47 protein-coding genes (2 of these 47 cut by a window edge) are annotated in these 57,139 nt (G+C 66.1%); 16 read left to right on the forward strand and 31 right to left on the reverse strand.

The window, feature by feature from the left end; all coding sequences use genetic code 11:
* The 3 genes from fliD to P7F68_RS04505 form a co-directional block, all read right to left on the reverse strand.
* Positions 1–7, reverse strand: the 5' end (the start) of a protein-coding gene (gene fliD, locus P7F68_RS04495; protein WP_277831020.1) for a flagellar filament capping protein FliD. Its footprint begins 1,418 nt before the window's first position; 7 of the gene's 1,425 nt are visible here — the first part of the coding sequence; its start codon is at positions 5–7; the stop codon falls past the left edge of the window.
* A gap of 27 nt (positions 8–34) precedes the next feature.
* Positions 35–463 (reverse strand): flagellar protein FlaG, encoded by a 429-nt coding sequence (locus P7F68_RS04500; protein WP_270069684.1) that lies wholly within the window; start codon positions 461–463, stop codon positions 35–37.
* 77 nt (positions 464–540) lie between these two features.
* The gene (locus P7F68_RS04505; protein WP_277831023.1) at positions 541–2,022 is read right to left on the reverse strand and encodes a flagellin; all 1,482 of its coding nucleotides are present in this window, start codon (positions 2,020–2,022) and stop codon (positions 541–543) included.
* Between the two features lie 219 nt (positions 2,023–2,241).
* Here P7F68_RS04505 and P7F68_RS04510 point away from each other — a divergent pair, with 219 nt between their 5' ends.
* The gene (locus P7F68_RS04510; protein WP_277831024.1) at positions 2,242–4,548 is read left to right on the forward strand and encodes a tetratricopeptide repeat protein; all 2,307 of its coding nucleotides are present in this window, start codon (positions 2,242–2,244) and stop codon (positions 4,546–4,548) included.
* Here the strand turns inward: P7F68_RS04510 and P7F68_RS04515 are convergent, their stop codons facing one another.
* From P7F68_RS04515 to P7F68_RS04615, 21 genes are all read right to left on the reverse strand, one after another.
* A complete protein-coding gene (locus tag P7F68_RS04515) occupies positions 4,549–8,289 on the reverse strand; it encodes a glycoside hydrolase family 99-like domain-containing protein (RefSeq protein ID WP_277831026.1) in 3,741 nt (1,246 codons plus the stop codon).
* A gap of 33 nt (positions 8,290–8,322) precedes the next feature.
* Positions 8,323–12,402 carry a glycosyltransferase gene (locus tag P7F68_RS04520; protein WP_277831028.1) on the reverse strand — a complete coding sequence of 1,360 codons (4,080 nt, stop codon included), beginning with the start codon at positions 12,400–12,402 and terminating at the stop codon, positions 8,323–8,325.
* The gene (locus tag P7F68_RS04525; protein WP_002924151.1) at positions 12,386–13,120 is read right to left on the reverse strand and encodes a WbqC family protein; all 735 of its coding nucleotides are present in this window, start codon (positions 13,118–13,120) and stop codon (positions 12,386–12,388) included. Before P7F68_RS04525 ends, P7F68_RS04520 begins: the two co-directional genes overlap by 17 nt.
* Entirely contained in the window at positions 13,120–14,331 is a 1,212-nt protein-coding gene (locus P7F68_RS04530) for a DegT/DnrJ/EryC1/StrS family aminotransferase (protein WP_277831031.1), read from the reverse strand. Before P7F68_RS04530 ends, P7F68_RS04525 begins: the two co-directional genes overlap by 1 nt.
* Positions 14,328–15,530 (reverse strand): DegT/DnrJ/EryC1/StrS family aminotransferase, encoded by a 1,203-nt coding sequence (locus tag P7F68_RS04535; RefSeq protein WP_277831033.1) that lies wholly within the window; start codon positions 15,528–15,530, stop codon positions 14,328–14,330. The genes P7F68_RS04530 and P7F68_RS04535 overlap by 4 nt, the downstream gene beginning before the upstream one ends.
* Positions 15,531–15,539: 9 nt before the next feature.
* Positions 15,540–16,346, reverse strand: coding sequence for a sulfotransferase (locus P7F68_RS04540; RefSeq protein ID WP_277831035.1), 807 nt, complete (start codon positions 16,344–16,346; stop codon positions 15,540–15,542).
* Complete coding sequence (locus tag P7F68_RS04545; RefSeq protein ID WP_277831037.1) at positions 16,343–17,059, reverse strand: class I SAM-dependent methyltransferase; 717 nt, start codon at positions 17,057–17,059, stop codon at positions 16,343–16,345. The genes P7F68_RS04540 and P7F68_RS04545 overlap by 4 nt, the downstream gene beginning before the upstream one ends.
* Positions 17,031–18,080, reverse strand: coding sequence for a hypothetical protein (locus P7F68_RS04550; protein ID WP_277831039.1), 1,050 nt, complete (start codon positions 18,078–18,080; stop codon positions 17,031–17,033). The genes P7F68_RS04545 and P7F68_RS04550 overlap by 29 nt, the downstream gene beginning before the upstream one ends.
* A gap of 337 nt (positions 18,081–18,417) precedes the next feature.
* A complete protein-coding gene (locus tag P7F68_RS04555; RefSeq protein WP_277831041.1) occupies positions 18,418–19,899 on the reverse strand; it encodes a flagellin in 1,482 nt (493 codons plus the stop codon).
* A 292-nt stretch (positions 19,900–20,191) separates the two neighbouring features.
* Complete coding sequence (locus tag P7F68_RS04560) at positions 20,192–21,163, reverse strand: WD40 repeat domain-containing protein (protein WP_002939411.1); 972 nt, start codon at positions 21,161–21,163, stop codon at positions 20,192–20,194.
* 318 nt (positions 21,164–21,481) lie between these two features.
* Complete coding sequence (locus P7F68_RS04565; RefSeq protein WP_277831044.1) at positions 21,482–23,275, reverse strand: complex I subunit 5 family protein; 1,794 nt, start codon at positions 23,273–23,275, stop codon at positions 21,482–21,484.
* Between the two features lie 67 nt (positions 23,276–23,342).
* Positions 23,343–24,854 carry a proton-conducting transporter transmembrane domain-containing protein gene (locus tag P7F68_RS04570; protein WP_277831046.1) on the reverse strand — a complete coding sequence of 504 codons (1,512 nt, stop codon included), beginning with the start codon at positions 24,852–24,854 and terminating at the stop codon, positions 23,343–23,345.
* Positions 24,851–26,326 carry a complex I subunit 5 family protein gene (locus tag P7F68_RS04575; protein ID WP_277831048.1) on the reverse strand — a complete coding sequence of 492 codons (1,476 nt, stop codon included), beginning with the start codon at positions 26,324–26,326 and terminating at the stop codon, positions 24,851–24,853. Before P7F68_RS04575 ends, P7F68_RS04570 begins: the two co-directional genes overlap by 4 nt.
* Entirely contained in the window at positions 26,323–26,634 is a 312-nt protein-coding gene (locus P7F68_RS04580; RefSeq protein ID WP_277831050.1) for an NADH-quinone oxidoreductase subunit K, read from the reverse strand. The genes P7F68_RS04575 and P7F68_RS04580 overlap by 4 nt, the downstream gene beginning before the upstream one ends.
* Positions 26,631–27,347, reverse strand: coding sequence for an MnhB domain-containing protein (locus tag P7F68_RS04585; protein ID WP_277831052.1), 717 nt, complete (start codon positions 27,345–27,347; stop codon positions 26,631–26,633). Before P7F68_RS04585 ends, P7F68_RS04580 begins: the two co-directional genes overlap by 4 nt.
* Positions 27,344–27,664, reverse strand: a complete 321-nt coding sequence (locus P7F68_RS04590) for a Na(+)/H(+) antiporter subunit B (protein ID WP_277831054.1) — start codon at positions 27,662–27,664, stop codon at positions 27,344–27,346. Before P7F68_RS04590 ends, P7F68_RS04585 begins: the two co-directional genes overlap by 4 nt.
* Positions 27,661–28,002 carry a monovalent cation/H(+) antiporter subunit G gene (gene mnhG, locus P7F68_RS04595; RefSeq protein WP_002933590.1) on the reverse strand — a complete coding sequence of 114 codons (342 nt, stop codon included), beginning with the start codon at positions 28,000–28,002 and terminating at the stop codon, positions 27,661–27,663. The genes P7F68_RS04590 and mnhG overlap by 4 nt, the downstream gene beginning before the upstream one ends.
* Complete coding sequence (locus P7F68_RS04600) at positions 27,999–28,358, reverse strand: MrpF/PhaF family protein (RefSeq protein ID WP_277831058.1); 360 nt, start codon at positions 28,356–28,358, stop codon at positions 27,999–28,001. Before P7F68_RS04600 ends, mnhG begins: the two co-directional genes overlap by 4 nt.
* 14 nt (positions 28,359–28,372) lie before the next feature.
* The gene (locus P7F68_RS04605; RefSeq protein ID WP_277831060.1) at positions 28,373–28,909 is read right to left on the reverse strand and encodes a Na+/H+ antiporter subunit E; all 537 of its coding nucleotides are present in this window, start codon (positions 28,907–28,909) and stop codon (positions 28,373–28,375) included.
* Positions 28,910–28,994: 85 nt separating this feature from the next.
* Entirely contained in the window at positions 28,995–29,585 is a 591-nt protein-coding gene (locus P7F68_RS04610) for a hypothetical protein (protein ID WP_002939434.1), read from the reverse strand.
* Complete coding sequence (locus tag P7F68_RS04615; protein WP_002939436.1) at positions 29,582–30,133, reverse strand: superoxide dismutase family protein; 552 nt, start codon at positions 30,131–30,133, stop codon at positions 29,582–29,584. The genes P7F68_RS04610 and P7F68_RS04615 overlap by 4 nt, the downstream gene beginning before the upstream one ends.
* A gap of 138 nt (positions 30,134–30,271) precedes the next feature.
* Between P7F68_RS04615 and P7F68_RS04620 the strand changes: the two genes are divergently transcribed.
* The 5 genes from P7F68_RS04620 to P7F68_RS04640 all read left to right on the forward strand — a co-directional run bounded on the left by P7F68_RS04620 (position 30,272) and on the right by P7F68_RS04640 (position 37,647).
* Entirely contained in the window at positions 30,272–31,897 is a 1,626-nt protein-coding gene (locus P7F68_RS04620) for an NYN domain-containing protein (RefSeq protein ID WP_277831065.1), read from the forward strand.
* A gap of 78 nt (positions 31,898–31,975) precedes the next feature.
* Positions 31,976–32,776, forward strand: a complete 801-nt coding sequence (gene ugpQ, locus P7F68_RS04625) for a glycerophosphodiester phosphodiesterase (RefSeq protein WP_002939448.1) — start codon at positions 31,976–31,978, stop codon at positions 32,774–32,776.
* 195 nt (positions 32,777–32,971) lie between these two features.
* Positions 32,972–34,183: a ChaN family lipoprotein gene (locus P7F68_RS04630; protein ID WP_277831067.1), complete on the forward strand. Its 1,212-nt coding sequence runs from the start codon at positions 32,972–32,974 to the stop codon at positions 34,181–34,183.
* Between the two features lie 4 nt (positions 34,184–34,187).
* Positions 34,188–36,326 (forward strand): M1 family metallopeptidase, encoded by a 2,139-nt coding sequence (locus tag P7F68_RS04635; RefSeq protein WP_277831068.1) that lies wholly within the window; start codon positions 34,188–34,190, stop codon positions 36,324–36,326.
* 106 nt (positions 36,327–36,432) lie between these two features.
* Positions 36,433–37,647 carry a lytic murein transglycosylase gene (locus P7F68_RS04640; protein ID WP_277831070.1) on the forward strand — a complete coding sequence of 405 codons (1,215 nt, stop codon included), beginning with the start codon at positions 36,433–36,435 and terminating at the stop codon, positions 37,645–37,647.
* A gap of 110 nt (positions 37,648–37,757) precedes the next feature.
* Here P7F68_RS04640 and P7F68_RS04645 read toward each other — a convergent pair whose 3' ends face one another.
* The gene (locus P7F68_RS04645) at positions 37,758–38,528 is read right to left on the reverse strand and encodes a GntR family transcriptional regulator (RefSeq protein ID WP_002943841.1); all 771 of its coding nucleotides are present in this window, start codon (positions 38,526–38,528) and stop codon (positions 37,758–37,760) included.
* Between the two features lie 334 nt (positions 38,529–38,862).
* Here P7F68_RS04645 and P7F68_RS04650 point away from each other — a divergent pair, with 334 nt between their 5' ends.
* From P7F68_RS04650 to P7F68_RS04665, 4 genes are all read left to right on the forward strand, one after another.
* Positions 38,863–40,560, forward strand: a complete 1,698-nt coding sequence (locus tag P7F68_RS04650; RefSeq protein ID WP_277831073.1) for an L-lactate permease — start codon at positions 38,863–38,865, stop codon at positions 40,558–40,560.
* 84 nt (positions 40,561–40,644) lie between these two features.
* Positions 40,645–41,469 carry a (Fe-S)-binding protein gene (locus tag P7F68_RS04655; RefSeq protein ID WP_002943834.1) on the forward strand — a complete coding sequence of 275 codons (825 nt, stop codon included), beginning with the start codon at positions 40,645–40,647 and terminating at the stop codon, positions 41,467–41,469.
* A gap of 2 nt (positions 41,470–41,471) precedes the next feature.
* Positions 41,472–42,911, forward strand: coding sequence for a LutB/LldF family L-lactate oxidation iron-sulfur protein (locus P7F68_RS04660; RefSeq protein WP_277831077.1), 1,440 nt, complete (start codon positions 41,472–41,474; stop codon positions 42,909–42,911).
* Positions 42,912–43,583 (forward strand): LutC/YkgG family protein, encoded by a 672-nt coding sequence (locus P7F68_RS04665; RefSeq protein WP_002943828.1) that lies wholly within the window; start codon positions 42,912–42,914, stop codon positions 43,581–43,583.
* A 99-nt stretch (positions 43,584–43,682) separates the two neighbouring features.
* Here P7F68_RS04665 and ubiG read toward each other — a convergent pair whose 3' ends face one another.
* From ubiG to P7F68_RS04680, 3 genes are all read right to left on the reverse strand, one after another.
* Entirely contained in the window at positions 43,683–44,387 is a 705-nt protein-coding gene (gene ubiG / locus P7F68_RS04670) for a bifunctional 2-polyprenyl-6-hydroxyphenol methylase/3-demethylubiquinol 3-O-methyltransferase UbiG (protein WP_002943823.1), read from the reverse strand.
* A gap of 120 nt (positions 44,388–44,507) precedes the next feature.
* Entirely contained in the window at positions 44,508–45,212 is a 705-nt protein-coding gene (locus P7F68_RS04675; protein ID WP_002928097.1) for an OmpA family protein, read from the reverse strand.
* A gap of 99 nt (positions 45,213–45,311) precedes the next feature.
* Positions 45,312–46,631, reverse strand: coding sequence for a TRZ/ATZ family hydrolase (locus P7F68_RS04680; RefSeq protein WP_277831082.1), 1,320 nt, complete (start codon positions 46,629–46,631; stop codon positions 45,312–45,314).
* A 242-nt stretch (positions 46,632–46,873) separates the two neighbouring features.
* Between P7F68_RS04680 and P7F68_RS04685 the strand changes: the two genes are divergently transcribed.
* Positions 46,874–48,235, forward strand: coding sequence for a serine/threonine protein kinase (locus P7F68_RS04685; RefSeq protein ID WP_002943818.1), 1,362 nt, complete (start codon positions 46,874–46,876; stop codon positions 48,233–48,235).
* A gap of 39 nt (positions 48,236–48,274) precedes the next feature.
* On the opposite strand, the gene hemH is transcribed toward P7F68_RS04685, so the two are convergent.
* Together hemH and hrcA are read right to left on the reverse strand one after the other, a co-directional pair.
* The gene (hemH, locus tag P7F68_RS04690; protein WP_002928106.1) at positions 48,275–49,372 is read right to left on the reverse strand and encodes a ferrochelatase; all 1,098 of its coding nucleotides are present in this window, start codon (positions 49,370–49,372) and stop codon (positions 48,275–48,277) included.
* A 57-nt stretch (positions 49,373–49,429) separates the two neighbouring features.
* Positions 49,430–50,458 (reverse strand): heat-inducible transcriptional repressor HrcA, encoded by a 1,029-nt coding sequence (hrcA, locus tag P7F68_RS04695; protein WP_277831087.1) that lies wholly within the window; start codon positions 50,456–50,458, stop codon positions 49,430–49,432.
* 119 nt (positions 50,459–50,577) lie between these two features.
* Between hrcA and P7F68_RS04700 the strand changes: the two genes are divergently transcribed.
* Both P7F68_RS04700 and recN read left to right on the forward strand, forming a co-directional pair.
* Complete coding sequence (locus P7F68_RS04700) at positions 50,578–51,462, forward strand: NAD kinase (protein WP_002928116.1); 885 nt, start codon at positions 50,578–50,580, stop codon at positions 51,460–51,462.
* Between the two features lie 111 nt (positions 51,463–51,573).
* Entirely contained in the window at positions 51,574–53,229 is a 1,656-nt protein-coding gene (gene recN / locus P7F68_RS04705; RefSeq protein ID WP_277831090.1) for a DNA repair protein RecN, read from the forward strand.
* A 20-nt stretch (positions 53,230–53,249) separates the two neighbouring features.
* On the opposite strand, the gene fur is transcribed toward recN, so the two are convergent.
* Positions 53,250–53,681, reverse strand: a complete 432-nt coding sequence (gene fur, locus P7F68_RS04710; protein WP_002943812.1) for a ferric iron uptake transcriptional regulator — start codon at positions 53,679–53,681, stop codon at positions 53,250–53,252.
* 225 nt (positions 53,682–53,906) lie between these two features.
* On the opposite strand from fur, the gene P7F68_RS04715 reads away from it, so the two are divergent.
* From P7F68_RS04715 to P7F68_RS04725, 3 genes are all read left to right on the forward strand, one after another.
* The gene (locus P7F68_RS04715) at positions 53,907–54,320 is read left to right on the forward strand and encodes an outer membrane protein assembly factor BamE (protein ID WP_002943810.1); all 414 of its coding nucleotides are present in this window, start codon (positions 53,907–53,909) and stop codon (positions 54,318–54,320) included.
* A 77-nt stretch (positions 54,321–54,397) separates the two neighbouring features.
* Positions 54,398–55,204: a 4-hydroxy-tetrahydrodipicolinate reductase gene (gene dapB / locus P7F68_RS04720; protein WP_002943806.1), complete on the forward strand. Its 807-nt coding sequence runs from the start codon at positions 54,398–54,400 to the stop codon at positions 55,202–55,204.
* A 15-nt stretch (positions 55,205–55,219) separates the two neighbouring features.
* A protein-coding gene (locus P7F68_RS04725) for a response regulator (protein WP_277831096.1) crosses the window boundary here: on the forward strand, positions 55,220–57,139 show its 5' portion. The gene runs 534 nt beyond the window's last position; 1,920 of the gene's 2,454 nt are visible here — the first part of the coding sequence; it begins with the start codon at positions 55,220–55,222; the stop codon falls past the right edge of the window.

The following is a 57,139-nucleotide window of genomic DNA, read 5'->3' on the forward strand; positions in this document are numbered from 1 at the left end:
TTGCCATGTCGGAACCTCCTGTCTGCTGTTCGGGTCAGGCCTTCTGTTCGACCAGCAGGCCCTGCAATTTATCCAGCGCCTTGGCGATGGAAATGATCTCCTCGGAAGGGATCTGGCGGATCACTTCGTCGGTGCTGGCATCGACGACCTTGACGATCGTTCTGCCGGTGTCTTCATCGATAGAGAAAAGCAAGTCGCGTGCCACAGGCGAAATCGCTTTGCGGACTTCGTCCATTGCCTGCTCGACCTGCTCGAGCGAACTGGGCTTCTGCGCTGCGGCGGCGTCTTCGGCCGCGGTGCGCTTGCTCTGTTCTGTACGGGCCCCGGCGGCGGCTGCACCTGTTTTTGCCGTGCTGCTTGCGTCCGTAGCGGCGGCCCGTTCGGCCGACGGACTGCGGGCGCTGGATGTGGTCTGGAGCAGGTTTTCGGTCGGAACCGAGGTATTCACCGAAGAGATGTTCATTGTGGTCACCCTCATGGTGTAACGGCGCGGGGCCCTTGCGAACCCCGCGCCGTGCCAAGCAACTTAGCCTACACCGCTTACCGGAGCAGCGAAAGCACGTTCTGCGGCAGGGCGTTGGCCTGGGACAGCATCGCCGTGCCAGCCTGCTGCAGGATCTGCGCGCGGGTCAGGTTGGCGGTTTCCGATGCAAAGTCGGTGTCGCGGATACGGCTGCGGGAGGCCGACAGGTTCTCGGTGCTGGTCTGCAGGTTGGCGATCGTGGTCTCGAAGCGCGACTGCAGGGCGCCGAATTTTGCACGTTGGCTGTTCACCGCGGCGAGTGCAGAGTCGACCATCGCCAGCGTCCGCTGTGCTGCGTCGACCGAACTCACGTCGAGGTCGCTCACCTTTTGCAACTGACCTGCAGCCGCTGTTGCGGTGAAGAAATCGGTCGTGTTCGCTGCTTCGATACTGAAGGACTTCTCCGAATCGAGGACCAGCTGGCCGGTGGCGACCGCGCTCGCGCCTCCAGCGGTGGATGTGCCACCGACGGTTGCCGTCGCCGAACCACTGGCCGCATTGGCGATGGTGATGTTCTCGCCGTTCGCATTGAGCAGTGTGATGCCGTCGCCGCCGTCATTGACGCGGGCGGTGACGCCGGTCTTGGAGGCGACGTCGTTGAAGGCATTTACTGCCGAGGCCAGGCCGTCCTTGTCCACCGCTGCGCCCAGGGTGAAGGAGATGGTGACCGCGGTTGCGTTGTCCGAGCTGACGTCGAACTTGTAGGACGTGTTCGCAGTCATGGCGGTGACGTCGATCTCGGTCTTGGCAGAGGCCTTGACCCCGGTGGTACCGGTTTCGCCGTTGATCTGCTCTGCCGCCTTCTTGGCCGATGCGCCGGCCGCGATCGTGACCGTGGCTGAGCCGGTGGCGCCGCTGATCGTGATGTCACCGCCGGCGACGCGGCTGGTAGCCGCCGCGTTCGAGGCGATCGCATTGGCGGTGCTGCCTGCCGTCAGGTCGCCCTTGGCGCCAGCGTCCGTTGCGACCTTGGAGCCGACCCGGTAGTTGCCGTACTGGCTGGTGGAGAAGTTGGCGGTGCTGGCCGAGATCGACTGGCCGGCGTTGGCGCCGACCTGGAAGGTGGCGCTGCCGAAGGAGCCGTCGAGCAGCTTGGAGCCGTTGAACTCGGTGGTCTTGGCGATGCGGTCGAGTTCGGACGTGAGCTGGTTGACTTCGGCGTTGAGCGCCTGGCGGTCGGAGGCGGAGTTGGTCGCGTTGGACGACTGCACGGCCAGTTCGCGGATGCGCTGCAGGATGTCGCCGGAGGACTGCAGGGCGCCTTCGGCGGTCTGCGCAAGCGAGATGCCGTCGTTGGCATTGCGGCGGGCCTGGTCGAGGCCGCGGATCTGGGCGGTGAAGCGCTCGGAAATCGCGAGGCCTGCGGCGTCATCCTTGGCACTGTTGATGCGAAGACCCGACGACAGGCGCTGCAGCGAGGTGGCCAGCGAGCCGCCCGAGGTGCTCAGGTTGCGCTGGGCGTTGAGCGACTGAACGTTGGTGTTGATCACTTGTGACATGATTTTTCTCCGTTAGAGAAGTATCAAAAATGTTCCGGCGGTGGCCGGGTTGTCCTCTGCGAGCCAGCCTTCGAAACCTGCCAGCTGCACTCTTGGAACCTTTAACGGTCGGCCCTCGCTGAACTTTAGGAATATTCGCCGGGGCTGCTTGCTGCACTGGTCGCGGAGGCGGGCGGTTAAGATGCGGGCCGGCTTGCTTCCATGTGACAGAGGGTGTGAATGAAGGTCCAGCTTCCTTTATCGGCTCGTGATCAGGAATTATTGAGTCAGGCCACCAGCCTCTTTTCACAGGGGCGTTACGATCGGACGATTGCACTGGCGGCAGAACTCGGTGCCAGGCATCCGCGACATCAGGTTGTCCACAAGCTCCATGGCTGCGCGCTGCAGCTTGCCGGTCGAAGTGAGGAGGCCGTGGCCGCGCTTAGGATTGCCGTCCGCCTGGCGCCATCCGACGCACAGGCCTGGAGCAACCTTGGGAATGCGCTCGCATCGTGCGGGTTGTTCGAGGATGCATTGGACGCCCATCGGAGGGCGTTGGTGTTACAGCCTGTCAGTTCGGCGTTCAACCACAATCTCGGGTGTGTCCTGCTGCAGGTTGGCCAGCGTGCCGAAGCGCTGGACCATTTCTGGCGGGCCTTCGATTTCGCCCCATCTGATGCCGAACTCGCGCGCCTGTGCCGTGAACTGCTGGCCGAGCTCGGCGACCTCGACCGTGCGGCACTTTTCTGCCGGGTCAACCTCGAGCGTTTGCCTGCGGACGCGGGTGCGGCGGCAATGCTTGGCGGCATCGTGCTGCAGCAAGGGCTGATCGATGAGGCGCTCGTGCTTCTGGACGCCTCCGTGAAGTCAGTGCCTGGCGATGCGGTCGCCTGGTCCAATCTGTCGGTTGCGTTGAGGGGGGCGGGGCGGTTTCAGGATGCAGTGGAGGCCGGACTGCGCGCTGCGAGCCTGGCTCCCGAGTGGGCGCAGGCCTGCAACAATGCGGCGGTGGCGCTGCGCGACGCCGGACAGCTGATGCAGGCGAGAACCATGTTGCTGAGGGCGATCGAGTGTGATCCTGCGTTCCCGGACCCGTACTACAACCTGGGATGTACCTGCGCCGATCTCGGTGACAACGAGACCGCGCGTGAGGCCTTGATCGAGGCAATCAAGCGCGAGCCGAGAATCGACTGGATGCTGCAGGCGGCGCATGCTTGCCGGCAGCTTGCCGACTGGGACGGGGCTGAGCTGATCGAAGCCGCGTTCTTCCAGCAGTTCGGCGAGGGTCTGCAAAGTCAGGCGCATGTGCTACCGTCGCCGTTTGCCTACCTTGCCACGCCAGGTACGGGCCCGGTAGACCAGCGCGTTGTCGCCGAGCATTTTGCGGCGCAGTATGTGGCGAGGGTAGCTGTGGCGCGAACAGGCGCCGCGTCCGCTCGTGGGCCATTGCGACTGGGCCTGTTGTCCGCCGACTTCAGGGATCACGCGACGGCGCATCTTCTGGTGGGCGTGCTTGAGGCGCTCAGCCCCGAGCGTGTCGTGGTGTTTGCCTACGATTACGGTCCGGCTGTCGAGGACGCTTACAGCGACCGTCTGCGGCGGGCAGTAACGAATTGGGTGGTGCTGCGGGATATGTCCGACCGTGACGCGGCTCAGCGTATCGCAGATGATCGAATCGATATCGCGATTGACCTGAAAGGGTGGACTCAGGGGTACCGCGGGGGGATTCTGGCGCACAGGCCGGCGCCCTTGCAGATGCAGTGGCTCGGCTTTCCCGGGACGATGGGTGCGCCCTGGATCGATTACATCATTGCCGATTCAGTCACCATCCCGCACGGCGCAGAGGGCGCGTACAGCGAACGCATTCTTCGACTGCCGGGCTGCTATCAGCCAAACGACGCCCTGCGCGCGGTGGCAAAAACGCCGGCACGTAATGCGCTTGGTCTCCCCGAGGGGGCGCTGGTGCTCGCAGCAATGCATCAACCTTACAAGATAACGCGCGAAGTCTTCTCGCTCTGGTTGCGCCTTCTCGATAAGGTGCCTGACGCAGTGCTCTGGCTTCTGGTTCCTCCGGAGCAGGTTCGCCTGCGCCTGCTCGACGCCGCACTTGCTGCCGGTATATTGCCAGAGCGGTTGATCTGGGCGCCACGATTGCCGATGGCCGACCATCTCGGCCGGTTGTCCGCGGCCGATCTCGCCCTCGACACCTTTCCGGTGGGTGCGCACACCACGGCGAGCGATGCCTTGTGGGCGGGCGTCCCGCAGCTCGCCTGTCGTGGAGACTCGTTCGTGTCGCGCGTGTCTGCCAGCATAGTAGAGGCTGCGGGCATGGCCGAACTCGTCGTCGACAGCGAGGCCGGTTATGAGGCACTGGCGCTTGCACTCCTTTCCGACCGGCAAAGGCTGGGGAGGCTCCGCCAACGGCTCAGGGCACAACGTGCCGACTGCGCGCTGTTCGACACCCGGCGTTTTGCCGATCGACTCGCCCACGGCCTGGAGATGGCGAGGGGTGGGCAGCCGCTTGGTCATATTGACGTGACGGACTGATCAGCGCGTCCACGCCGCCAGCCAGTCCTGCAGGCGAGCATCGATCATCCAGTCCCTGCGCACCTCGGCCTGGAGCGCCCGGCCAAGCGCTTCCCGTTCCGCGCCGTCTGCCACAAGGCGTCGTATCGCGGCGACCCACTGCTGGGTGGTGTTTGCAACCCGGACGACCGGAAGTCTGCCCTGGTAGGGCAGGAGGTTGCTGCAAACCACGGCGTAGCCCAGCGCGCCGTATTCGAGCAGCTTGAGGTTGCTCTTCGCTTCGTTGAATGCGTTGGCCGCAAGAGGCGCGATTGCAACGTCGAGGCCGAGCGAAGCGAGCGCCTCAGGGTAATCCTTTACCGCGACCGGAGGGTGGAACTCGCGGACATAGGGCTTGAGCCGGTTTGGGCAGTAGCCGAGGAAGATCCAGTCGACTTCGGCGGCAAGAGCTTTCACGACGTCCTCGATCAGGTTGAGATCGCCGCCGTGGCTGTTGCTGCCGGCCCAGCCGACTCTTGGCCGAGCCCGTTCCCTGCGCTTGGCTTGCACGGCCCCCCAGACGGCGTTATCGAGCAGGTTCGGCGCAACCACGGTCTCTTGGGCGTAGCGACCAAAGGCTGCTGCGAGTGGTTCGGTTGACACGACGAGCCGGTCGCACAGACGGATTGCGCGGGCGAGGCGTGCCTCGATGTCGGCGGGGAACTCCCTGGCGTTGTCATTCTCGCGCGGAATGCGTGTCAGCAGGTCGTCCAGTTCGTAGACGATCAGGCTTTTCGCGTGACGTCGGTACGACTGCAGCCATTCCAGCCCAAGGTCGCTGAAGATGCGTTGGGTGACCAGCGTGTCGGGGGCGAGTGCCGCCAAGTCCCAGGGGCCAAGGAAGCGTGTGCCGGCTGCGCCCTGGACCAGGGTAGACCGGGTCAATGCACGCAAGGGCGTGAGGATGCGCATCTCCCCGCAACCTGTGGTGTCGGCGGGCTGAGCATAGATACGTGGTACTGGATGCCACGGCAGCGGGTCGCGCGCGAGCGCAGCGTCGGTCTGGAGCCGTGGTCGATTGAGGTGGCGGGTGAGTTGTTGGTTGAAGTACGGGTCTGCCGGCAACTCGCCAAGCCAATCGTCCAGCAGCGCGGCATCGGCTGCTCGTGGAGGACGGAACGAAGGGCGCGGCACAGTACTGACCGAAATGACGGTTGAGAACGGCGTCCACAGGTTGCGCCGCCCGCTGCGGGCAAGTCTAAGGCAAAGGTCGATGTCGGCGTGCACGTCCGGGTAGCGACCGGCTGCGAAACCGCCGATGTCGATAAGCAGATCGCGGCGAATCATCAGGCATCGCATGGTGATGGCCGAGCAGTTCTGCTCGAGTTGCAGTTCGGCACCGTTGCCGGTGTGGGCAGCGGAAACCCCCTGGAAGGGCGAAGCGGCGACGCCCATTTGTCCGAGTCGGATCAAACCATCGCACAGCGATCCGTCGGTAGCCAGGACGCGACCGCCGACTGCGCCGATCTCCGGGCGCAGGGCATGACGGGTCAGACCGTCGAGCCATTCGGCGTCAAGCGGAATGAGGCCCTCGCCGAGAAACAGGATCAGGTCGGCATCTGCTGCGGTCCACAGTGCGTTGGCTATGGCGGCGGGCGAGTCGCTTGCCACCTCGACGACCCGGATGCTTGGAGACCCCAGCGCAGCCAGTTCTTCGAGGCATCGACGTACCTCGGGCTGCGCCGACGGGGCCAGGGGGAGCATGATGTCTGCAGGGGCACTCGAGGCATGGCTCAGGATGCCCTCGATCGAGCGCAGAATGCTGGCCCGGTCCTTTACGGTGGGGATCACTACGGTGACCCGAACGGGATGCGCGTCGTGCTCGTAGCGGATACGAACGCTGTCTTCGAACAGGCCGTGTTCGATGTGTGCCTTCAGACCGAGCCGTTGCAGGTGCTGCTGGAGCAACTCCGCACGAAAGCCCAGTGGTATCGACTGATCGGGCAGCAGGCGCTCGAGGGCAACGTTCGCGATGTGCTCGATGCCCCGGCCGTCGTCGCGCTCGAGCGCGCGCAGCATGGCGGCGAGCGCCAGCGCGTCGGTTGGCGAGTCGCCAATGTCGTCGAGGGCCGCCAGCATCAGCGTCCGGCGACCGATAACGGCGCCACCTACCGTCAGGGTTGAGCGTAGCCAGTCCGGATTGCAGCCGGGGGCCAGCCATGTTCGTACGGGGCCGTCAGCGACATGGCGTCCGTCTCCATCGGTGAACACGAGCGTCGCGTCCGGGGCTGCGATGAGTCTTTGCGCTACGAACAGCAGGGCATCTTCCGTGAGTGTGTCGCCGCCGTTCAACAGGGTGACCCAGTCCTCCTGAGCTGTATCGATGATGCCTCGCGCGACGGCTGCCGCCTCCTCCTGGGGAAGCGTGTGCCAATCGAGTCGATCGGAGCCGATTTGCGGCGCCGGATGGCGGGAGAGCACGTCGAGATGCCAGTGCTCGTAGAGTTGTGCTGCGATGGCGTTGAGCGATCTCTGCAGCGCTTCGTCTGAGCAGCGCGTTGCATCGAGCACGACCCGAATCGGTGGCGGCGTAACCGAGGCCAGGTGCAGGTCATGCAGGCGCGCAGCCGGCTTGCCGATTTTCAGACCGGCCTTCCATTTCGCGTAGGCTTCACGCGGGACGAATCCTTGGTGATCGAGCGCGTCTACCAAGGGCGGTGACTTGAGGCTGTCGGTGGCAAGCGCTGAGGCCAGCGCCCGCCGCGTTGCCTCGAGGTAGCCGCGACCGAAGCGCTGATCGGGTTCGAGGTGGTTACCCTCGGCCCATTCGTTCCAGGCGTTGATGAACACGAGCTGCTGGCTTTCGGGGCGTGCCGCGACGCTGCGCAAGGTCTCGGTCAGCCAGTGCTCATAGGCCTCGGGCGAACTGTCGGCGATGATGAAGGCGTTCTTCCTGCGGCGGGCAGAGTTGTCCCATGACGGCGTGACGCCGGGGAAGCGCAGATGCGGAACCTCGGGCCGGGCGAGTTCGGTTTCGACCAGATCGCGGTAATCGACGACGAAGTGGCCATCCGGCAGCACGACGCTCGGGTTGTCGTCAGTAATTGCCATCCAGTCTGGCTGGAAATCGACCGAAGCGTCGAATCCGAGCGCGTGAGGGTTGTCGCGCTCGTTGAAGAAGTTCTCCACCCGGCAGACGAAGAGTTCGCCGATGCCGGCCTTGCGCGCTTCATTGCGCCAGATGGAAAGCGTGCGCTGCGGGTCGGGTAGGTGGCGGGCACGGTAGATCAGGATCAGCGGCTTGCCGTCTATCCGGATGTAGCGCGGATCTCTGAACGCCGTGATCAGGTAGCGGATGTGTTCGCGGTCGTCATCATCGTTGTAGTTCTGCCCGATCAGGACCTCCTGTTCCGCGCCATCCCAGCGCCGCGTCCAGTTCTCGTTCGCCCAGCACAGGCAGAACGGGAAGTCCGGTTCGCCCGACGCGAGGATTTCCTCGAATGGGCGTTCCAGCAGGCGTTTGCCGTTGAACCAGTAGTGGTAGTAGCAAAACCCGTGGATACCATGCTCGCGCGCGAGTTCCGCCTGAGCTGCGCGCGCTTCGGGCAGGCGCAGGTCGTAGAACCCGAGATCTGCAGGCAACTGCGGTTGATGATGGCCCGGAAAACGCGGGACGGCCTTGGTGACATTCGTCCACTCGGTGAAGCCCTTGCCCCACCAGGCATCGTTCTCTGGAATGGGGTGGAACTGAGGGAGGTGGAAAGCGATGAGTTTGGGGTTCATGCGGGCTTGTCTTCGGCTCGATGGTGAGTGCTTTTACCGTGTGCAGGAAATGACGATCGGCTGCATGAAGTAACCGCCGAAGCGGCCTGTGGAGAGCAGGCCTTGGAGCGGGTCAAAACAAACGCCCAAGCGAACACTCGAGAAGCCCGCGCTGCGACAGATGTCGAGTAGGTCCCAGCCGAAGTTGTAGTAAGCGAGGTGGGTGCCGTGATACTCCGCCGGAAACAGATGCGTGATCTCGCCGGAGGCATCAAGCGTTGCACGTTTTCTAGACACGCTCATCGTCTGCGAGAAAGGCGCGCTGAACACGAGTTGCCCGCCGGTTCTCAGTACCCTGAAACACTCGGCGAGAGCAGTCTCGACGTCCGGCACATGCTCGAGCAGATCTGCATGCGCTACGACATCCAGGCTCTGGTCTGCGAACGACAGGCGCAGAATGTTCTCGTGTCGAACCGTTCGCCCCCCAATGCTCACCGGCGCGCCGCCCCGGATGTCTGTTGATTGGAACTCTGAGCCTATCAGGTTCGGCAGGCGGCTCGACAGGTGGTCGTAGAGTGGCGTGGTCGCTTCCATGAGCAGAACCCGAGCACCACTGCCGATGTGTGAAACAGCGCGCTCGATCGAAAGCCCGAGCACCCTGGCGCGGTTGTGTGTGTGACAGTGCTCGCAGAGCATGCCCTCACGCAGATGGGTGTGACCTTCAAGTTGAATTCCAGCTGAAACGGTAAACGTCGTTGCGTGTTGGCAGAGCCCGCAATAGCCCGGGAATCTCTGCTGGGCCGCGATGTGGCGCTCAATGAGCGCTTGTTTGTCCTTGATTTCCTTGTCCCACGCCAGGTAGGACTCTGGTTCGGAGAACCACTTGAACCCGGTAAGTTCGTGTGCGCTCAGGTAGCCGAGCGCAGTCAGAAGGTCGGGAGGGTTCGTGCCGGGGCCTGCAGCTGTCGATGTCTTCGATGGCCGTGGTGGAGGACTTGCCTTGGAGGGGGCGTTTGCTGCTCGAAGGGCGGCTAATTCATCACGCATGCGATCGTAGTCGTCGAGCCGGTGTCTTTGCTCATCCGATGGGCTACGAAGGTCGGCAAGCAGTCTCGCCCACGCGACGGGCCCAAGTGTGGGAGCCTTGCCCAGGATGTCGCGTACCAGCCCGTAGTCGTCGTTGCTTACCGAGCCAGAGCGCAGGATCGGGCTGAGCGTGGCGAGTGCATCTTCAAAGCGTTGTTCGATACCTTGTGTCAGAGCCAGGTTGCGCCTGGCTGAAACGGACTTCGGGTCGCGCTCCAGTGCCATGCCGAAAAGCGATATAGCGGTCTCTGCATCGCTTTGGCGAACGGCGATGCAGCCCAGATCATGGTAGGCATCGGCAAGCGGCGTCCCTGCAAGTACCAATGCGCTCAGGATGTCGGTGGCCTCAGCGAGTTTGTCACTGGCGATGAGGGCACGTGCGACCTCCAGTTGCCGGCGATCTTCTGCGAGTGCAGGTGCCTGCAAGTCGGGGAGCGCTTCCGACTCGTTCGATAGGGCTTGAGTGGGCAGTTCGCTTGCGGCGGCACCCGTCGAGGCGACACCGGGGGCAGGTGTTACCTCGGTTGTCAGCATGTCCTGAGCGGCAGAGAGGGCGCTTGCAGCAGCAGCGCGCAGCGTCTCCAGGGCGACGTCTCGGCTGGAGAGTTCGGCGCGCAGCTTTGCAGCCTCATAGCGCAGGTCGGCGAGCAAGCGTGCCCAGGCGACTGCGGACAGCTCGGAGGCCGCACCGAGGATGCGACGAACAAGAGTCAGCGCCCCTGTGTCGTGCGGATGCTTGCGCAGGAAGGGGCTAAGCGTACTCAATGCGCCCTCGAAGTTGCCCCCTTCGGCTTGCAAGGTCGCCGTGCCCAGCACTGCACGAGCGCTGTCGGGCGCACGTTCGGTCGCCGCCTGCATCAACTCGAGTGCAGCGTCGCGCTCGCCCTGAGCGAGCGCGATCTCGGCGAGGTCGGCATAGACTTCCCAAACTGGCGTTCCCTCCGTAGCGAGGGCGATCAATGCCTCCGCACCGTCCACGCGGTGTCCGGCAGCCAGCAGCTCTGCTGCTGCCTCGTAGCGCGGGTAGTCGTCCGATCGAAGTAGTGCCGGTGCACATTCGGCAGTGGGGGCAAGGGCCGTCTCCACAAGCCTGAGCACGGTCGCGGCCAGCGGCTCCGCGGGTGTGGCCGCGGTATGGTGGGCGCGCGCAGCCAGACGGCGGTTGAGCGGCAGCGTCGGATCGATATGCCATTCCGTCGTCCCCGGCTTGCGGTGCGGAACCAGCGGGTGCGGATCGTGTGCGAAGCCGAGAGAGTGAGAGCCGTGTGCCAGCTTCTGCCATGAGCTTGCGACAAGCTCGCGGACCTCAGGGCGAGCCTGGCTCTGCCCGGCATGAATGCGGAAGCGGCTGAGCGGGCGGGCGATATAAACGGCGTCGCCTTGCGAGAGCAGGTTGTGCCAAGCAGCGATGTCGCCAACCACGCGGATGTCGTCATGGCCGTCGAAGGCGGCATAGTGCGGTCGAATCCAGGCGATATCCGCACGGCGGAACATCACCGTGCTGGGTTCGCCGATGAAGTTGCTCTGGAGCGCGATTACCGCACCTGCCAGGGCCTCGCCACGGAACACGCAGTCTTGCTCGGCGAGCGCCTCCGTGTGGTGATCGTCGGAGAGTGCCTTGCCATCGCCGTCGATGCGTTGGCGGCGCGAGAAGACCAGTGTGGCCTGCGGATCGCTGCGGAATGCCTCCACCATGCGCTCGACGCAGTCGGGTTCGAGCACATCGTCGTCGCACAGGAATTTGATGAAGTCGCCGCGCGCTCGTTCGATGCACTGGATGAAATTCGCCCGCCCGCCCAGGGTGGCTGGGTTCCTGATCCACTCGATGCGATCGGCCGTGGCAAGGCGGCTGGCGATCTGGCGAAGGAGATCGTTGCCACTGTCGTCGCTGACCAGGATCTGGAGGCGGGGATAAGTCTGTGCCAGCGCGCTCTTCAGGCAGGCAGCAAAGTGCCCGGGCTTGAACGCGGGGATCGCGATCGTGACCAGCGGCAGCTCTCCTTCAACCATGCGGCGGTCCGCGGTGTGCAGCACCAGCGTGTCCGCATGAGGGGTTGCGGTGGTGAAGCCTGCATAGCGGGCACGTTCGATCAATACGTGGGCCTGCGCGCCGACCGCGGCGATGCGTAACTCGCCGCCCGGGCGCAGACTGCGGCGAAATGCCCGCATCAGCCGGAGCTGCTCGCCGATTGGTCTGGCAACCAACGTGCCGTCGTCCTCGATGGCGGCGAGCGCAGGCAGTTGGTCGGGCAGGGCGGTGTCTTCATGACCCTCTGTTTCTGCTTCAGTGGGGCCGACAGCCACCGCATCGTCCGCCCCCGCGGTCGAGATCGGGCGCGACGCGATGCGGGAGAAGATGAAGGCGTGGTTCTCGAAGCGCGCGAGATCCAGCACCTGCCCCCAATCGCGATGGAAGGTCTGTTCGAAGCCGAGCTCGGCCATTCTTGCGATCAGGTCGTTGTTGGTGATTCCCCACTGCCAGATGTGGTGGACGTCGCGCCAGTTGCGATCGTGCGCAGGGTGCTTTTCGTCGAGCTTGCGGAAGAGGTCGGCATAGGTCGGGTGGTTGCGGTCGTGCGGGACGTTGCTGAAGTACGCATCCTCTCCAAGATCGAGCAGCCGGATCGACTGCTCGCCGGTGTATTGCTGGTTGAAGATCACCACGTGTGACGCACGCGAGGCGTACATGCGCAGGATTTCGCCCCAGTCGGGGCTGACCTGATGGAGCAGGGTGTCGAAGAGGAACACGACGTCAAAGTGCGGTAGCTTGGCGAAGACCTCGCGATCACCGAAGTTGCCCTGGACATAGGCCAGTCGCGGTTCGTCGGCAAGCGCACTGAGGAAGTTGCGGGTCGGATGAGTGTCGACTTCGGTTCCGCCCACGCAGCCCGGTTGCGCGAGTGCGTGAAAGGCGTACACACCATGCACTGCCCACAGCCCCCCAAGGTCTGCGAAGCGCCATGGGCCCTCGATGCCGCGGGCAACGCGCTCGATCAACTCGAGCTTGCCGGGATGGGGCGGGTTGACCGGTTCAGTGGCACTGCTCATGGCATGGACCTTCGGTTCGGAGGTTGCATAGGTACCTGCCGACTTCCTCCGCGCTACACCACATCAGCACGTCCAGTATCGACAGGTTGGGTTCGAAAACATAGGGGCGGCAGGCGTAACGCAGGTCGTTCATCTTTGTGAAGCCGAGTTCGATCCCGGCTGCCGACCACTCCTCAGGGCGAAAGATATCCTGTCCGCCGGGGGGATTCAGATAGGCATCTGCGCCAAGGTGGGCAGCAATGCGCAGCGCCCATTGTCCTGCGTGCTCGATGTTGTCGAGGGCAAGGTCTAGCGCGGAGCAGCGCTGAGGTGAGAAGGCAATACCGATCCGCTGCGAGACCGCGGCCAAGCTCGCCAGATTGAGACCGACCAGCGAGTCGGCGTCAGGATGGGAGAATGTTTCGCGCACTAAATCGACGACCTCGCGGAAATACGGTGCATGGCGGCGGTAGTGCTGCAGCTGGGCGAGCAGTCTGCGCTCGGCCTCGGCAGGCGCGGCAAGGCGTACGGCGGATAGTGCCGTTCCGTGTGGTACTTTCTGCACGGGTATGCAGAAGTACTGCCAGCCGCTGGTCGGATGCAGGATGCGATTGCGGTTCATCCAGCTGCGTCGGTTGTACTGCACGACATCAAACGCCACCCAGCGGTCGACCTTGGCCATCAGCTCGAAGTAGCCGATGTATGGGAACGGGTAGGGTTGCATGATGCCAAGCTTCATCAGCCAGGTACTCCTTCGCGCCTGGCCTGCAGTCGGCGGCCGATCTCGTCGGCGTGCGCAAGCGCAAGGTCGATGAGCCCGCATATCACCTCGGCGATCCCCTCATCGACGCGCGGTCCCAGCGGAATCTGAAGACTGCTGCGACACAGCGCGTCCGTGACCGGCAGCAGCGGAGGCCTTGCCTGCTCGGCATACGGTGACAGGTGATGAACACCGGGGTGGAAGTAGCGTCGGGCAAGGACGTTCTCGGCTCGCAGCAGATCGAGCAGATCGTCGCGCGACAGGCCTGCTGCGGAGTCGACCTCGAGCACCGCATACTGGTAGTTGTGTGCTTCGCCATTCGGGTAGTCGTAGAGCCTGACCCCCCGCCAGACGGCGGCGCGTTCGCGGTAGCGCATGAAGATGCGACGGTTGTGATCGCGGTGGGCGTCGAAGTGTCGTAGCGACAATAAGGCCATGGCTGCCTGCGCCTCGCTCATCTTGCCATTGATGCGCAAGCCAACGTCGGCGAAGCTGTGCGCCTGGTGGAAATTGCGGATCGTGCGTGCTCGCGCTGCGATCTCGTCATCATTGGTGGTGAGGCAACCGCCTTCCGCTCCGCTGATGATCTTTGTCGCATGAAACGAGAACGCTTCGATACGACCCAGTCCGCCAATGAACTGGCCTGCATGGCTGCAACCGAAGGCATGCGCGGCGTCGTAGAAGAGTTGGAGCCCATGTGCATCGCACAACGCTGCAAGCCCGCTCGGGTCGCACGCGGTGCCCCAAAGGTGAACCCCTAGCACAGCGCTGGTCTGCGGGCCGATATGGGGGGCGACGGAGGCTGCGGTCAAGCCGTGCGTATGCGCGTCGACATCCGCAAATACGGGCTCCAGTCCCGCCCATGATAGTGCCTGAACGGTGCCGGGAAACGTGAATGCAGGCACGATCACTTGGCCACCGAGCCTCAGCGCGCGTGCTGCGATCGCGAGCGCGATCGTGCCATTGGTGACGCAGATTGCGTGCCGTACCCCGAGGGCATTCTTCACCGCCTCTTCCAGTTCTGCTACGAGAGGGCCGTGGTTCGTGTAGTGGCCGCGCGCGAAGATGCCGTTGAACGCGGCTTTGAACTCGTCCCAAGGGGGCAGGTTTACCTGGCCGACGGGGATCTCCTCCGCGAAGCTTGGGGGGCTGCCGAAGAGCGCCAGTTGCTCGAGAGTCTCTTTTCTCATTTGGCCTCCTCGATTGCGGCGAGCGCAGCCCGTACGGCGGGGGCGTTGAGTACGATGAACCGGACCAACGCGGCGATGTGCTCGATATCCTCAACGCTCACCGACTCTCCGGTGGGCATCTGGATGATGCAGGTCGATAAGGTCTCGGCAACCGGCAGGGGGGCGTGGTGGGGGTTGTCCTGCAGGTGCAGTGCTGGTGCGTAGTATGGGCGCGCCAGGGCTCCTTCCGCACGGAGCAAGGCTACAAGCGTATCGCGTGACAGGGGCCAGTCGTGGGATAGGCGAAGCAGCGGAAACTCCGCGTTCGTGGCCTCTTCCTGTGGATAGGGTATCCAGGATAGACCCGGGATGTCGCGAAATGCCTCTTCGTAGGCTCTCAGGCGCGCTCGGTTGCGGGCGATGATGGCGGGCAGCCCGTCCAGCGCGGCGAGTGCGCTGGCAGCATGGATCTCGTTGAGCTTGGCATTCATGCCGAGCGTGTCGATGGAACACTCGCCGGAGTAGCCGAAATTGCGTTTGCGCCTGAGCAGGGCCGCGAGTTCATCATTGTCCGTTGTGACGTAACCGCCCTCGAAGCCGTTGAGAAGCTTTGTCGCGTGCAGGCTGAAGACCTCCGCGATACCGAATCCGCCGATCGGCTTGCCGCGGTATGTGGCGCCCAAGCCATGCACCGCATCATAGAGCACGGGTATTCCGTGTTGCTTGCCCAGCGCTTCGAGTTCATCGATGGGGCAGGGGCTGTTGGCCTGGTGGACACCGAGGAGCATGAGCGTGTCATCGCGGAGCGCGTTCGCGACGCTGGCTGCTGTCAGTGTGTGGGTGTCCTTATCAACGTCGCAGAAGATCGGCTCCGATCCCGCCCAGCGCACGATATGGGGCAAACCGGTGTACGTGAAGGTTGGAATGACTACGCTGCCCTTGCGGCCGCCTGCGACGCTCTCCATGAGCGCAATGAGGGCGAGTCCTGCATTCGCGTACGCAATGCAATGCCTAACGGCGTGAAAGTCTGCCAGTCGTGCTTCCAGCTGTTGGACGAGAGGGCCGTTGTTCGACAGGCGGCGGCCTTCGAATGCGCCTCGCATCAGCTCGAAGAAGTGCTCGGTGTCCGGTTTGGCAAGCTGCCCGATCGGTCGTGGTCGATCGAAGAGGGCTGGCCCGCCAAAGAGGGCAAGGTCGGCGACGGTGTGTTTGTCATTCATTGTGGGGGCTCAGGACAGGAACGACGCAAGTGGCGTGCCCTCAAGTTCGGCGACGATCGCTGCGCTGATCGTGGGGTCCAGCCTACCGGCCCAGCGGGTGGTGACGCTCGGGTGCTTGAACACCGCGCGCGGATGGCTGCTGTGCTCGACTCGGGATGCCTGCAAAAAGGTCTCCGTCTGCGGGTGAAGCGTCAGCCCAAGTGCCTCCAGCATGCGGGCGGTGTACGCAGCCGGCGTTTGTACCCACTGCTCGTAGCGGGCAAGGTGAAAGCGCTTGGGATAACGCCGAGCCAGGTCGAGGTAGAGAGAGGTGACGGACTTCCAGTCGTCGAAGCCCCAGTACTCGCCTACTGCAGTCTTACGGCAATTTCCGCTTCGCCACTCGGCGTTCGGGTCTGCGTTGGCAGGAAACTCGAGCGGATTTGCCAGCCACGAGTGGATCGTGGCTCGTGGATCCCTGACGATACCGATCACCTGCGCATTGGGTACGAGATCGAGCAGGCAGGGCAAGAGGTGGTGGTAACGCGTGGACTTGATTGCCAGCAGGGGCGGTGCATCCTCGCGCTCGGGGAAGTCAGGGATCAGCGCATCACGGCGAAGATAGTCCTGGTCCAGGTAGTCGCTACGGGTGTCGTAGGTTGCCTGCAGTAAGGCCGACCAGGCAGCTGCGGAGCTGTGTTCGTCCAGTGCGTTCTTGAATTCGTATGAGAACAGCGGGCACAACTTGTAGCGTACCGAAGGGTGTGAGGCGAAGATCTGTCCGATCCAGTTGGTACCTGAGCGGGGCATGCCAGCGATCCAGACAATGTTCTTCATAGAACGTCTCCGGCCTGCGGGGTGAGAATTGCGTCGAAACGATAGTGGGCAGCGTAGAACTCGGGCGGCATGACACGCGTCCGGCAGTCCCAGCCGCTCTTGCGCGCCAAGGCAATGAAGTCGCGCTGAGTATGCCAGACACCGATCGCCGACCGCGGCGTATCCAGTGTGTCGGGACTGGGCATGTTCGCCCCGAAGAAGGCCGCTGAGCGGTCACGGTCTGGAATGTTGCCGATGAACACGCGACTCAGTCTCGGGCAGTTGCTACGCAGCGCGGAGAGGACGGCCCCCGCCCGTTCGGGCGAGAGATACTGCAGCGAGCCGTAACACACTGCCTTGGTGAAGTCGCTGCGCAGCGTGCTCGACAGAAGATAGTCCAGCACCTCCGACAGCTGGAACCGCTCCTGGCTGTCCGCGGCGAAGCGACTGCGCGCAATCTCGATCAGGTAGGGGGAGGCGTCCACACCAACCCCGTCGGTACAGCGTGCGAACCAGTGTGTCGAGAGCGCGCCATTCCCGCAGCAAAGATCGAGCAGTACGTCGTCCTCTGACAGCTCCAGCGCAGCCGCCGTGCAATCGAGTATCAACTGAATCTGATCGCTCTCGAGCGGGGCGCCTCCGAGCGTGCGTTTCACCTGCCCCCAAAGGTCGTCGGGTGCGCAGCTGCGGGCGTGGGCATCGTAGCTATCGTTCTCGGGCCTGGATCGCTTCATCGCGGTCTCCCGTTCTTGTGGGCTGGCTCATCATCAGCCAGGCGAAGATGGTCGCCAGTTTCTCGGCGCTTAGCGGCGGTACAGGCACGTCTTCGCACGTGGGTTCAAGCGCAGGCGGGAACAAGTCACTTCGGTCGAAATAGGTGCGGGCGACGGCACTGTTTCCCGCCTCGTAGCGTCTGCGGACGGCGTTGCGGCTCGCCTGGGTATGAAGTGGCGTGTCGTCGAGCCCGAGCGTGGCCGCCTCCTCCGAGAGTCGGATCAGCTGTTTGTGATAGCGACGCTTATCAGCCGTGGGCAATGGCAGACGGTTGATGATGCGCTGGAATTCGAGCAGGTCCCTGACCAACCGGAGGTTCTCCCTGCCTGCAGGGTAGCTCAGCGATGGAGCAGGAACTTCGAGCAGTTCCAAGAAGTCGCGGCGCACATCGAAGCATTCGTCGTCCTCGGCGTAGGTGCGCACGACCATCTGCTGCAGCCCGAAGACGCTAGCCCACCGGCCGAGCCTGTGCTCGTAGTCCCAAAGATCGTCATGATCAGCAATGCTCTGCTCGAAGCTTCCGCTGTAGCCCAACGCTTTGACCGACTGGTTGTACCAGGATTCGATGGCGTCTTCCTGGCGACGGATATACACCACGATCGCCACCGTGTCTGGCGCATAGCCGAGTGCGGCGAGCATGTCGCTGACCGCGCTTGGGTCCGATAGCCAGTAGAAATTCTCGCTACTCAGTACAAGCTGCGAGCCTGAAGGATGCGCGTCGAGTTCGCGTCGGAGCTTGCCGATGAGCACATCGAACGGGAGACGTTCCCCCGTTGCCCAGTCCGGGTAGCCGCCTCCGGTGAGGAACGCAAGCTCGTGCTGGGCAAAACCGAGCTCTATCGATTCCGGGTACACGAGCCCCGAGCGTGCAAGCTGTCCGCGGTTCTGCTTCAGAAAGTACTGCAGGGCAGTCGATCCGGTCTTGGGCGTACCGATATGGAGTATGCACCGCACCCGTCGAAGGGCTGGCTTGTCTCGCACGAGTGGTATCGGCATTCGCTTGTGGTCTCAGGGTTGATCTGTCAGGTCACAATCCCCGCCTCGTAACGGGTCGCCCGGTCGCAGCCCTTGTCGTGTCCCCCGCTGGTGGTTCCGGTGGGACCGAGCGGTGAAGGTCATGAGACTGAAGGGCGGATCCGGATGTCGATAGCGAGAGTAACGCATCAGCTCAATATCGAAGGCGCGGAATAGGCGGGTTATCAGCCTGCCAATTCGATCGTTTCCGTCCGATGCTCCATCGGGGGAGGGTCCTTGTTCCTCAAGCACGAAAAGCGAGAGTCCCGCCTGGGGACTCTCGCTTCACGGCATCACACCTTGATTAACCTTGCAGCAACGACAACACCTGCTGCGGCAGCGCATTGGCCTGAGACAGCATCGCCGTGCCGGCCTGCTGGAGGATCTGCGCACGGGTCAGGTTGGCGGTCTCGGAGGCGAAGTCGGTGTCGCGGATGCGGGAGCGCGACGCCGACAGGTTCTCCGACGAGATCTGCAGGTTGGCAATCGTGCTTTCGAAGCGCGACTGCAGGGCGCCGAACTTGGCGCGCTGGCCGTTGATTGCGGACAGGGCCGCATCGACCATCGCCAGTGTTCGCTGCGACGACTCGACCGAGCTGACATCCAGGTTGCTGACAGCCTGCAGTTGAGATGCAGCAGTCGTGTTGTTGAAGAAATCGGTTGTGTTGGGCGCTTCGATGCTGAAGGAGCGATCGGAGTCGAGGATGAGCTGCCCAGTGCCGATCGCGCTCGCGCCGGCGCCTGTCGAGGTCCCCCCGATGGTCGCTGTTGCGGACCCGGAGGCGGCATTCGCAATGGTGATGTTTTCGCCGGCTGCGTTCAACAAGGTGATGCCGTCGCCGGTATCGTTCACTCGCGCGCTCACGCCTGTCTTGGCCGAGACATCGTTGAAGGCATTGATGGCTGCTGCCAGGCCGTCATTGTCTTCGGCGCCGATGGTGAAGGAGATCGTCAGCGGCGCAGCGTTGTTCGAGGTGATGTCGAACTTGTAGCTGGTGTTCGGTGCGCTGAAGTCGATGTCGAACTCGGTGCGTGCACTGGCGGTAACCCCTGTCGTGCCGCTTTCGGCATTGATCAGTTCGGCGGCGTTCTTTGCCGAGGCGCCTGGACCGATCGTCACCGCTGCAGTGCCTGCGGCACCGCTGATGGTGACCGTTCCGCCCGCCACGCGGTTCGCAGCCGCCGCGGAGGAGCCAAGTGCGAACGCGGTGCTACCCGGGGTCAGATCCCCCTTCGCGCCGATGTTGGCTGCAACCTGAGAGCCGATTCTGTAGCCGCCGTACTGGTTCGTGCTGAAGTTCGCGGTGGTGGCCTGGATGGTCTGGCCGGCGTTGGCACCGATCTGGAAGGTGGCGGTGGAGAAGGAGCCGTCGAGCAGCTTGCGGCCGTTGAACTCGGTCGATTTGGCAATGCGATCGAGCTCCGATGTCAGCTGGTTGACCTCGGCATTGAGCGCCTGGCGGTCCGATGCAGAGTTCGTTGCGTTGGCCGACTGTACGGCAAGTTCGCGCACACGCTGGAGGATATCGCCGGCAGACTGCAAGGCACCTTCGGCCGTTTGCGCAAGCGAGATACCGTCGTTTGCGTTGCGGCGCGCCTGATCCTGGCCGCGGATCTGCGAGGTCATGCGTTCCGAGATCGCCAGGCCCGCGGCGTCGTCCTTGGCGCTGTTGATGCGCAGACCCGAGGACAGGCGCTGCAGCGAGGTGGCGAGCGAGCCGGCCGAGGTGTTCAGGTTGCGCTGCGCGTTGAGCGAAGCGATGTTGGTGTTGATGACTTGAGCCATGATTGATCTCCGAGGGTGTCCGTTGCGTCTGCAGTACGGCCAGCGTTGTCGGAATGCCAGGTCCGGGGTAGAGCGTGGTCGTGCTTGACCGGCTCTCAGCGAATTCCGTGCCAGGTGGTCAAAGCGGATTCTATGGGGCCGGATCGGCGATCAAAGGCCGGAAAATGCCGGTAAATCAGCGGCTATTCGGCAAAGCTTGCCGGTTTTGTCATGGTCACTGCGCATAGTTTGCCGCCTGCCCGTGCCGCGCTGCCGGTTGCCGGCAGGCAGCGGAGTGTGCATGGCAGGCGGTTCAGCGTGACCACACCCTGACCGACCCGTCAGAGAAACCGGCGATGATGCTGCGGCTGCGGAGGTCGTGTGCGACCGCGGTCGTGGTCAGGCCGCTGCTGCGCACCGCGGAGGGGGCGTCGGCCTGCCAGTGCCTGACGAGTGTGCCGGCGCTTACGTTCCACTCCTGGATCCGGCCTGCGGGCAGGCCGGCGAGCAGGGTGAGGCCGTCGGGCGCGAAGCGCGCACTGACGATGGAGGTTCGGTCATGACCGATCGCGCTGACCGCCTGGTTGCGCTGCAGGTTCCAGACCATGCCCTTGCCGTGATAGCGGCCGACGAAGAGCAGGCTGCCGTCCGCGGACAGCGCCAGTGTCGAGATGCCGCTGGCAAACTTGTGTGCGAGCAGCGTGCTGCCGGTATCGAGGTCCCAGGCGCGCAGCATGCCGTCGTCGGCGCCGGTGATGCCGATGCGGCCGTCCGCGGTGATGGCCACCGCCTGTACGCCGTTGCCATGGCGAATGCGCGCAAGCGGCTCGTCGCGGGCGGTGTCGATGAGCAGCGCCGAGTTGTCCTGCAGGCCGACGAGCAGGCGCTGGCCGTTGCCCGAGACGGCGATCGACAGTACCGGAGCCTCCATCGCCCAGGTGCCGATGGCACGGCCGCTGGCGACGTCCCATAGCGCGAGTTGATGGCGCTCGGCGGTCGCTGCGAAGCGCCCTTCGGCCGAAAAGGCAGTCGCTACCAGCGCAGAGACCTGGTCCGGCTTGTGGTTCCAGTCGTAGAGGCGTGCGCCGTCAGCCGTGCGCCACAGGCTGCCACCGTGCTGCACCGCGCCGACCAGCACGTGTTCGGCATCCAGGCTGATGCTGAGCGAGAACACCCCCCCTTTTTCCGTGGTGCGCCACTCTCGCAGTGGGGTGTCGCTGCAGCCCGCGAGGGCCAATGCGAGGGACAGCAGCAGGGGGCGCACGGGAAGGATGTTCATCTTCATGGCGTCAGCGCCGCATTGCTGCGGGCTCGGGTTAGGGCATGAGCCAGGGAGGCGTCATGGTGCATGGCTGGCGTGAGGCGCCTCGATGCCCGAATCCTATCGCCTCACGGTGGGTCAGGCCAGCCTGGATACAGCATTGTCTGTGGCGGCGTCAGCCGCGAGCTTTTCTGGTCCCGACCCTGGCGGTGTTGCCTTCAACCCCTCGCGGCTGGCGCCGCTCCTACGGGGGAGGCGGGCCACGGTCTGCTGTGGGAGCGGCGCCAGCCGCGAGCTTTTCCTGTGCCCGGCGCGATGCCTGTTGTTGGCCGGAACCTGCGCCTACCGCGCCAGCGGCCCTACAAGCCACGCACCCAGCGCCAGCGCCAGGCCCAGCGCTGTCAGCAGTGCAAAGAGCAGGGCGGCATGCCGGCGCAGCGCTTGCTCCAGTGCACTTGCAGGCGGCGGTGCGATCGCCTCGTCTCGCGTGTCTGCCGCGCTCGGAGCGCGCCAGCCATGGTCGGTGGCGATGCGACCGGCCAACTCAGTGAGTTGGCGTACGCACGCCTCTGCCACCCTGCGCAGTCTCTGCAGCAGGCCAAGCAGCGGCGTCAGCACGTCGCCGGCCGGCAGCTGCCAGGCGCGCAGGCGGCGGGCGGCGAACACGGCGAGTGCGCTGCCGGCGAGCACTGGCCACAGCAGCTCGGGCAGGTAGGCGGGGTCGGGCGGCAAACCTGCGGGCACCGGCACCCAGGGCAGCAGGATGAGGCCGGCCACACTCGCGCCGAGCACCAGCGCCCAGCCCAGCCATTGGGCGGCGGCCGGGGGCGCATGGTGGCCGTCGTCGGCTTGTTGCGCCAGCAGCCAGAGGTAGCGCGCGACCAGCGCTGTGGTGCCGGCCGCCGCCAGGCTCAGTACCAGCGGCAGGTGCTGCCACCACGCCGGGGTGACGATGCCGCCCGCGAGCGCGGTCTTCAGGCTGATCTTGGCGGCCGCGCCGCTCACCATCGGCCCGGCCAGCGCCAGCCCGGGCAGCGCCAGCGCCAGCCACAACGCCCGCCGGTGTATGCTGCCCGCGTGGGCCAGCGCGGGCGCGATGCCCACGCCGAGAAACAGCGCACCCTTGGCCAGGCCGTGATGCAGGGCGTAGAGCGCGATCGCGGGCGCCAGCGCGGGCCACAGCGCTGGCTGGTGCAGGCCGGCGCCCACGCCGACGGTGATCAGGCCCATCTGGCTGACGCTGGAGTAGGCGAGCACCGTCTTCGGTGTGCGTTGGTGGATGCCGATGGCCGCGGCGCCGAAGGCGGCAGCGAAGCCGAGCGTGATCAGGCCCAAGCCCCAGCCCGGCAGCGCGACCACCCCCAGCGGCAAGGTGACGAGCCAGCCCAGCAGCCCAGCCTTGATCATCGCCCCCGACAGCACTGCGCTCGCCGGTACCGGCGCCACCGGGTGAGCCAGCGGCAGCCACATATGTAACAGCGGTAGCCCGGCCTTGACGCCAAAACCGGCGACCAGGCAGGCGATCGTGAGGTCGCGCCGCGGCGAGGCCGCGATTGCGCCCGCCAGGTCACTCAATAGCGGTGCCTGCGGCGCCGCGCTGGCGCTGGCCGCGAGCAACAGGCCAGCGATGATCAGGCCTTCACCGGCGACCGCCATTGCCAGATAAACCCGCCCGGCGTGCAGCGCCGCGCCACTGCGGTCGTGGATCACCAGGCCGTAGGCGGCAAAGCTCATCAATGCGAAGCTGGCATAGAAGCTCGCCAGGTCGTGGGCGAGGATGAGGCCGAAGTTGCCCGCCATCGTTGCCAGCCACAGCAGCCGGAAGCCACTCGCCCGCGCGTCGCCCGCCAGCGTGCCACGGCTGTAGAGGCCCGCGCCCAGCCACAGCAGGGCGGTGAAGGCGAGAAACACCCGCCGTGTTCCGTCCAGCGCCAGCACGGTGCCGAACAGCACCGCATCGAGCTGCACGCTCACCCCCTGCGCGCCGCCCAGCCCCAGCAACAACGCGGGTAGTGCTGCCCATGGCGTCCAGCATTCGATGCGGCAGCGCCAGCCGGGCACGCACCAGGCCAGCACCATCAGCAGTGGCAGGGTCGGGACCAGCACCAGGCCGAAAGCGTCGATTGCGCGCTCCATCAGCGGGCCTCCTCGACGGTAGCGGATGCCATCATCACAGACCGCGTGGCGGACCTCGCCGCGGCGATCACGGCAGGTACTCCCGCCCGACCACCACGGTCGCCCAGTACAGCGGGGAGTAGGGCAGGCTGGCGAACAGGCCTGCGACCACGCTGAAGGCGGCAGTCGCCAGCGTAGGCATCAGCAGCAGCGGGTGGGTGTCGTGGCATTGCCGGAAGCGCTCGTCCGGCCACGGCCCGCGCTGCGGGCGGAACCAGATGCGGTGCAGGATGGGCAGGAAGTAGGCGGCGTTGAGCAGGCTGCTTGCCACCAGCACGCCGATGACCCAGCCCATGCCGGCTTCGAGTGCGCCGAGGCCGAGATACCACTTGGTGACGAAGCCCGCCAGCGGCGGGACGCCGATCATGCCGAAGGCGCCGATGGTGAAGGCGATGCTGGTCGCGGGCATGCAGCGCCCGGCGCCGTCGAGCTCGTCCACGCGGTGTACGCCCAGGGTCTCGGCGTAGTTGCCGGCGCAAAAGAACAGGGTGATCTTCATCAGCCCCTGGTGCAGCAGGTGCACCAGCCCGCCGGCAGTGCCGAGCGGCCCGAACAGCGAGATGCCGAGCACGATGTAGGACACCTGACTGACGGTTGAGAACGCCAGCCGGCGCTTCAGGTCGGCCTGCGCCAGCGCGCGCAGCGAGCCGTACAGGATGGTGAAGCTGGCCAGCGCTGCCAGTGGCCCGAGCACGCCGAGCTGCCAGGCCAGCTCAATGCCGAACACGTCATACACCACGCGCACGATGCCGAAGGCCCCGGCCTTGACCACCGCCACCGCATGCAGCAGCGCGCTCACCGGTGCCGGCGCCACCATCGCCGTCGGCAGCCAGCCGTGGAGCGGGAAGATTGCGGCCTTTACGCCCAGGCCACCGACGAGCAGCGCAAAGATCAGCACCAGCTGCGGATCTGATACGGCCTCGAGCGCCGCCAGGCCCGCCCCGGCGCCGAAGGCCACGTCGCCCGCCAGCGCATGCAACAGGGCGATGCCGAGCAGCAGCACCGCGCCGCCGCCAAGCGTGTAGACGAGATAGGTGCGTCCGGCGGCAAGCGCCTTTGCGCTGCCGCGGTGCACGACCAGCGGGTAGGTCGACAGCGTCAGCAGTTCATAGAACAGGAAGAAGGTGAACAGGTTGCCGGCGAGCGCGATACCGACCGTGCTCGCCACGCACAGGCTGAAGAAACCGAAGAAGCGGCTGCGGTTGGGCGCGTTCTCAAGGTAGCCGATGGCGTAGATCGTGGTGAACAGCCACAACACCGAGGACAGGCCGGCGAACATGATGCCGAGGGCGTCGGCGCGCAGCACGAAGGCGACCCCGTCGACCAGGGTGTAGCGCAACGCGTAGCGTTCGCCTTCGAGCACGCCCAGCCCCATCCACACCACCAGCGCCAGCTTGGCCAGCGCCGCTGCCAGGTTGAGGCTGCTGCGCAGGCGGTGACGGTGCTCGGCGAGCACGAAGATGCCCACCGCCGCCAGCAGCGAGGTGGCGATCACCGCCAGCGGCAGCAAGGCGTGGAGGAGTGAGCTCGCGCCGCTCATGGCACGCCCGTAGCGAGTGGGCTGCCGATGCGCAGCCATTCCAGCGGCGCCTGTGCCACCAGGCCGAGCGCGATGCTGGCGCTGCCCAGCGCCAGCGCCGACAGCTCGAGCGCGAGCGGCGGCGAGGCGAAGCGGTCGCGCGCCGGGCCCTCGACGAAGGCGTGGCGGAACACCCGGAACACGTAGGCCGCGCTCAGCAGCCCGCCCCCCACCAGCACGATGATCCACACCCACTGCCCGCTCGCCAGCGCGCTTTGCAGCAGCAGCCACTTGGCGGTGAAGCCGGCGCTCGGCGGCAGGCCCATCAGGCTCACCCCTGCCAGACCGAAGCTCATCAGAGACAGCGGTCGGAAGCGGCTGATGCCGGTAAGGTCGGCGATGTGCGGACTGCCCACCGCCAGCACCAGGTTGCCGGCAGCGAGGAACATGCCGGCCTTGGCCAGCGCATGCGCGGCCAGCATCAGCAGCGTGCCGTCCCATGCCAGGCGCGCGGCGTCCATGTTCGCCACGCCGAAGAGCGGGAAGAACAGGAACAGGTAGCCGATCTGCGCCACCGTGGAGTAGGCCACCAGGTGCTTGAGGCGTGCCTGGCGCAGCGCCATCCAGCCGCCCCAGAACACCGCTGCGGCGCCCAGTGCGCCGAGTAGCCAACCGAGCGCGAGCGGGGTCAGCGCCGGGCCTGCCATGATCCACAGCCGCATCAGGATGTACAGCGAGGCCTTGATGACCAGCGCCGAGAGCAGCGCGCTGACCGGCGGCAGCGCCCCGCCGTGTGCGGGCGGCAGCCAGCCGTGGAGCGGGAACAGGGCGGTCTTGAGCAGCAGCCCGGCGCTCATCAGGCCGAGTGCGACCAGCGTGGTGAGACTGCCGGACTGTGCTACGCCAGCCTCGGCCATGAAGCCTGCAAGGTCCGCCAGCGCCAGGCTGCCCCAGGCGGCGTAGAGCAGGGCGACGCCGATCAGGTAGGCGAGCGAACCGAGCAGCGCTGCCAGCAGGTAGCGCATCGCCGCGGCCAGCGCGCTGGCCGAGCCCTTGAGCGCCACCAGGCCCACCGCCGCCAGGCCGAGCAACTCGAGGCCGACATAGAGGTTGAACAGGTCCGCCGACAGCCAGATGCCGTTGAGTGCCGCCCACATGAACCAGAACAGCGGCCAGAAGCCGTCCTCCGCCGCCTCGCCGCGCAGGCCGAGTGCAGCGTGCAGCGCGCAGGGCAGGGCGACCGTCGCGGTCAGCACCACCATGCCTGCCGCCAGGCCGTCGGCCACCAGCGCAATGCCCAGCGGCGGCGCCCAGCCACCCAGCGCATGCGCCTGCGGCCCGTCGCCCACCACCGTGCGCAGCAGGCCGCAGGCCACGCCGGCAAGCAATACGGCCAGCGCCACCCCCAGCGGCCCGCGCCAGCGCAGCGGCAGCAGCGTGCTTGCCAGCGCGGCGGAGAGTGGCAGCATGACCAGGGCAGGCAGCAGGCTCACACGTCCTCCGGTAGCGTGCTCTCGCCGCTGACGCGATGCCAGCGGCGGAAGATGACGAGGGCGAGTGCGGTGGACGCGACCGCCACCACGATGCCGGTCAGCACGAGGGCTTGCGGTACCGGGTCGATGCCACGCCCGTCCTGTGCCAACCCCACCAGCAGCAGGAAGCTGCCGCTGCCCATGACGTTGAAGGCGAGCAGGCGGCGCAGCAGGTGGCGATGGATGACGAAGCCGAACAGGCCAAGCCCGCACAGCAGCACCCCGACCCAGGCGTAGAGGGCGTCGGTGGTGAGCACTGTTGCGCTCATTCGCGGGCCCTCCGCCTGCGCTCGGGCAGACGCTCGACGTCCGACTGGGGCGGCGCCAGCCGGAACAGCGACAGCAGCGCGAGCGCGATCGACAGCGTCAGCGCCAGCTCGATCGCCAGGATCAGGCCGCCGGCCCAATCCGCCGGGTAGTCGAGGAAGGCGCGCCCGCCGAGTGCCGTGCCGGCACCCACGGCCACGAATACCGCCGGGCCGAGCACCAGCAGCGCGCGCAACCGCCGGGCGCCGCCTTCTCCGGCGAAACCGCCCAGGCGCACGCCTGCCAGGCGCAGCAGCACACCCGCGGCGGCCAGCACCGCCGCCGCCTGGAAGGCGCCCCCTGGCCGCGTGCTGCCCGCCCAAAGCAGGTAGGCGGCGACCAGCAGCATCAACGGCAACAGCCAGCTCATCACCGCACGCAGCAGCGGGTTGTCCAGGCCCATGCGGTCGGGGCCGTCGGGCTGGGCCTCGCGCAGCGCCAGCGCGACGACCACGGCGACGAGCAGCACGGCAACTTCGAGCAAGGTGTCGTAGCTGCGGAAATCGAGCAGGACCGCCGTGATCGGATGCGGCGCGCCGGCGTGCTCGATGCTGTGCGCGACGACTCGTGGCAGGTCTGTGCGCGCTTCGGGGCGCTCGATGACGGCGAGGGCAAGTGCGGCGCAGACCGCCAGGCTTGCGAGCGCTGCGAGCAGGATGAGCAGGTGCCGTTTCATGACCTCGTCTGCTCCTTGTCCGAGGTGTGCGCTGCGGGTGCGGAGGGTGGGGAGGGGCGTGGCCGCTCGAAGCGGCGGCGCAGGTAGCCGAGGGTGTCGAGCAGCAGCACGCCGGTGAGCCCGGCGCCGATCGCCGCCTCGGCGAGCGCGATGTCGGGTGCGCGCAGCCGAACCCAGGCCAGCGCCATGAGCAGGCCGAAGACGATGAACATGACGATGGCGCGGAACAGTTCGCGCGACAGGAGCGCACCCGCGGCACAGGCGATCAGGCCGAGGCCAAGGAGGTGATCGAAGGTGTTGGCCGGCAGCGCGCTCACCGCGGGTCTCCGCTTCGCTCGGGACGCTGGCGTGGCTGTCCGCGCCGCCAGGGCTCGACGCCGCGGCGGCGTGCCGCGCGCGCCACCAGGTAGCCCGCACAGGCGCTGGCGAGCAGGGCCAGGCCCCAGATCAGCAGCAGCTTGAGCGCGGCCGCCACCGAGCCGGCGCCGGGCAGCAGCCCGATCACGACCAGCCCCAGGCCGAGGTTGTCCGCCTTGGTCAGGGCGTGGATGCGGGTATAGACGTCGGGAAAACGCAGCACGCCGATCGAGCCGACGACGAAGAAGGCGACCCCGGCGCCGATCAGCAGGGACTGGAACAGTGCGACCGCCGTCATCCGCGTCGCCTCCCGACTGTGCCTGCAGGGCGTTGCGGCTGCGCTGGGGCTGCTTCCGTGCGTGTGTCGCTCGGGTTTTCCGAACCGTCCGGCACTTGTTCATCGGGGTCCCAGACCCGTGCCACGAAAGCGAGGACTGCAAGTACCGCAAGCAGCGCCAACACCAGGGCTACATCGCGCAGCGCCGCCAGCCCGAGCGGGTCGGCGAGCAGGACCAGCATCGCCACGCCGGTCGTGCCCAGGAGTTGCGCTGCGAGCATGCGATCCGCGAAACCCGGCCCCTTCCAGACGCGCAGCAGGCCAAGGACCAGCGACAGCAGCAGCAGGAGGGAGAAGGCTTCGAGCAGGGTGTCCATGATGCGTGCCGCCCTCACTGCCTTGCTGCTGCGGGGGGTGTTGCCTCTCCCCTCGACTCAGGATCCGGTGCGATGCGAGCGAGCGTGAGGCCGAACAGGCGGGCAACCTGCGTCTCGGCCTGCCGTAGGTCGGCATCGACATCCAGCCCAGCGTCCAGGCAATGGATCTCCAGGCTGTTGCCATGGCGCCGCACACTCAGCGTGCCCGGCAGCAGGCTGATGACCAGCATCAGCCACCAGCAGGGCGCGCCCTCGGGAAGCCTCGTTGCCATGTTGAGCAAGCCGGGGTCGAGCGGTAGCGCCGGATGTAGCGTTCGTCGTGCCACGTCCCAGCCGGCACGCAGCGACTGCAGCAGGAAAAAGGCGGCGAAGCGCGGAATCCGGCGCGCGTGCAGGCGATGAGTCGCCGGTGGCGTCAGGCGCAAGCTCAGTGCGGCTGTCAGTGAGGCGGTGGCCAGCCCGAACAGCCACCCCTCGCCGCCGCTCAGCGTCCACCACAGCAGGAGCAGGGCAAGGGCACGAAAGCTGAAGGCCTGCAGCGAGTTGGGCATCGGCAATGAAGGAGGCTTGTCGTTCGGTATTCGTGGCAGCGTAGCCGAAGGCGGCACGACCCCGCAGTCAGGGCTTGCCCGGTGTTTACTGGCGGTTGCGGAACTGAAGCAGCAGGTCGCAGCTGAAGCCGCCTGCGAACCAGCGTGCGACGACCTGAGCGCCGCCTCCGAAGTGGAAGCGGAACTCGTCGGAAACCGCCTTGCGCTCCATCGCTTGCGGCGTGGCTGCGCCCAGGCGATGAGACAGCGTCTGCGCGAAACGTTCGCCATGGGCCTGGCAGGCCGCGATGCTGTCGAGCCGCGTTGCGCCGTCGGTGGGCAGGGCGAGGACTTCGTCGATACGGCCGTCGATGCCGGCCATCGCCATCACGGTCAGGGTGTGGTTCTCGACCTTCAACAACACGCTGATCTGGTCGCGTTCGTCACAACCCGGACCGATCTGTGCCGCGGCGGCGTCGAGTGGCAGGGTGCGGCGGGCGGCCGTGGTCAGGCGCGCGCCGAGCACGAGCGGCCCGATTCCGTTGGCGCGCAGGGGGGCGGTGGCGGCCATGGGGGCTTGAGTCTGGTAGCTGACCACGCCAGGCTCGTCACCCTGTGCACTCGCTCCACCGCCCAGCCCCACGCTGCACAGCAGCGCAAGGCGGGCGACCGCAGTGCCGGTGCAGCGCCCGCTCACTGCGCCTCGATCACGCCGCAGAACAGACGCGGACCGGCGCCGCCGATGGGCTGGCTGAGGTGGTCGTCGCGGTTCTCGTGGATGACCAGCGCAGCACCGTCCTCGTCGAGGATGCGCGCGCGCTCGCCAGCGCCTGTGAGGCTGGCGAGGGTGGTAAAGAACTCAGCCTCGACCGAGCCGTCCGCATGAACGAAGAGGTTGGGCAGGTCGCCCGCGTCCGGGCCTTCGGGGTTCATCAGCCCGTGAGGCTTGGCGTGCGGGTTGAGGTGCCCCTTGGAGGCGACGAAGCCCTTGTCCGGATCCTCGCAGGTGCCGACGCTGTGGATGTGGATGGCTTTCGGGCCCGGCGGCAGGCCCTTGGCCGCGACGTGGATGAGCACGCCGTGCGGGCCCTCGGTCAGCGTCGCGGCCCCGACCGCCTTGCCGTCACGGTCGATGATCGTGGCCGTGGCACGTTCGGCGGCCGTGGCTGGAGATGAGAGTATGGCGAGCGATGCGGTCAGCACGGACAGGGAGAGGGTCAGGGCAAGGGAACGGGTTGTGCGCATTTGCATATCTCCATCGAATAAAGGTTTCGTGGTCGGCCCGGCGCGTTCCGGGCCTGCAGCATGATAGGCGATTGCGCCGGCTGGCGCCGCCCGGTCGCAGGCCTTAACATCGACACCTTGACTGCAACGGAGACCCCCATGGCTTCATCCCCTGACAGCATCAGCATGGCGCTGTTCTGCGACTTCGAGAACGTGGCGCTGGGCGTGCGGGATGCCAACTACGAGAAGTTCGACATCAAGCGCGTGCTCGAGCGCCTGCTGCTCAAGGGCAGCATCGTGGTCAAGAAAGCCTATTGCGACTGGGACCGCTACAAGAGTTTCAAGGCGGCGATGCATGAGGCCAACTTCGAGCTCATCGAGATCCCGCACGTGCGCCAGTCAGGCAAGAATTCCGCAGACATCCGGCTCGTGGTCGACGCGCTCGACCTGTGCTACACCAAGTCGCATGTCGACACCTTCGTCATCATCAGCGGCGATTCGGACTTCTCACCGCTGGTGTCGAAGCTGCGCGAGAACGCCAAGCAGGTGATCGGCGTGGGGGTCAAGCAATCGACCTCTGATCTGCTCATCGCCAATTGCGACGAGTTCATCTTCTACGATGACCTCGTGCGTGACAGCCAGCGTGCTGCCGCCAAGCGCGATGCGCGCGACAGCGCGCCGGCGCCCAAGCGTTCGCCGGAGGAGGAAAAGCGGCGCAAGGACGAGATCGAGGGCCGGCGCAGGCAGGCGATCGACATTGCCGTCGAGACCTTCGAAGCCCTGCTCGCGGAGCGCGGCGAGAGCGGCAAGATATGGGCATCGATGCTCAAGGAGGCGATCAAGCGCCGCAAGCCGGATTTCAACGAGAGTTACTTCGGTTTCCGTGCCTTCGGCAACCTGCTGGAGGAGGCACAGAGCCGTGGCCTGCTCGAACTGGGCCGCGACGAGAAGTCGGGCACCTATGTCAGCCGCCCGAGTGCGGCGGTGCTGAGCGCCGCTGCGGAGAACGAGGCCGCGCAGATGCAGGCAGCGACGACTGCCGAGGCGCAGCAGGCCAACGCAGAGGCGACAACCGAGGACAAGCCCGCCCAGGCCGGCAAGGCCTCGGCGCGCAGCGGGCGGCGGCGCGGGAGTGGCAGGGCGGCCGCACAGGCCGAGGGCAGGCCAGCTGCGCCGTCTGGCCGCGGGGGGGATGCCGGTGTGGTGCAGGTCGAGCACATGGCGCAAGCCGTTGCTGACGTAACGCAGGCGCCAGTGGTGAAGGAGGTGTCGCCACCTCCGGCCGCAGGGCAGGCGGCGACAGAGGGCAAGGTGGAGCAGCCGGCTGCACTCGAAGCGGCTGCACCGCGTCCCGAACCGAAGAAGCAGGCCCGCCGTGCCCGCAAGCAAAGCGATGCGGCTGCCGAGGCTGGCGTTGCCGCCGCGAGCGAGCGCCCTGCAGCTGACCTTGCGCCAGCCGCAGTGGAAGAGGCGCCGCGCAAAGGGCGCAAGCCCGCGGCGCGCGGCAAAGCCAAGCCGGCCCAGGCGCCCGTGGCCGAGCTGGCTGCCGTCGATGCATCCACGCCGAAAGGGTCGGCAGGGAAGGTTTCTGACACCAAGACATCTGGTACCAAGGCACGGCGACCTGCGCGCGCTGCGGAGCAAGGCGATGCAACAACCAGTGCGGTAACCGGCGGCGAGCCTGTTGGTGAGCTCAGCGGTGAGGACAGCAACACCAGGCCTGCGGCCAAGACCGCCACACGCAGCCGCCGTCCGCGCAAGCCCAAGGCAGATGCTGCCGAGTGAGACTTGCTGCGCCTCAGGTGCGGGCGCAGCTGGCTCGCGTTGCGCACCGGGCGCGGTGGCCTGACTGAGGAAGGACGCATGCACGTGAGCGGTCGAGTCATCGCGCATTCCCGGGCCGACGGACTGCCGTCGTGGCCCTATCCGCGCTGGATCGCGCACCGCGGTGCGGGCCGCCTGGCGCCGGAGAACACGCTCGCCGCCTTTGCGCTCGGTCATGCCCATGGCTATCGCATGTTCGAGTGCGATGTGCGCCTGAGCGCAGATGGCGTGCCCTTTCTGCTCCATGACGACCGGCTCGAGCGCACGACCGACGGCCGTGGCGAGGCGCTCGGGCATGACTGGGCGGCGCTCGCGCGCCTTGACGCCGGCGCCTGGCATGCGCCGCGGCATGCCGGCGAGCGCTTGGCCACGCTCGAGGCTGTGGTGGCGTTCTGCCATGCCCATGGCTGCGCGCTCAACGTCGAGCTCAAGCCTGCACCGGGCGACGAGCTGCGCACCGCGCGCGTCGTCGGCGCGCAGCTGGCGCTGATCTGGCGGGGCACGCCTGCGCCCTTGCTGTCCTCCTTCAGCGTCATCGCCCTCGAGGCCGCGGCTGTCACTGCACCCGCGCTGCCGCGCGGGCTCCTGCTCGAACGCTTCTGCGGCGATTGGCTGGCCACCGCGCAGCGTCTGGGTTGCGTGGCCGTGATCGGCGAGCAGTCGGCGTGGAATGCGCAGTGGGCGACGCAGGCACGCGCCGCGGGCTTACGCATGCTGGCCTACACGGTGAATACCGATGAAGACGCGGAGCGCTTGCTTGGCCTGGGCCTCGACGGGCTGATCACCGACCGGGTTGACCATTTCTCACCGGATGGGGCGCCGGGGCAGTGCCTGCAGTAGGGGGCCGGTTACCGAAGAGCTCGCGGCTGGCGCCGCTCCCGCACCGCGCCCCGCCGTAGGAGCGGCGCCAGCCGCGAGCCGTTGAAGGCGATGCGTTCATTCAAGCTCAAGCGACGAGGCTTCCCCGTCGGCCCTTGCCGGAACTCGGCCAGCGCCGTGTGCTCTACCGCTAGTCTCTTTTGTGAGCTGCTCATCATGTCCCCGACGATCCGCGCCAGCGCCCTCATTCTTACCGCTGGCCTTCTGGCACTGGCCTCCTCCGCAGCCCTTGCTCAGCCGGGTGGTTCATGCCTTGCACCCGGCGCCTGGACCAGGCTCGATACCGCGCAGCCCGAGCGGGCCGAGTCGAGCGCGCTGCTCGCTGCCATGGCGCGGCGCGATGTCGTGCTGCTGGGGGAGCAGCACGACGACATGGATCATCACCGCTGGCAGTTGCACACGCTTGCAGCGCTGCATGCGCAGCGGCCGCACATGGTGATCGGCTTCGAGATGTTCCCGCGCCGGGTGCAGTCGGTGCTTGACCGCTGGGTAGCGGGCGAACTGAGCGAAGCCGAGTTCCTGACGGCGTCCGACTGGGGCAAGGTGTGGAGCATGCCGGCCGAGCTCTACCTGCCGCTGTTCCATTTCGCGCGCCTGCATCGAATCCCGATGGTGGCGCTCAATGTCGAGGCCGTGTTGACACGCAACGTGGCGCAGAAGGGCTGGAACGCAGTACCCGAGGCCGAGCGCGAGGGCGTGGGCACGCCTGCGCCCGCCTCACGCGACTACGAGGACTTCCTGTACGAGATCCATCGCCAGCATGCCGGCATGCGCGGCCACGGTCCGCGCACGAGCAGCCGGCGCGATGCCGCTTTCCGCAACTTTGTCGACTCCCAGCTCACCTGGGATCGCGCAATGGCGGAGGCCTTGGCGGCGGCGCGCAAGGCCCAAACCAAGCCGGATGGCGACAGCCCGCTGGCGGTGGGAATCATGGGCAGCGGTCATGTTCGCTTCGGGCATGGCGTCGCGCACCAGCTCGATGATCTGGGCGTGGGCTCGATAGGGCAATTGCTACCGATGCCGGCAAGCACCGATTGCCGGCTCCTGGCGCCGCGCCTGGCTGACGCCGTGTTCGCGGTACCCGACGCTGTCCAGGCGCCACCGCCCCCGCCGCGGCTTGGTGTGTCGCTGGATGAGCAGGCCGACGGGGTGCGTATCGCCGAGGTCAGCGCCGGCAGCCTGGCTGAACGCAGCGGGCTGCTGAACGGTGATGTCATCACCGAAGCCGCCGGTGCGCCGGTCAGGCGCAACATCCACCTGATCGCTGCCGTGCGCCAGCAACCGCCGGGCACCTGGCTGCCGCTCAAGCTCAGACGCGGCGATGAGGTGCTGGAGTTGGTGGTCCGCTTCCCGGCGCAGGCGCGCTGAGGGCGTGGCGGTGCAGGTCGCGCGCACCCTGTGGCTGCTTGTGCTGGGCTGGTTGCTGGTCGCGCCTCTTGCGGCATCGGCGGCCACTGGCACCGCCGCGCTGCGTGACGGTCTGCGCGACAGCGAGGCCGATGCCTTCGAACTCAGGCTGGATGTCCGCCTCGATCCGGCGGCGCGCGTACTCGTCGTGCGTGCGGAGGTGCAGCCTGCCGAGCGCGACTTTCGCTTTGTGCTTCATGAGAGCCTGACGCCGCGGGCTGCAAGTGCGGCAGGCAGACCGTTGAAGCTGCAGCCCGCCGGGCAGCGCGGCAGCCTGCGAGGGTGGCGGGTACAGGTGCCCGACGGTGCGCCCCTGAGCATCGAGTACTCGGGCACGCTCGCTGTGCTCGAAAGGGGCCGCGACCATCGCGGCGTGCTGCAGGGCATGCCTCCAATGGCGGCGCCCGAGGGCAGTTTCCTGCCCGCCGGCAGCGCCTGGTATCCGCGCCCGGCCGCGCTGTTCTCCTACCGGGTCGAGTTGTCCGTGCCTGGAGAGCAGCGTGCACTTGTCGCCGGGCGTCTGGTGGAGGAGGCGCTGCCCTCGGCTGCCGACCCGCACTACCGCGCCGTTTTCGAGTTCGACCAGCGCAGCGACGGTATCGACCTGATGGCCGGGCCTTGGGCAGTACGCGAGCACAAGCATGTACAGGCCGATGGCCGGCCCCTGCGCCTGCGCACCTATTTCCCGCATGCGCTCGACACCGAGACGGGGTTGGCGGAAGGCTACCTCGCCGACAGCCTGCGCTACATCGAGCACTACAGCGAACGTATCGGCGCCTATCCCTTCACCGAGTTCTCGGTGGTTGCCAGCCCGCTGCCGACCGGTTTCGGCATGCCGACGCTGACCTACATCGGCGAGCAGGTGCTGCGCCTGCCGTTCATCCGTGCCACCTCGCTCGGCCATGAGGTGCTGCACAACTGGTGGGGCAACGGCGTGCTGGTGGATTACATGCGCGGTAACTGGTCCGAGGGGCTGACGACCTTCATGGCCGACTACGCCTACAAGGAGGCCGAGTCCGCTGAGGCGGCGCGCGAGATGCGCCTGGGCTGGCTGCGCGACTTCGCCGCGGTGCCGGCAGGTGGGCACCAGCCACTGGCGGCCTTCCGGTCGCGCACCCATGCTGCTGCGGCGGCGGTGGGCTATGGCAAGGCGGCGATGGTGTTCGTGATGCTGCGTGACCGACTGGGCGAGGAGGTATTCGAACGTGGCATTCGACTGTTCTGGGCGCAGCAGCGTTTCCGCATCGCCGGCTGGGCTGAGCTGCAGGCGGCGTTCGAGCAGGTGTCGGGGGAGAACCTGGAGGGCTTCTTCCGCCAGTGGGTCGCCTTGCCCGGCGGGCCGCAGGTGCGCGTCGTCGCGGCGAGCATCGTCGATGCCGGGGGTGGGCAGGCGAGGGTGGATGATGACTTGGCTGGCGGCCGTTCTCAGGATACGTCCGGGGCTCGGGTGCGGATCAGCCTGGCGCAGGACGAGCCCCTGCATACGCTTGACTTGCCGCTCGTGGTCCACGGCGAGTCCGCGCGCGAGATGCGCTGGGTGAGGCTGGAAGCTGCGTCGGCCGATGTCGAACTTGACTTCGACTTCGAGCCGGTGCAACTGCATCTCGACCCCGAGCTGCGGGTCTGGCGCCTGCCCGAGGCCGAGCAATTGCCACCGATCCTGCGCCAATGGGTGCTGGCGCGCTCGCCACACCTTGTGATTGCCGATGCGCAAGCCGATATGGTGCAGGCGGCCAGCGCGCTGGCGCAGCGCATCTTCGAGCGCTCGCCCAAGGCGTCCGGGGTAGAAGCGTTGACGCGTGGTCGCGAGCCGGTGTTGCTCGTCGGCAGTCATGACGCCATCGATGCCGTGCTCGCCGATCACGGCCTGCCTGCCCGGCCGGAGGCCTTGCGGGGCAGGGGAACCGCCCAGGTATGGACGCTGGCGCGAGGCGACGGCCCGCCGCTGGCGGTGGTGTCGGCGCAGGATTCCGCCGCACTCGAGGCCTTGTTGCGTCCGTTGCCGCATTACGGCGGCCAGAGCTGGCTTGTCTTCGAAGGCAGCCGTGTCGTGGCGCGCGGCGTGTGGGATGCACCTGGCCGGGCGGTGGCGGTCGGGCGCTGATATAGACTGCCATGTGCGCTTGCCCGTCCCTCGGCCGGTCATGTCCCGCATGCCGCACCGCTCTTGACCCTTCTGCGCACCATGCGCCCCTTTCGACAGCAACGGAATGTCCATGCGCCGCTCCATTCTTTCCACCGCCCTGAGCCTCAGCGTGCTCTCCACCGCTACCCCAGCGCTTGCTGACGAGGCTGCCTTTGCCGCCTGCCTCTCGGGCTTGCGTGCCGAGGCGGCCGCAAAAGGGGTGAGTCGCACAACCTTCGATGCGCACGCTGCGGGGCTGGCACCGGACATGGCGGTGCTCGGCTTCCTCGACGCTCAACCCGAGTTCATCACCCCGATCTGGGACTACATGGCTGGCCTGGTGGATGAGGAGCGCGTGGCCGACGGCCGCGCCATGCTCGCCGAATGGCGTGCGGTGCTCGCACGCGTCGAGGCCGAGTATGCGGTTGATGCCGCTACCGTCGTTGCGGTGTGGGGGGTGGAGAGCAACTACGGACGCAACTTCGGCAGCCGGCCGCTGCTGACCTCGCTGTCGACGCTGTCCTGCTTCGGCCGCCGGCAGGCCTTCTTCCGCGGCGAGTTCTTCACCACGCTCAAGATCATCCAGGATGGCCACGTTGCACCCGAGCGTCTCACCGGCTCGTGGGCCGGTGCGTTTGGCCACACCCAGTTCATGCCCAGCACCTTCATGCGTCTGGCGGTGGATTTCGATGGCGACGGACGCCGCGACCTGGTCGATAGCGTGCCCGATGCGCTCGCCTCGACGGCCAACTTCCTCAAGCGCGCGGGCTGGCGCAGCGACCAGCCCTGGGGCTTCGAGGTGAGCCTGCCGCGCGGCTTCGACACCGCGGGCGCGGGCCGGCGCAACAAGCAGCCGATGAGCGAGTGGGCGGCTCGCGGCGTAAGGCGGGTCGATGGTTCGCCGTTGCCAGCCGGCGCAACCCCGGTCGGCCTGCTGCTGCCTGCGGGGCAGCCTGGCCCGGCCTTCCTGGTGACGCGTAATTTCGATGCGCTGTATTCCTACAACGCCGCCGAGAGCTATGGACTGGCGATCGCCCATCTCTCCGACCGGCTGCGCGGCGCGGGCAGTTTCGTGACGGCGTGGCCGACCGATGATCCTGGACTGTCGCGTGCCGAGCGTCGCGAACTGCAGCAACTGCTGATCGAGCGTGGGCATGACATCGGTGCCGCCGATGGCATGATCGGCGCACGCACCCGCGAGGCCCTGAAGCTGGAGCAACTGCGACTGGGACTGACGGCAGACGGTCGTGCCGGCCAGCGTGCGCTGGTCGCACTGCGCGCGCAGGCGGGGCGCCAGTAGGCGCTGGTGATGGAATGCTGATCACTGAGCCGGAGCAGGGCCCTCGGCCCGTCAGGGCCGTCGTAGGGGGCGTTGCCGGCTCGACCGGCGGCGATCGCGCCGGCTGAGGGTCAGGCTGTTGCCTGCCGACGCTGGGCGCGGGCGACGCGCTGAGCTTCGTCGCGTGTCTCGGCCAGCACTTCCTGAACATAGTCGAGATGGGCGCAGGCGATCTGGCGTGCATCCTCGGCACGGCGGTCCATGATTGCCCGGTACAGGGTGCGGTGCTGGTCGAGCAGGGCGTCGCGGATGTCGCTGCCCAGGGGGATCATGCCGCCGATATTGGTCACCACGTTGCGCTCGAGCAGGTCGAACAGGCTGCGGATGGTGTGCAGCAGCACTGCGTTGTGGCTGGCTTCGGCGATGGCAAGGTGAAAGTGGGCGTCAGCCGCGCCTTCCTCGGCGCGACTGACCCGGCCCTTGCGCAGGTAGCAGTCCTGTACGCGCTCGAATGCCGCGCTCAGCCGCTCGCGGTCGGGCTCGGTGGCGCGCAGCGCCGCATAGTAGGCGCAGGAACCCTCCAGCGTGTGACGGAATTCGATCAGGTCGCGCTGCGCCTCCGGGTTGCGCTCCAGCAGATCGTTCATCGGGTCACGGAATGAGGAGCCCAGCGTCTCGCTGACGAAGGTGCCCCCGCCATGGCGGCTGGTGAGCAGGCCGCGCGCGATCAACTTCTGCAGTGCCTCGCGTACCGACGGCCGCGACACGCCGAACTGCTCGGCCAGCGTACGTTCGGCCGGCAGGCGCTCGCCGGGGCGCAGGCTGCCCTCGAGGATCAGGGTCTCGATGCGGTCGATGATGTCGTCGGCGAGGCGGCGTTGCTGCAGGGGGGTGGCTTTCATGGATCCTTCTCCGAGGGCCGGCACGCACTGAGTGTTTGGTCGGCGGCTGGAATCTAGCTGCTGTGGCTGCTGCCGGCAAGCGGTGGATGAACAGCTGCGGCTGCCGCAGGCAGGTCGAGCTGGCACCCCCTTATGCATGTATCCGAAAAATTGATGTTTTTGATTGACAGCACTCCAGGGCACCCTTAGTCTAGCTCAGCAATTGGTATAGTGGTCTGACCAATTTAGCGATCATGAGTCCTCTTTGAATCCTTGCTGGAGACTTCTATGTCCGGTCTGGTCCTTGTGAATGTGGCGGGCGCAAACAGCCTGCCGTTGCGGGCGGGGTGCTGAGATGCAATCCGGAACGCTCGCGCTGCTCGCGTTTTCCCCGATCCTGCTGGCTGCCATCCTCCTTGTCGGTTTGCGCTGGCCAGCGCGGCGCGCCATGCCGGTCGTGTATGTGCTGACGGCAGGTATCGGTCTGTTCGTGTGGGAGATGAGTTTCAACCGCATCCTGGCGTCGACGCTGCAGGGGCTGATCATCACCATCGGTGTGCTGTGGATCATCTTCGGCGCCATCCTGTTGCTCAATACGCTGAAGTACTCGGGGGCGATCTCGACGATCCGTTCCGGCTTTGCCACGATCAGCCCCGACCGCCGCATTCAGGCCATCATCATCGCCTGGCTGTTCGGCTGCTTCATCGAGGGGGCGTCGGGCTTCGGCACGCCGGCCGCCATCGCCGCGCCGCTGCTCGTTGCGCTCGGCTTCCCAGCCCTGGCGGCGGTGCTGCTCGGCATGCTTGTGCAGAGCACGCCGGTGTCCTTCGGCGCGGTCGGCACGCCGATCATCATCGGCGTCAATAGCGGCCTGGACACGGCAACGATCGGTGCGCAGCTGGTCGAGCGCGGTTCGAGCTGGGAGGTGTTCCTGCAGCTGGTGACCAGCAACGTGGCGATCATCCACGCCATCGTCGGTACGGTGATGCCGCTGATCATGGCGATGATGCTGACGCGCTTCTTCGGTAAGGAGAAGAGCTGGAAGGCAGGGCTGGAAGTGTTGCCGTTCGCGCTCTTCGCCGGCTTTGCATTCACCATTCCCTACGCCATCACCGGTGTGTTCCTCGGCCCCGAGTTCCCCTCGCTGCTGGGTGGCCTGGTGGGCCTGGCGATCGTCACCTCGGCGGCGCGGTTTGGCTTCCTGGTGCCGAAGAAGGCCTGGGATTTTGCCGAGCCCAAGGACTGGCCGAGCGAGTGGATGGGCAGTGTCGAGATGAAGCTGGACCAGCTGCCGCGCCATCAGCAGATCGGCATCGTGCGTGCCTGGCTGCCCTATGTGCTGGTGGGTGCGCTGCTCGTCGCCAGCCGCGTCATGCCCGAGTTTGGTAATGCGCTCAAGGCTGTGGTGCTGAGCTTCCCCAACCTGCTTGGCGAGAAGGGCATCAGCGCCAACTTCCAGCCCTTGTATCTGCCGGGTGGCATCCTGGTTGCGGTGGTGCTGGCCACGGTCGCGCTGCACGGCATGCATGCGCGCTCGCTGGCCAAGGCGGTGGGTGAGTCGTCGCGGGTGCTGCTCGGTGCCGGCTTCGTGCTGCTGTTTACGGTGCCGATGGTGCGCATCCTGATCAATTCGGGCGTCAATGCCGCCGAGCTGCCAAGCATGCCGATCGCGATGGCGCAGTGGGTGGCCGACAGCGTGGGCGGGGTGTATCCGCTGCTGGCGCCGGCCGTGGGGGCGCTGGGCGCCTTCATCGCGGGCTCGAATACCGTGAGCAACATGATGCTCAGCCAGTTCCAGTTCGGTGTCGCCAGCACGCTCGGCATCTCCGGCGCGGTGATCGTGGCCGTCCAGGCGATTGGCGCTGCTGCAGGCAACATGGTGGCGATCCACAATGTGGTGGCGGCCTCGGCAACGGTGGGTCTGCTCGGCCGCGAGGGTGCGATCCTGCGCAAGACGTTCTGGCCGACGGTGTACTACGTGCTGATGACGGGCGTGGTGGCGATGATTGCCATCTATGTGCTCGGTGTCACCGATCCGCTGGTCGCGCGATAGGGCGGCAAGTAGGTAATAGCAGCAGTCGCGGGGCGACCCGCGCTGCTGCAGAATGAAGACGTAATCCCCAAGGAGACGATTCGCATGAGTCACGCTTCTTCCGTGGCGCCGAACGCCACACGCACGGCCCCGGCGATCGAGCCGCCGCGCCAGTACCCCGACAAGCCCGCGGACGTGTTCCTGTTCGGCACCTGCGTGCTGGACCTGTTCTTCCCTGATGCCGGCATGGATGCGATCCGCCTGCTCGAGCGCGAGGGCATCAGGGTGCACTTTCCTCAGGCGCAAAGCTGTTGCGGGCAGCCGGCCTATACCTCCGGCTATACCGACGAGGCGCGCGTGGTGGCGCGTGCTCAACTGGCCCTGTTTGCCGGCGACTGGCCGGTGGTCGTGCCGTCGGGCTCCTGTGCGGGGATGTTCCGCCACCACTACTTCGAATTGTTCAAGGACGAGCCACAGACCTTGAAGCAGGTCGAGTCGCTGGCGGCGCGTACCTTCGAACTGGCCGAGTTCCTGTTGAACGTGTGTCGCGTGCAACTGCACGACAGCGGCGCACCGGTGAAGGTCGCGCTCCATACATCGTGCAGTGCGCGGCGCGAGATGAATACCCATGTACATGGCCGTGCGTTGCTGGGGCAGCTCGCCGCCGTCGAGCGCGTCGATCATGACCACGAGAGCGAGTGCTGCGGCTTCGGCGGCGCCTTCAGCGTGCGCATGCCGGATATTTCCGGAGCGATGGTCAAGGACAAGACCGCGGCGCTCAAGGGCTCCGGTGCGGCCGAGGTGGTGAGCGCGGACTGTGGCTGCCTGCTCAACATCAATGGTTGCTTCGAGAAGCAGGGTGAGCGCCTCCGCGGTGAGCACCTGGCCAGCTTCCTGCTGCGTCGCACCGGCGGGCACAAGGGAGATTGACGATGAACGCGATGACCGACGTGCCTGCCGTGCCGATCGCCTTCAAGCGCAACGCGCGCGAGGCGCTTGCCGACCCGCAGCTAAGACGCAACTTCCGTGGCGCGATGGACTTCCTGATGGACAAGCGCCGCGTCCAGTTCCCTGATGGCGACGAGCTCGAGCGTTTGCGCGCATTCGGCAACCGCGTGCGCGCGCGGGCGCTGTCCAAGTTGCCCGAGTTGCTCGAGCGGCTGGATGCAAACCTGAGCCGCAACGGCGTGAACGTGCACTGGGCCGAGACGGTAGAGGAGGCCAACGCCATCGTCCACCGCATCGTCGAGCAGCACGCGGCGAAGAAGGTGATCAAGGGCAAGTCCATGGTCAGCGAGGAAATGGAGATGAACCATTACCTCGGCGAGCGCGGGGTGGATTGCCTCGAGTCCGACATGGGCGAGTTCATCGTGCAGCTGCGCGAGGAGAAGCCCTCGCACATCATCATGCCGGCGATCCACCTCAACGTTGGCCAGGTGGCTTCGCTGTTCCACGACAAGCTCGAAGTGGATTACACCGAGGACGTCGACCGCCTGATCCAGATCGGTCGCGAGACGCTGCGGCGCAACTTCTTCGAAGCAGACATCGGTGTTTCGGGGGTGAACTTCGCCATCGCCGAGACCGGCACTCTGCTGCTGGTCGAGAACGAGGGCAATGGCCGCATGTCGACCACCGTACCGCCGGTGCACATCGCGGTCACCGGCATCGAGAAGGTGGTGGAGAACCTGCGCGATGTCATCCCGCTGCTGTCGCTGCTGACACGCTCCGCGACCGGCCAGGCGATCACGACCTACGTCAACATGATCTCAGGCCCGCGCAAGGCCGACGAACTGGACGGCCCGCAGGAAGTGCACCTGGTGCTGCTCGACAACGGCCGTAGCCAGGCCTTCGCCGACGGTGAGCTGCGTCAGACGCTCAACTGCATCCGCTGCGGCGCGTGCATGAACCACTGCCCGGTCTACACCCGCATCGGCGGTCACGCCTACGGGACGGTATACCCGGGCCCCATCGGCAAGATCGTCACCCCGCACATGCTGGGCCTCGACACCACGCGCGACCTGCCCACGGCGTCGTCGATGTGCGGCGCCTGCGGCGAGGTCTGCCCGGTGAAGATTCCGATTCCCGCGCTGCTGCGCCGATTGCGCGAGGAGGCGGTGCGTGCGCCTGAGGCGGTACCGCATCACATGCGAGGGCAGGGCAGCAAGTACTCGAAGAAGGAGGCGATGCTCTGGAAGGCCTGGCGCAAGCTCAACACCTCGCCCGCGCTCTATCGCGCCTTCAGCTTCGCGGGCACACGCTTGAGCGCGCTGATGCCGTCGAACATCGGCCCGTGGACCGAACACCGCAGCGCGCCCAAGCCTGCCGCGCGCAGCCTGCACGAGCTCGCCCGCGAGCATCTGGGAGAAGATTGAATGAGCGCCAAGGACAGGATTCTTGCCAAGCTGCGCGGCAGCCTCGTTGGCACCACCCCGGTCGCGGACGACTACGATGCTGGCCTGCTGACCGAGCCCTGGCGCTATGCGGCCGACGATCGTATCGCTCGCCTGCGCAGCATGCTGGAGGCTGTGCATGGCGAGACACAGCTGACGACCCAGGCCGACTGGCCGCAACGCGCACTGGAAGCACTGGCTGCGCGCAACATCGGCGAGTTGCTGGTTTCCCCGGACACTGCGCATGGCCAGCAGCTGGCAGCGCATGTCGCCGCCAGTGCTGCGGGTCTGCGCCTGAAGGCCTACGACCAGCCCGTCGAGGCGTGGAAGGAGGAACTCTTCTTCCGCACGCCCGCCTCGCTCACCGGCACACTGGGCGGTATCGCCGCCACAGGCAGCCTGGTGCTGTGGCCGACGCCGCAGGAACCGCGGCTGATGAGTCTGGTCCCGCCCCTGCACATTGCCTTGCTCAAGGCCAGCGAGGTGCGCGACAACCTGTATGAGCTGATGCATGCACAGCACTGGGCGTCGGGGATGCCGACCAACGCCTTGCTGGTGTCGGGGCCCTCGAAGACGGCCGATATCCAGCAAACGCTCGCCTACGGTGCCCATGGCCCCAAGGAACTGCTGGTGCTCATCCTCGAGGACGCCTGAGCCGTTCGCCGACCTTGCTGTGCAGTAGACCGGGCCACGACACGCGCACGCGCGCATGTCGTGGCCCGTTTTCATGGCGTGGGCTCGCCGTGCCTTCGTTCAGCCCGGCCGGCGGGTGTGGAGCAGGTAATTGACGTCGGTGTCGCGACCGAGTGAGTACACCTTGGTGAGCGGGTTGTAGCTCATGCCGATCAGTTCCTGCGTGTCCAGGCGAGCCTGGCGGCAGTAGCGGGTGAGTTCGGACGGCTTGATGAATTTGGCGTACTCGTGCGTCCCGGCAGGTAGCAGCTTGAGCACGTACTCCGCGCCGATGATCGCAAACACATAAGACTTGAGGTTGCGGTTGAGCGTGGAGAAGAAGACGTGGCCGCCGGGCTTGACCAGGCGCGCGCAGGCGGCGATGGTGCTGGCCGGGTCAGGGACGTGCTCGAGCATCTCCATGCAGGTCACGACGTCGAAGGCGGCAGGGTTTTCGTCGGCAAAGGCTTCCGCGCTGACCAGTCGGTAATCGACCTTGTGGCCACTCTCGAACAGGTGCAGCCGTGCCACGCTGAGTGCCTTTTCGGACAGGTCGATGCCGGTTACGTCCGCACCGACTGCGCTCATGCTTTCGGCGAGGATGCCGCCACCGCAGCCGACATCGAGCACCTTTTTGCCCGCGAGCGCGGCCTTGCCGTCTATCCAGCCCAGGCGCAACGGGTTTATCTCGTGCAAGGGGCGGAACTCGGAGGCCGGGTCCCACCAGCGGTGGGCAAGTTCGCTGAATTTCTGCAGTTCGGCGGGGTCGGCGTTAAGGGTGCTCATGATTTAAGGCCAGCTTGATGAGGGTGCAGGATGGACCGTGGCGCTCGATGGGCGTTCCGGCGTGCCGTCCAAATGAAAAAGCCCCGCCGAGGCAGGGCTTTTCGGACATCGGGCTCGTGATTACTTGGAGCCGATGACTTCCACTTCCACGCGACGATCCGGCTGCAGGCAGGAGATCAGCGCAGCGCGGCCACGAACGTTGTCGCACTGGTTGCCGGTGACGGGCTGGGTCTTGCCCTTGCCTTCGGTGTAGATGCGGTTGGCGTCGACACCCTGAGCGACCAGGTAGGTCTTGACGGCAGCGGCACGGCGCTCCGACAGACGCTGGTTGTAGGCGGCCGAGCCGATGCGGTCGGTGTGGCCGACTGCAAGGATCACTTCCAGCTTGAGCGACTTGGCCTGGGCGGCGAGGTCGTTCAGGCGGGCCTGGCCTTCGGGCTTGAGCACGGCCTTGTCGAAGTCGAACAGAGCGTCAGCCGACAGCTTGATCTTGTCAGCGGTGGGCTTCGGAGCCGGAGCCGGGGCGGCAGCAGCGACCGGAGCGGCGCACTTGTCGGCGGGGACGATGTCGGAGTCGCAGGCGCAGCCGACCGGGAACTCGCCAGCAAGGGCGGTCGAGGCGGCAGCCGGGCTCCAGTAGCCGGTACGCCAGCACAGGCCGGCACCGCTGCGGGCGACGACGTTGCGCGCGTCGATCACGTAAGGGATTTCGCCCTTGCCAGCCACGACGACGTCGGCAGCCTGCGCGAAGGCGCTGGGAGCGGACACGCCGAGGGAGGCGATGGCGGCCAGCATGAGCACTTGCTTCTTGGTTTGTTTGATCATGGTTTCCTCTTTGATGGGCGAGTCGCCGGAGTTTCCACAGGACGGATTGAAAACGTGCGTTAAGCCGCTTTCGCGTTGGTTTGCACCAGTGTATCCAGTTCAATTACCGAACCTAGTTTGCCACACCGACGCGATACGCAGCAATTCGCTGTCTCTAATATGCAACAGCTGAACGCCTTTGTCCACGCGGGTTTCTCCGTTTACCCAGACGTGGGAGACGTTCTCCCGACCGGCGACATAGACCAGATGCGAGATCGGGTCGAAGCACGGCCGGCAGTGCAGGGCGCCAAGGTCCACCGCACACAGGTCGGCTGCCTTGCCCGGCTCGATCGAGCCGATACGATCCGCCATGCCGAGCGCATCGGCTCCGCCCAGTGTGGCCATATGCAGTGCGGCGTGGGCGGGGACTGCGCTCGCGTCCAGGCTGCCTACCTTGGCAAGCAGGGCGGCATGGCGCATCTCCTGGAAAAGGTCGAGTCGGTTGTTGCTCGCTGCGCCATCCGTGCCCAGGCCGACACGGATGCCCGCTTCGAGCAGGCGTGGAATGGGGGCAATGCCGCTGGCCAGCTTCATGTTCGAGGTCGGGCAGTGGGCGACACTGCAGTTGTGGCGCGCGAGCAGTTCGATGTCGGCGTCGTCAAGATGCACCGCATGCACACCGATGAGGTTCTCGCCGAGCAGCCCCAGCCGGGCCAGGCGGGCGAGCGGGCGCAGGCCGTGCGTCGTGATCGAGTCGGCGATCTCGCCCGCGGTCTCGTGTACATGGATGTGGATTGGTAGTTCGAGCTCCTCGGCAAGGGCGAGCGCGCGTGCGAAGCTCCTGTCGCTGACCGTGTAGGGCGCGTGAGGGGCGATGGCGAAGTCGATCAGCGGCTCGCGCTGCCAGCGGTCGCGTGCGGCAAGGCCCTTGCGCAGGTAGTCGTCGGCGTCGCTTGCGTAAGGGGTGGGGAACTCGAGCATGACGATGCCGACCACCGCTCGGATGCCCGCGGTGGCAAAGGCCTCGGCGGCGGCTTCGGGGTGGAAGTACATGTCGTTGCACGTGGTGATGCCGCCGCGCAGCATCTCGGCGGCGGCGAGCAGGCTGCCGTCATGCACGAAGGCGGCCGAAACGTGGCGCGACTCGGTCGGCCAGATCGCCTCCTGGAGCCAGCGCATGAGCGGCAGGTCATCGGCCAGCCCGCGCATCAGGTTCATCGCTGCATGGGTATGCAGATTGACCAGGCCGGGCATGAGTACATGGTCCGGCAGGTCGAACACCTTGCGGGCGGCGAGCCTTCCGCGTGCGTCCGCGCTGGGAAGGATGTCGGTGATCCGGCCTTTCGAGACGACGACAGTGTGGTCATCGAGGACGACGCCCGCCGGTTGGACGGGAATGACCCAGCGTGCGTGGATGAGCAGGTCGGCAATCTCGTTCAAGATGGAGCTCCGCAATGTCCCGGTCGATCAGGTGGCGTGCCGGGCAGGTTGTCGCAAGGGTTGGGCGGCGAATGCATCGACCATTATTAGCATGGGCGTTCGTGGCCAACAACACGACCGCTGGCCCTGTGGCCAGGGGGATGTGAGAAATGCGCCGGCGGTTCGCCCGCAGCGCATCGCTTCATGCAACAATTCGGCCATTCCTATTGGACTGATGGCGGCTCTGCGGCCACCGCGAATGTATGAACGCGACTCCAAGCCGGATCGGCAAATACAGGATCATCAAGGAGGTCGGGCGTGGTGCTACCGCGATCGTCTACCTCGCCGAGTCTGACGACCGGCCCGAGCCTGTCGCCGTCAAGCATGTGCGTTTCGATGACAAGGTCAAGGACGAGGCGAAATGGAACCGCCGCCTGGTCAAGCTGCTCAGGGCCGAGCAGGTGGTGTCGAGCCGTCTGAACCACCCCAACATCATCCGCATCCACGATGCTTCGATCGAGCCGACACAGGCCTATGTGGTGATGGAGTACTTTCCGGGTGGCTCGCTGGAGCGCTACTGCAGCTTCGACAAGCTGCTGCCGATACACCGCACGATCGGCATCGTCTTCAAGTGCTGCATGGCGCTCGATCATGCCTACCGGCAGGGCATCGTGCATCGCGACATAAAGCCGGCCAACATCCTCGTCGACGACGAGGACAACGTGAAGATCACCGACTTCGGGCTTGCGCTCAACATCAACAAGAAGCTCGATACCGACTCGACCTTCATCATGGGTGTGGGCTCGCCGGCCTACATGAGCCCGGAGCAGATCAAGGGCTACCCGCTCAACCAGAAGACCGACCTCTATTCGCTGGGCGTCCTGCTTTTCCATCTGCTCACGGGCCGATTGCCTTTCCGCGCCAGCAACCCTGCCCAGCTGGTGTACAAGATCATCAATGCCGATCCGCCCTCGGTGTCGCAACTCAATCCGGATGTGCCCGAGCAGATGGACGCGGTGATCCGCAAGGCGCTGGAGAAGGATCTGTACTCGCGCTATCGCAATGGCGCCGAGTTCGCCAAGGATCTTGCTGCGGTGCGCTACCAGATCCTCGATGAGGACCAGGCTCCGCTTGACCAGGCCCGCTTTGCGCGCTTGCGCAGGCTCGCGTTCTTCACCGAGTTCGAGGACATCGACCTGTGGGAGGTGATGCGCATCTGCGCGTGGCGCAAGGTCGGGCCGCAGGTCGCCTTGATGCGCGAGGGCGACAACGACCAGCGCTTCGGGATCGTCCTCGAGGGCAAGGTCGAGCTGTCGATCGAGGGGCGCCGCGTCATGCAACTCGGGCCGGGCGAGGTGTTCGGGGTGCAGGCCTGGCTCGACCAGCTCGAGCGCAGGCACATGATGACCGTTGTGTCGGTCGGCGAGCTGAGCTATCTGGAGGTCAACCCGGCTGCACTCGCGCTCGCCAGCGAGGAGGTGCTCGAACGCTTCCGCCGCGAGATCTCGACCGTGGTGGTGCGGCGCCTGGCGCAGGTTTCGCGTGAGCTTTCCGCGACTGCGCCCGCCGCGCTGCGCGCGGAACACACCGCAACGGGTTTCGATCTGCAGCTGCTCGATAACTGAAGGCCTGCCAGGCCATGCCAGGCCGGGCAGCGGCCCTGCCTAGCGGGCCGCGCCGAGCGCGCGTGCCCTGGTGGCGCTGGCTTCGCGCGCGGCCGCGTCAGGCGCCTGGATCTCGAGCCAGTGGCCGAGATGGCGACAGGTGAGTTCGGAGAGGGCCTGCATCCATTCATGACGCTCGTTGAGGCAGGGGATGTAGTGGAACACCTTGCCGCCTTTCTCGAGGAAGGCCTCCTTGCACTCCATGGCGATTTCCTCGAGCGTTTCCAGACAGTCTGCGACAAAGCCGGGGCACATCACATCGACGCGTCCGACGCCTTGGGCAGCAAGCGCCTCCAGTGTCGGCTGGGTGTAGGGCTTGAGCCACTCGGCCTTGCCGAAACGGGACTGGAAGGTGACCAGTACGCGCTCGGGTGCGACGCCCAGGCCTTCGGCCACGAGGCGGCCGGTCTTGTGGCATTCGCAGTGGTAGGGATCGCCGAGGTCGAGGGAGCGCCGTGGTACGCCATGGAAACTCAGCAGGAGTCGATCCGGTTCGCCATGGACAGCCCAGTGCTCGCGTACGCTCGCGACCAGGGCGGCAATGTAGCCGGGATCGTCCTGGAAGCTGCGCACGAAGCGGATCTCTGGCTGGTTGCGCCAGTGCGCGAGGCAGCGCCCGACCTCGTCGATGACGGTCGCCGTCGTGCTGGCCGAGTACTGCGGGTACATCGGCACCACCAGGATGCGCGTACAGCCGCGGCTGCGCATGCCGTTGAGCGTGTCGGCGATGGAGGGCTTGCCGTAGCGCATGGCGTAGGCGATGTCGAGTTCGCCATGGCCGGCCTTGAGCAGGTAGCCTGCCAGCAGCTTGGCCTGGCGTTCGGTGTGGACTTTCAGCGGTGAGCCTTCGTCCATCCACACGCTCGCGTACTTGCGCGCCGAGGCCTTGGGACGGGTGTTGAGGATGATGCCGTTGAGGATCGGCCACCAGATCAGGCGCGGGATCTCGACCACGCGCGGGTCGGACAGGAACTGCTTGAGGTAGGGGCGTAGTGCGGCAGCGGTGGGTGCGTCGGGTGTGCCGAGGTTTACCAGCAGCACGCCGGTGCGGGTTTCGGAGCCGTGCTTGAACGGCGGTTCGGTCCAGTAACGAGACATCGGGGTCCTTGTCGGCGGGCGGGCGAGCGAGCCGGGCCGAAGGCCGGCTACGGCCCATCAATGGTTCGAAGACAGGGCGTTCGAGAGCAGTCGTGCCGTGATGTCGACGATCGGAATCACGCGGTCGTAGGCCATGCGGGTGGGGCCGATGACCCCGAGCGAGCCCACGATGCGGCCGTCGACCTCGTAGGGTGCGGTGATCACGCTGCAGCCGTCGAGCGGGGCCAGGCCGGATTCGTCGCCAATGAAGATCTGGACGCCGTCGGCACGGTTGGAAAGGTCCAGCAGTTGGATCAGGCCGGTGCGCTGCTCGAACAGCTTGAACAGTTCGCGCAAGCGGGACATGTTTGACGACAGGTCCTCGAAGTCGAGCAGATTGGTCTCACCCGAAATCACGTAGCTCGAAGCGTTCTCTTCTGCAGCCTCGGTGCCGGCATCCACGGTCGCCGTCATCAGTTCGGTCATGTCGCTGCGCAACTGGCGCAGTTCCTCGCCAAGGCGGCGGCGGATCTCGTCGAAGCCAAGGCCGGCGAAGTGTTCGTTGAGGTAGCTTGCGGCCGCGCTGAGTTCGGCGCCGCTGTAGCCGCGACGGGTGACCAGAATCCGGTTCTGCACGTCGCCGGCGGTGGTGACGATGATGAGCAGGATGCGCGTCTCGGCCAGGCTGACGAACTCGAACTGGCGGATGCGGATGGCTTCCTTGCGCGGCGCCACGACGATGCCCGCGAACTGGGTGAGTTCGGACAACAGGTGCGAGGCGGAGTTGATCAGGCGCTGGGGCTGGTCGGGCAGGAACTGGCCCTCAAGGGCGCGCACGCGGGCGTTCTCGAGCGGCTGCACCGTGAGCAGCGAGTCGACGAAGAAGCGGTAACCGCGTGCGGTGGGGATGCGCCCGGCAGAAGTGTGCGGACTGGCGATGAGGCCCATCTCCTCGAGATCGCTCATCACGTTGCGCACCGTGGCCGCCGACAGGTCCAGACCGGAGAAGCGGGACAGTGCGCGCGAACCGACCGGCAGACCGTCCGCAATATAGCGTTCGATCAGGGTCTTGAGCAGGATCTGGGAGCGGGCGTCGAGGGCGTTCATTTCAGTCGAGAACTATACTTCGAAATGCACCGGAATGCCGCGTGCAGGCGCACTGAGAGGGGTATCTTCGACGTCGGGTGTTGTCGGCGGCTTGCATGAATGTGGTTTAATCCGCGCTCATGAGCTTCAGCTTCCAGACCATCGCCCTGATTGGCAAATACCAGAGCGCCGACGTTGCCGAGTCGGTGACTTCGATTGCGCGTTTTCTACGTGAGCGCGGGCTCAAGGTACTGATCGAGCAAGGCACGGCAAGTTTCATCGGCGGCACGCCCGACTTTCCGGTCGCCAGCTATGAGCATATCGGTGCCGAGGCCGATCTGGCCGTGGTCATCGGCGGCGATGGCAGCATGCTGCACAGTGCGCGCCGGCTGATCGAGCACGGCGTTCCGCTGGTGGGGGTCAATCTCGGGCGCCTCGGCTTCCTGACCGACATCTCGCGCACCGACGCTTGCGAGCGCCTCGGCGAGATGCTCGATGGCCGCTTCAGCGAGGAAACCCGCTTCATGCTCGACGCCGAGGTGCTGCGCGCGGGCGAACGCGTGTTCCACACCCTGGCGCTCAACGATGTCGTGGTGAACAAGGGCGACCTGGGGCGCATGATCGAATTCGATCTCTCCATCGACGGTGAGTTCGTCTACACCCAGCGCTCGGACGGCATGATCGTGTCGACGCCGACAGGGTCGACCGCCTATGTCCTCTCCGCCAATGGTCCGATCCTGCACCCGAGCGTGGGCGGGATCGCCCTCGTGCCCCTGTGTCCGCATGCGCTCACGGCGCGTCCGATCACCATTCCCGATACCTGCCGGATCGACATCGACCTCTTGCCGCACCAGGATGCGCGCGTGCATTTCGACGGCCAGACGCGTTTCGATCTGCGCTCAGGGGATCGGGTGCGCCTGACGCGGTCGTCGCGCGCGCTGCGTCTGCTGCATCCGGAGGGGTACAGCTATTTTGCGATGTTGCGCGAGAAGCTGCACTGGAGTGCTTCGCCCAGACACAACTGATTCCCCGCGGTGGTCGTGACCTTGCGGCCCGTGAGCGCCCGGGCTGCGCCGGGTCGAGCACGCTGTCGTGGGTTGTTTCCACCGCGCCTTGCCTCCGACTGATCGATTCCCATGCTGCGTAATCTGACCATCCGCGACTTCGTAATCGTCGATCGCCTCGAGCTGGAGTTCGAGGCCGGTTTCGGCGCCCTGACCGGGGAGACCGGCGCCGGTAAGTCGATCTTGCTCGACGCGCTGGGGCTCGCCCTCGGCGGCCGTGGCGAAGCGGCGATGGTGCGGCAGGGCTGCGAGCGTGCGGAGGTGAGCGCGGAGTTCGACCTGCCTGCCGCCGGCGAACTGCTTGACTGGCTGCGCGAGCAGGCCTTGCCCACTGACGATGGGGCGTTGATCCTTCGTCGCACGCTTGATGCAGGCGGGCGCAGCCGGGCCTGGATCAATGGCAGCAGCGTCACGCTCGCGCAGTTGCGCTGCGCGGGAGAGTGGCTTGCCGACATCCACGGCCAGCATGCGCATCATGCGTTGCTGCGCGCCGATGCTCAGCGCGCGTTGCTCGATGCCCATGCGGGCGCGTTGCCTCTGGCGTCCGAGGTCGCCAGGTGTCATCGCGAATGGCAGCGCCTCGTGCGGCTGCGGCGCGAGGCCGAAGCCGACTCGGAGAGCTCGGCGCGCGAGCGCGAGCTGCTCGCCTGGCAGTTGCGCGAGCTTGACGACTTGGGCTTCGACCCCGCCGAGTGGCAGGAGATCAATGCCGAGCACGGCCGCCTTGCGCATGCAGCCGGCCTCATCGAGGGGGCGGAGGAGACCTTGGTGGCGCTCGCCGAGGGGGATGGCGCGGTGTGTTCGGTGCTGCGCCATGTCGATGCTCGTATTGCAGCGCTGGCCGACTACGATCCGGCGCTCGCCGACGTGCGCGACCTTCTTGCTGCGGCCGCGATCCAGGCCGACGAGGCGCTGCATGCGCTGCGCCGCTACCGCGACCGTCTCGATCTCGACCCCGGCCGCCTTGCCGAGGTGGAGCAGCGCATCGTTGCCGTGCTGGATATGGCGCGCAAGCACAGGGTCGCGCCCGAGGCGCTCGGCGAGCTCAGGCAGCAATGGCAGGCAAGACTGGAGGCGCTCGAGGCGAGTGCCGATCCGCAGCGCATGGCTGTTGCGGAGGCCGAGGCGCGCAGGCGCTTCGATGCCGCAGCCGCCGAGTTGTCCGCCTGCCGGGCACCGGCCGCGCAGAGCTTGTCGGCGGAGATTACCGAGGCGATGCAGACCCTGGCGATGGCCGGTGGACGGTTCGAGGTCGCCCTCGAGGCCTGCGAGCCTTCCGCGAACGGTGTGGAAACTGTCGAGTTCCGTGTCGCGGCCAACCCGGGCCAGGCCCTGCGCAGCCTGGCCAAGGTCGCTTCAGGCGGCGAATTGTCCCGTATCGGGCTGGCGATTCAGGTCATGACCAGCCGTGATTCGGCAGTGCCGACACTCATCTTCGACGAGGTGGATGTCGGTATCGGCGGTCGCGTCGCGGAAATCGTGGGCACCTTGCTGGCGCGCCTTGGCGCCGATCGCCAGGTGCTGTGCGTGACCCACCTTCCGCAGGTGGCGGCGTGTGCGGACTGGCAGTGGCGCATCGCCAAGCGCGAATATGATGGCGCTACCGTCAGCGAGGTGGTGGCGCTGGGGGCGAGCGAGCGGGTTGAGGAGATCGCGCGCATGCTCGGCGGGGTGAATATAACGGCCACTACCCGAGAGCACGCGGCAGAAATGTTGAGCCGCAGCTAGGTGCCTGCAGGCACCTGGCGTCAGGTTTCGCGGTTGGGGCAGTTCTCGCGCTTGCAGTCGGCGTACAGGTAGAGCGCATGTTCGCGGATGGAGAAGCCGCGTTCTTCGGCGATCTTGTTCTGCCGGCGTTCGATCTCCGGGTCGAAGAATTCTTCGACCTTGCCGCACTGCATGCACACCAGGTGGTCGTGATGGCCGCCCTCGTTGAGCTCGAACACGGCCTTGCCCGACTCGAAGTAATGGCGCTCGAGGAGTCCGGCCTGTTCGAACTGGGTGAGAACGCGATAAACCGTGGCAAGCCCGATGTCCATGCCTTCGTTCATCAGCGAGCGGTAGACGTCTTCCGCGGTGAGGTGGCGCTGATCCGAGCTCTGGAAGAGATCGAGGATCTTCAGGCGGGGGTAGGTCGCCTTGAGGCCGATGCTTTTGAGGTTCTTCGAGTTGTCGGACATGGGAGCCTGAATTGCGTGCAAGTGGAAGAGAGATTGGCCCGGAGTCTGTGTGCGTCGCGGAGCATGCATGCCGCAAGTGTGCGGGCCGGTATCCGGGGTGCAGGCTTGCGCAGGGGCAGAACCCGAAGGTCTTCATGCGCCAGCGCCTCGGCAACACGGCGTATGTTATATTTTTTACCCCCTTCTGAGAACCGCGACCCGGTCGCGTCAGGTTTGAAATCATCCATGCGTTCCTACATCGCTGCGGTAACCGTCACTGCCGTCCTGCTTGGCGGCTGCTCTCTAGACTCCGCGATCGGAGTCGTAGACCCGTATCGGATCGACATCCGTCAGGGTAATTACGTCGATCAGGACATGCTTGCCCAACTGCGCAAGGGCATGTCGCGCGAGCAGGTGCGCTTCGTCCTGGGGTCGCCGCTGGTCGCGGACGTGTTCCGCAATGACCGCTGGGACTACGTCTATCACCACCGTTCGGGTCGTGCTGCGCCCCAGCAGCGCGTGATCTCGGTGTTCTTCGTCAATGATGTGCTCGATCGCGTCGAAGGTGATGTGCAGGCCGCCGATGCGACGGGCGAGGGCGCGCAGGCGTCGACGCGTGTCCGTGTCGTCGAGGTGCCAGGGCCTGCCCGGCGCGACTGAAAGCCGCTCAGTCCGGCGAGCGCGCACGACGCGGCGCCGGCTAGTGCTCATACCATCTACTCCAGGATTGCAACAGAATGTCCGATGTCAGGGTTGCCATTGCCGGTGCCTCCGGCCGCATGGGGCGCATGCTGATCGAGGCGGCGCTCAAGGAGGAGGGGGTCGTGCTCGCCTCGGCCTTCGACCGTCCGCAGACCCCCTTCATCGGCCGTGACGCCGGTGAGATGGCCGGGGTCAACACCGGGGTGCAGATCACCGATGATGCGGCTGCAGCCATCGCTGCGGCCGATTGCGTCATCGACTTCACGCGCCCGGAGGGTACGCTCGTTCATCTCGCCCTGGCGCGTGAGCTGGGCAAGGCCGTCGTGATCGGTACCACCGGGTTCGACGCTGCCGGCAAGGCGGCCATTGCCGAAGTTGCGCAGCAGGTTCCGGTCGTGTTCGCGCCCAACATGGCGGTCGGCGTCAACGCTGTTTTCAAGCTGCTCGAGGTCGCTGCGCGCATTCTCGACGAAGGCTACGACGTGGAAGTGATCGAGGCGCATCATCGCTTCAAGGTCGATGCCCCGTCGGGTACCGCCCTGCGCATGGGTGAGGTCGTTGCCCGCGAACTGGGTCGCAATCTGGATGCGTGTGCGATCTACGGCCGCGAGGGCTACACCGGAGAGCGCAAGCCCGAGACGATCGGCTTTTCCACCATTCGTGGCGGTGATGTCGTCGGCGACCATACCGTGCTGTTTGCCGGCCTCGGTGAACGTATCGAAATCACCCACAAGTCGGGCAGTCGCATGCCCTACGCCACTGGTGCAATGCGCGCCGCGCGCTTCCTTGGCGGCCGTTCGTCCGGTCTGTTCGACATGCAGGATGTTCTCGGTCTGCGTTGAGCGGCAGGACTGCTGATGAGCGCAGATCCGCAACTTGACCGCGATGAGGCGCTGGCCCAGTTGCGGCGGGTTCGCGCGCAGCTCGAACTGATCGAGCGCCATACGGGCGCGAGCGTGTGGGAGCTCGATCTCCAGAGTGGCAGCATCGACTTCGACCGCGGTTTGTCGGTCGCGCTCGGGCATGGTCCCGAAGTTGCGCTGGACTGGCTGAAGCGGGTCAACGAGGAAGACCGCTCGCTGCTGCATCGCCGCCTCGTCGATCATCTGCGTGGTGTCACGCCAGAGTTTCGTGCGGAGATCAGAGCGTTGTCGGCCGCGGGTGAGTGGCGTTCCCTCGAGATCGAGGGCGAGGCTTTCGACCGTGCTGCAGACGGGCGCTGGTTGCGCGTGGTCGGTACGCTTCGCGATGTCAGCGCGCGCAAGCGGCGAGAGCTCGAGTTGCTCGAGGCCAAGGAGGCGGCGGAGGCCGCCAGTCGGGCCAAGGGCGACTTCCTCGCCAACATGAGTCACGAGATCCGCACGCCGATGAACGGCATTATCGGCATGACCGAGCTTCTTCTCGACTCGGGCATCGTCGGCGAGCAGCGCGAGTATCTTGAGACGGTGAGGACGTCGGCGCAGGCGCTGCTCACGATCATCAACGACATCCTTGATTTTTCGCGCATCGAGGCCGGTCGGCTCAACGTCGAGGCAATCGACTACTCGGTCGCTGCGGTGTTCTCCGAGACGGTGCGCAGCCTTGGCCTGCGGGCGAGCCAGAAAGGGCTGGAGTTGTTCTACGAGATTGCGCCCGACGTGCCGGCCGTTCTCAGAGGGGATCCTACCCGTCTGCGTCAGATCCTCACCAACCTCATCGGCAATGCGATCAAGTTTACCGACGCAGGCGAAGTTGAGGTCAGCGTCGGTCGTGCCCACGATGCCGCAGGTGCAGCAGTGCTGGCCGTGGCTGTTCGTGACACCGGCTGTGGTATTCCGGCGGACAAACTGGAATCGATCTTTGGTGTGTTCTCGCAGGCCGATACGTCGACAACGAGAAAGTACGGCGGTACCGGTCTTGGCCTGGCGATCACCCGTCAATTGCTCGACTTGATGCACGGCCGGATCGAGGTCGAGAGCACGCCAGGGGTCGGTAGCGTGTTTCGCTTCACACTGCCGCTGGAAGTCGTGGCGGGGCCGACTCCGCTGGACGCCACTGCATTACGGGCCACGCGGGTGCTGGTGGCCGCGCGCAACGAGGCGTTCTCGGCATCGATCTGCCGCCAGCTGAGCGCGTTCGGTGCGCGTGCCGAACGCGTTGCCGGCAGCGGGGATGTCCTTGCAGCGCTGGTGGCGGCCCGCGATGGCTCGGAGCCATACGACTTCCTTATCATGGATGCCAGCCTTCCCGATCCGGCAGGCTTTGCCCTGGCTCAGCGCTTTGCCGATGCGGACTCGCGCCTCGATCGCATCGTCATGATGATGGCGAGCCATTCGCAGCGCAATGATGCAGCCCGCTGCGCGGAGATAGGCCTGAACTCGAGGCTCGTGAAACCCTTCTCCCAGGAAGACCTGCTCGACGTCTTGCGGATGGCGCGCGCGGGCGGCGAGGCTGTGGACGTGCAGGGCTCGGCGTTGATGGCGAACCTGCGTTTCGACCTGGGTGAGGGTGTTGGCGCCGAGCCGGTGGGTGGAGGACGGCGGCTGGAGGTGCTGGTGGTGGAGGACAACCCGGTAAACCAGACCGTCGCTCAGCGCATGCTGGAACGCGCTGGCCATTCGGTCACGCTCGCCAATAACGGCGAGGAGGCGCTCGAAGCCTTCGATCAGGGGCGCTTCGATCTCATCCTGATGGACGTCCAGATGCCGGTGATGGGCGGCCTCGAGGCAACCCAGGCCATTCGCGCGCGCGAGGCCCGTCGCAGCTGGGTCGTGCAGGGTGACTGGCGGCCGATGCCG

The organism is Thauera mechernichensis (genome assembly GCF_029588855.1).
In the GTDB taxonomy this organism is placed as follows: Bacteria; Pseudomonadota; Gammaproteobacteria; order Burkholderiales; family Rhodocyclaceae; genus Thauera; species Thauera mechernichensis.

Excerpts from the sequence above, each read along its gene's own strand:
- P7F68_RS04500 (WP_270069684.1), bottom strand. The coding sequence starts at position 463 with ATGAACATCTCTTCGGTGAATACCTCGGTTCCGACCGAAAACCTGCTC.
- P7F68_RS04505 (WP_277831023.1), bottom strand. The coding sequence starts at position 2,022 with ATGTCACAAGTGATCAACACCAACGTTCAGTCGCTCAACGCCCAGCGC.
- P7F68_RS04510 (WP_277831024.1), top strand. The coding sequence starts at position 2,242 with ATGAAGGTCCAGCTTCCTTTATCGGCTCGTGATCAGGAATTATTGAGT.
- P7F68_RS04515 (WP_277831026.1), bottom strand. The coding sequence starts at position 8,289 with ATGAACCCCAAACTCATCGCTTTCCACCTCCCTCAGTTCCACCCCATT.
- P7F68_RS04520 (WP_277831028.1), bottom strand. The coding sequence starts at position 12,402 with ATGAGCAGTGCCACTGAACCGGTCAACCCGCCCCATCCCGGCAAGCTC.
- P7F68_RS04525 (WP_002924151.1), bottom strand. The coding sequence starts at position 13,120 with ATGAAGCTTGGCATCATGCAACCCTACCCGTTCCCATACATCGGCTAC.
- P7F68_RS04530 (WP_277831031.1), bottom strand. The coding sequence starts at position 14,331 with ATGAGAAAAGAGACTCTCGAGCAACTGGCGCTCTTCGGCAGCCCCCCA.
- P7F68_RS04535 (WP_277831033.1), bottom strand. The coding sequence starts at position 15,530 with ATGAATGACAAACACACCGTCGCCGACCTTGCCCTCTTTGGCGGGCCA.
- P7F68_RS04540 (WP_277831035.1), bottom strand. The coding sequence starts at position 16,346 with ATGAAGAACATTGTCTGGATCGCTGGCATGCCCCGCTCAGGTACCAAC.
- P7F68_RS04545 (WP_277831037.1), bottom strand. The coding sequence starts at position 17,059 with ATGAAGCGATCCAGGCCCGAGAACGATAGCTACGATGCCCACGCCCGC.
- P7F68_RS04555 (WP_277831041.1), bottom strand. The coding sequence starts at position 19,899 with ATGGCTCAAGTCATCAACACCAACATCGCTTCGCTCAACGCGCAGCGC.
- P7F68_RS04560 (WP_002939411.1), bottom strand. The coding sequence starts at position 21,163 with ATGAAGATGAACATCCTTCCCGTGCGCCCCCTGCTGCTGTCCCTCGCA.
- P7F68_RS04565 (WP_277831044.1), bottom strand. The coding sequence starts at position 23,275 with ATGGAGCGCGCAATCGACGCTTTCGGCCTGGTGCTGGTCCCGACCCTG.
- P7F68_RS04570 (WP_277831046.1), bottom strand. The coding sequence starts at position 24,854 with ATGAGCGGCGCGAGCTCACTCCTCCACGCCTTGCTGCCGCTGGCGGTG.
- P7F68_RS04580 (WP_277831050.1), bottom strand. The coding sequence starts at position 26,634 with ATGAGCGCAACAGTGCTCACCACCGACGCCCTCTACGCCTGGGTCGGG.
- P7F68_RS04585 (WP_277831052.1), bottom strand. The coding sequence starts at position 27,347 with ATGAAACGGCACCTGCTCATCCTGCTCGCAGCGCTCGCAAGCCTGGCG.
- mnhG (WP_002933590.1), bottom strand. The coding sequence starts at position 28,002 with ATGACGGCGGTCGCACTGTTCCAGTCCCTGCTGATCGGCGCCGGGGTC.
- P7F68_RS04600 (WP_277831058.1), bottom strand. The coding sequence starts at position 28,358 with ATGGACACCCTGCTCGAAGCCTTCTCCCTCCTGCTGCTGCTGTCGCTG.
- P7F68_RS04605 (WP_277831060.1), bottom strand. The coding sequence starts at position 28,909 with ATGCCCAACTCGCTGCAGGCCTTCAGCTTTCGTGCCCTTGCCCTGCTC.
- P7F68_RS04615 (WP_002939436.1), bottom strand. The coding sequence starts at position 30,133 with ATGCGCACAACCCGTTCCCTTGCCCTGACCCTCTCCCTGTCCGTGCTG.
- P7F68_RS04620 (WP_277831065.1), top strand. The coding sequence starts at position 30,272 with ATGGCTTCATCCCCTGACAGCATCAGCATGGCGCTGTTCTGCGACTTC.
- ugpQ (WP_002939448.1), top strand. The coding sequence starts at position 31,976 with ATGCACGTGAGCGGTCGAGTCATCGCGCATTCCCGGGCCGACGGACTG.
- P7F68_RS04630 (WP_277831067.1), top strand. The coding sequence starts at position 32,972 with ATGTCCCCGACGATCCGCGCCAGCGCCCTCATTCTTACCGCTGGCCTT.
- P7F68_RS04640 (WP_277831070.1), top strand. The coding sequence starts at position 36,433 with ATGTCCATGCGCCGCTCCATTCTTTCCACCGCCCTGAGCCTCAGCGTG.
- P7F68_RS04645 (WP_002943841.1), bottom strand. The coding sequence starts at position 38,528 with ATGAAAGCCACCCCCCTGCAGCAACGCCGCCTCGCCGACGACATCATC.
- P7F68_RS04650 (WP_277831073.1), top strand. The coding sequence starts at position 38,863 with ATGCAATCCGGAACGCTCGCGCTGCTCGCGTTTTCCCCGATCCTGCTG.
- P7F68_RS04655 (WP_002943834.1), top strand. The coding sequence starts at position 40,645 with ATGAGTCACGCTTCTTCCGTGGCGCCGAACGCCACACGCACGGCCCCG.
- P7F68_RS04660 (WP_277831077.1), top strand. The coding sequence starts at position 41,472 with ATGAACGCGATGACCGACGTGCCTGCCGTGCCGATCGCCTTCAAGCGC.
- P7F68_RS04665 (WP_002943828.1), top strand. The coding sequence starts at position 42,912 with ATGAGCGCCAAGGACAGGATTCTTGCCAAGCTGCGCGGCAGCCTCGTT.
- ubiG (WP_002943823.1), bottom strand. The coding sequence starts at position 44,387 with ATGAGCACCCTTAACGCCGACCCCGCCGAACTGCAGAAATTCAGCGAA.
- P7F68_RS04675 (WP_002928097.1), bottom strand. The coding sequence starts at position 45,212 with ATGATCAAACAAACCAAGAAGCAAGTGCTCATGCTGGCCGCCATCGCC.
- P7F68_RS04685 (WP_002943818.1), top strand. The coding sequence starts at position 46,874 with ATGAACGCGACTCCAAGCCGGATCGGCAAATACAGGATCATCAAGGAG.
- hemH (WP_002928106.1), bottom strand. The coding sequence starts at position 49,372 with ATGTCTCGTTACTGGACCGAACCGCCGTTCAAGCACGGCTCCGAAACC.
- hrcA (WP_277831087.1), bottom strand. The coding sequence starts at position 50,458 with ATGAACGCCCTCGACGCCCGCTCCCAGATCCTGCTCAAGACCCTGATC.
- P7F68_RS04700 (WP_002928116.1), top strand. The coding sequence starts at position 50,578 with ATGAGCTTCAGCTTCCAGACCATCGCCCTGATTGGCAAATACCAGAGC.
- recN (WP_277831090.1), top strand. The coding sequence starts at position 51,574 with ATGCTGCGTAATCTGACCATCCGCGACTTCGTAATCGTCGATCGCCTC.
- fur (WP_002943812.1), bottom strand. The coding sequence starts at position 53,681 with ATGTCCGACAACTCGAAGAACCTCAAAAGCATCGGCCTCAAGGCGACC.
- P7F68_RS04715 (WP_002943810.1), top strand. The coding sequence starts at position 53,907 with ATGCGTTCCTACATCGCTGCGGTAACCGTCACTGCCGTCCTGCTTGGC.
- dapB (WP_002943806.1), top strand. The coding sequence starts at position 54,398 with ATGTCCGATGTCAGGGTTGCCATTGCCGGTGCCTCCGGCCGCATGGGG.